Raw genomic sequence first — 57,671 nt, 5'->3', positions numbered from 1 at the left:
GCACAGCAACGCCAGGTCCAGCGGGTCGCGCACGTCGTAGCAGCCCTTGCCGGGTTCGGCGACGCACGAGTTGCGGTACTGCCAGAACGTGATGATCACGTAGGCGCCGAGCACCAGACTCATCGAGCCGGCGGCGAGACCGTCGAGGCCGTCGGTGAGGTTCACCGCGTTCGACCAGGCACTGACCAGCAGGTACACGAACAGAATGAAAACGATCGACCCCATCGACACCGTGGCGATGTCGCGGACGTAGGACAGGTGCGCGCTACCGGGGGTCAGGCCGCTGTCGTTGCGGAACTGCAGGGCGAGGATGCCGAACACGACCGCGGCGATGAGCTGGCCGACCAGCTTGGCGGTCTTGTTCAGGCCGAGGTTGCGCTGCTTGCGGATCTTGATGAAGTCGTCGAGGAATCCGACGCCGCCGAGCGCGGTGGTCAGTCCCAGCACCAGCAGACCCGAGGCGGTGGGGCCCTCCGCGTCGTATCCCAGGCCGATCAGGTGTGAACCCCAGTAACCGGCCCACAGACCGGCGAGGATCGCGACGCCACCCATCGTGGGGGTGCCCCGCTTGGCCTGGTGGCTCTGCGGCCCCTCGACTCGGATCTCCTGACCGAAGCCCTGCCGCGAGAACGCCTTGATCAGCACCGGCGTGAGCAGGATCGACACCGCCAGCGCGATGCCGGCTGCGAAAAGGATCTGTCTCACCGTGCAGCCTCCGTTTCCACAGCAGGATCAGCGTCCTCGGTTTCCGCACCGAGGACCGCGTCCGCGACCGACCAGAGGCCGACCGACTGCGACGCCTTCACCAGCACGACGTCGCCGGGTTCGAGCTCGTCTTCGAGAAGCGCGATCACCGCGGCCGCATCCGGAACGTGGCTGGCCTCCTCGCCCCAGGATCCTTCCATCACCGCGCCCTGGAACAGGCCACGCACCGGGCGCGTCGCACCGACGGCGATGATCCGGGTGACGTCGAGGCGCACCGCGAGCCGGCCGATGGCGTCGTGCTCTACGACCGATTCCTCGCCCAGTTCCGCCATCTCGCCGAGGACCGCGAACGTCCGCCGCGGCGTGCCGCCGGCGCGTGCCATGGACACCAGCGCCTTGAGCGCGGCCCGCATCGAGTCGGGATTGGCGTTGTAGGCGTCGTCGATGACGGTGACACCGTCGGGTCGGGTCTGCACCGCCATGCGGTGTGCCGAGACCGGCGCGGCGCCACCGAGTGCAGCCGCGATCTGTTCGAGCGTCGCGCCGCACTCGAGAGCCGCGGCGGCGGCGGTCAGCGCGTTGCCGACGTGGTGTTCACCGTGCACGGCCAGCGTGACGTCGATACTGCGCGTCCCGCCGTCGGCTCCGGGATCGGGGGCGACGAGCGTGAACGAGGCGCGCGCCGAGTCGTCGAGGTGCACGTTCTCCGCGCGGACCGCGGCCGACGGCGTGCTGCCGACGAACACGACGCGGGCGCCGGTGCGCGAGGCCATCTTCACGACCAGCGGATCGTCGGCGTTGAGGATCGCGACGCCGCCGTCGGCGGCCGAGGGCAGGGACTCGACGAGCTCGCCCTTGGTCTTGGCGATGACCTCCTGCGATCCGAATTCACCGAGGTGGGCGGTGCCGACGTTGAGCACGGCGCCGATGCGCGGGGGGGCCACCGCAGCCAGTGCGGCGATGTGGCCGGGGCCGCGTGCCGACATCTCGAGCACCAGGTAGCGGGTGTCGCGGGTGGCGCGCAGGGCGGTCCACGGATGGCCGAGTTCGTTGTTGAACGACCCGGGTGGCGCGACGACCGCGCCGAGTGGTGCCAGCACGGCGGCCAGCAGATCCTTGGTCGACGTCTTGCCGGCGGACCCGGTGACCCCGACGACGGTCAGGCCGGTTGCGGTCAGGTCGTCGACGACGGCCCGCGCGAGCCTGCTCAGGGCCGCGAGCACCGCTGCGCCCGATCCGTCGGTGTCGTGCTCGTAGGCGAGCGAGTTGGTCCGGGTCTGCGGAACCGGGGGCACCACGATGGCCGGGACGCCGACCGGCCGGGCCGCCAGCACCGCGACCGCACCCGCGGCGACGGCTGCCGCGGCATGCTCGTGCCCGTCGGACCGGGCGCCGGGCAGGGCGAGGAACAGCCCACCCGGGCCGATCTGCCGCGAGTCGAACTCGACGGTGCCGGTCACCTCCGTCGACGGGTCGTCCACGTCGTGCAGGGTTCCGCCGACGACCTCCGCGATGCGGGTCAGGGTCATCGGGATCATGCTGTGCCTCCATCTCGGGTGCCGCCCGGGCCGTTCCGGCCGGGGTCGTCGGCTGGGTGTGCCGACCGGGCGGCCCGAGTGCGCTCGAGGACGTCCGCCAGCACCTCCCGGTCGTCGAAGGGGTGCTTGACCCCGTTGATCTCCTGGCCGCGCTCGTGTCCCTTGCCGGCGACGAGCACGACATCGCCGGGCCGGGCCCAGCGGACCGCCGCCTCGATCGCCGCGGCCCGGTCGCCGATCTCGAGAACCTCGCCGCGGTCGGCTGCCGGCACTGAGCGGGTTCCGTCGAGCAGCGCTGCCCGGATGGTCGCGGGGTCCTCGGTGCGCGGGTTGTCGTCGGTGATCACGACGAGTTCGGCGCCGCGGGCTGCCGCGGCCCCCATCAGGGCGCGTTTGCCGCGGTCGCGGTCGCCCCCTGCACCGACGACCACAGCGAGGCGGCCGGTGCTGCGACCCCGCAGGGTGGCGACGACGGCCTCGAGCGCGGCCGGTTTGTGCGCGTAGTCGACGACGGCGAGGAAATCCTGCCCCCGGTCGACGAGTTCGACTCGGCCGGGGACCGACACCGAGGCGATGCCGTCGGCGGCGGCATCCGGGTCGATCCCGGCCACGGCGCACACCGCGGTGGCGAGCGCCGCATTGGCGATGTTGTAGTGGCCGGGCAGCCGCACCCGCACCCGGTGAGCGGTGCCGTCGGGTCCGGTGAGGGTGAACTCCTGGGAACCGTCGGCGGCCGCGGTCGCGTGGGTGGCGGTCCAGTCTGCGGCCGGGGCGGTCGCCGAAGTGGCGACGGTGGCGGCAGGCCCGTTCGCGCCCGCGCGAGCGATCTCGGCCATCCGAACACCCCACACGTCGTCGACGCACACCACCGCACGCGCCGCGCGGTGCGGTGACCCCGCGTCGAACAGCAGGGCCTTCGCGGCGAAGTAGTCGTCGAGGTCCTTGTGGAAGTCGAGATGATCCTGCGAGAGGTTCGTGAATGCGCCGACCTCGAACCGGACCCCGCCGACACGGCCGAGGGCCAGGGCGTGGCTGGACACCTCCATCACGACGGTGTCGATGCCGCGCTCGAGCATCGCGGCGAACAGCGCGTGCAGTTGCGGCGCCTCCGGCGTGGTGAGTGCGCTGGGGACGCGCCGGCCCGCGATGCGGGTCTCCACCGTTCCGACGAGCCCGGTGGACCGGCCGGCGGCGGACAGTCCCGCTTCGACGAGGTACGCGGTGGTGGTCTTGCCGGAGGTGCCGGTGATGCCGATGATCTGCATCCGACGCGACGGGTGGCCGTAGACGGCGGCGGACACCTCACCGAGCACCGACCGCGGATCGTCGTGCACGAGGACGGGGGTGGGGGCGGTGACCGTCGCGGCGATGAGGTCACGACCCGCCGCATCGGTGAGCACCGCGACCGCGCCGCGTTCGAGCGCGGTCGCGGCGAACTGGGCGCCGTGAGTGTGCGCGCCGGGCAGCGCCGCGAACAGGTCGCCGGGTTGGACGGCCTGAGCGCGCAGGTCGATGCCGGTGACCACGTCCGCCGGCACGGCGGTGCCCGCGTAGTCGTCCGGAACCACGATGGTGTGGGCGGCGCCGACGGCGTCGGCCAGCGCCCGGAGCCGAGTCGCCGGTGGATGTTCGGGTCTCAGCCCCTCCGCTGGAGGGGACGGATCCGGACTCGGGGGCACAGGCACCAGGTTCCTCTCGCTCTGCCGCAGCGGCCTGCCGGTCGCTGTTCGTCCGCGGTGACGGGACGCTTCCCGCCGTGACACGTTACCGACACCGGCACCGTCGTTCGAACAGGGTCACCGCTCAGTCGACCTGGAGGATCAGCTTGCTGCCGGGATCGGCCGACAACGGCACGTTCTCACGCTGCAACATCCATGCCGCGATGTTGCGGAACAGCGGCGCCGCGGACTGGCCGCCGCTGCCGTCGGCACTGCGCTTCGGTGCGTCGAGCATGATTCCGATCACGAACCGCGGGTCGTCGGCCGGGGCGATTCCGGCGAAGGTGATCCAGTACTCGGAGTTCGAATAGCACTTGCAGTTCTGGTCGATCTGCTGGGCTGTGCCGGTCTTGCCGCTGATCTGGTATCCCTCGATCGCGGCGGGTGTGCCGGTGCCGCGCTGGTTTCCGGTGTCGTCCTGCACAACGGAGCGGAACATGTCCCGGACGGTCGCGGCGGTCTGTGCCCCGACGACCCGGACCGGATCCGGACGTGGCGTTTCGGTGCGGGTGCCGTCGGGAGCGATCGTCGCGCGGACGATGCGCGGGGCGATGCGTTCGCCGTCGTTGGCGATGGTCTGGTAGATCCCGGCCATCTGCAGCAGCGTCATCGACAGGCCCTGGCCGATCGGCAGGTTCGCGAAGGTACCGCCGGACCACTGCGCACGGCTGGGCACCAGGCCGTCGGACTCTCCCGGTAACCCGACGTCGGTGCGGTGACCGAGCCCGAACAGGTCGAGCATCTGCGCGTAACGGTCCTCGCCGACCCGCTGGGCCAGCATCAGCGTGCCCACGTTCGAGGACTTTCCGAAGACACCGGTGGCCGTGTAGGGCACCACCCCGTGGTCCCAGGCATCCTTGACGTTGACGCCGGCCATCGTGATCGAGCCCGGCACCTGCAGAACCTCGTCGGGGGTGGTGAGGCCGCCCTCGATGGCGGCCGCCGCGGTGATGATCTTGTTCACCGATCCAGGCTCGAACGGTGAGCTCACCGCGAGATTGCCGAGCTGCGCGTCGCCCTGCTTGTCGATGCCGACGGCGGGATTGAACGTGCCGTCGTTGGCCATCGCGAGCACTTCGCCGGTCTGCGCGTCCAGGACCACCGCGGACGCGTTCTTCGCTTCCGACAGTTCCTTGGCCCGCTGCACCTGCTGCTGGACGAAGTACTGGATGTCGGAGTCGATGGTCAGTTCGACGGCCGAGCCGTCGACGGCGGGCTGGCGGTCGCGCCAGCTGCCGGGAATCACGGCACCGTCGGATCCGCGGTCGTAGGTCGACGAACCGTCGGTGCCTGCCAGGACCGAATCCATCGACGATTCGAGGCCGAGGAGTCCATGGCCGTCCCAGCCGGTCGCCCCGACGATGTTCGCGCCGAGCGACCCACCCGGATACAGCCGAATGTCCTGACGTTCGAGACCGACCTTGTCGTATTCGTCGACGATCGCCGCGGCCACCCCGGGATCGACGCCCCGGGCGAGATAGACGAAGGTCTCGTTGCTCTCGAGCTTCGCCAGGACGTCCTTCTCCGGTGCCGCGTCGCCCAGCGCCTCGTGCATCGCCTTCGCGATGCCCTTCAGATACTCACCGGTCTCCGGTTTCGACGGGTTCTTCGCATGGGCTTCGTCCAGTTCGGCGCGCACCCGTTGCGGCTGGAAGGTGAGGGCTTTGGCTTCCATCGTGTATGCCAGCGGAGCGCCGTTGCGATCGGCGATGGTCCCGCGGGTGGCCGGTTCGACCAGCCGGGTGGTGCGCTGATTCGCGGATTCCGCGGTGAGACTCGGGGCCTGCACGACTTGAACCCACAGCAGCATCACGGCGGCGAGACCGAGCGCACCGAACATGGCGGCGCGCCCAACCCTGTTCCGAAATCCGAATTCGGTGGTGTAGGTCGCGGCCGAAGCTCGACGAGAGCCCGCACGCCCGGCCGGAACCGGGCGGCGGGGTGCGGGTTTGCGGCTGCGCGTCGGCCTGCGAGGTTGGGCGCCTCGGCTCACCGGCGCCCGTCCTCGGACTGCGTCGTCGGGCTCACGGGCATCAATTGTTCCGTCTGAGGGGGCGCGACGGCCGCATTGGCGGCCTCCGGCGTGGCGGCTGGATCCGATGCGGGCGCAGGAGCGGATGCGACTACCGGTACCGGCGCGGGCACGGGTGCCGGGGTCTCCGCCCGGCCGCCACCCACGGGTACCGGGCGCGGGTTCTCGGTCCCCGCGCTGCCGGCCAGCGGAGCAGGCCCGGTGCGATCGGCCGCGTTCGGCGGGTTCAACGGCGCGGCGGGCGCACCCTGCGCCGCCGTCGGCGTGCCCACGACCTGGACCGCGCCGTCCTCACCGACAACCAGGCGCGCAACTTCCCCGGTCGGGATCATGCCGAGTTCGGCAGCCTTCACCGCGAGGACCGGCGCCGAGTTCCCGGCTTCGACATCGCGCTGGAGGACCGCGCGTTCCTGCCTGAGGGTCTCGTTGTGCGCTCGAGCGGCGCTGAGCTGGTAAGAGTCCTCCGCTGCCCGGGTCGTCAGCAACAGCGTGACCGCCATGCCGACGCCGAGCAGCGCGAGGATGGTCGCGACGAACGGGATCCGGGTCGCGACCGTCGGCTGCTGGGCCGCGGTCGCCGAACCCCGGGGCTCGCCTTTCACACCCAGGTGTGCTGCGCGCTGGTTCCGCCGCTGGTACGCGCGCTGCGCCGCCGTGGATCGCGCCGACCGGCGGAGCGGGGATGCCACCTGAACGGTCATCGGTTACCTCCTGGCGATTCGTTCTGCGGCACGCAGGCGTACGGGCGCCGAGCGTGGGTTGCTCTCCATTTCGCGTTCCGAGGCTCGCTCCGCGCCCCGCGTAAGGATCTTCAGTTCGGGCCCCATCCCGGGGAGTTCCACCGGCAGCCCTTCGGGACTACGGGACTTCGAGCGCGGAGTGAGCTCCTGTTTGACGACCCGGTCTTCGAGGGACTGGTACGACATGAACACCACGCGCCCGCCGACGGCGAGTGCGTCGAGAGCGTCCGGCACGGCGGCACGGAGCGAGTCGAGTTCGGCGTTGACCTCCACGCGCAGCGCCTGGAACGTGCGCTTGGCGGGATGTCCGCCGGTGCGGCGCGACGCGGCGGGGATCGTGCGATAGAGCAGTTCGACGAGCTGGCCGCTCGTCTCGAACGGCGTCTTTTCGCGAGTCCGCACGATCTCGGAAGCGATCTTCCCCGCGAACCGCTCTTCCCCGTACGTGCTGAGGATCCGGGCGAGATCGCCGTGCCCGTACGTGTTGAGCACGTCGGCGGCGGTGATCCCGACGGTCGGGTCCATACGCATATCGAGCGGTGCGTCCTTCGAATACGCGAATCCGCGGTCGGCCTCGTCGAGTTGCATCGAGGAGACCCCGAGGTCGAAGAGGATCGCGTGCACCGAGCCGATCCGGTCGAGTCCGCATTCTTCGAGCGCGTCGGCGATGCCGTCGTAGCGGGTGTGGACGAAGTCGGTCCGGTCCGCGAACGGCGCGAGTCGCGTCCTTGCGATCGCGAGGGCATCCGGGTCGCGGTCGAGTCCGATCAAGCGCAGCCCCGGGTAGGTCCGCAGGAAGTGTTCGGAATGTCCGCCGAGACCGAGTGTCGCGTCCACGAAGACGGCGCCCGCACCGCCGGGGCCTGCCGCTTCGATTGCGGGCCCGAGGAGTTCGTCGGCACGTTCGAGCAGCACCGGAACGTGTGCAAAACCTTCTGCGGGGACGTCACCGGCGGAACCGGGTTCCGCGTCGCCCTCGCCGTCCACCATGATTCCTCCGGTTCTGCTCGGTCGGTTCGCGAACGAATCGAGTCGTGGGGGTTCGATCGGTGAACGGTCGTCGGGGTGCTGATACGCGGGCGGCGAATGCATCGAGGTCTCTGTCCGATGCGGGGACCTGGCGCTGGGGAAGTGCGTCAGGGCTCCTTCGCCGAACCTGGCGCTGGGGAAGTGCGTCAGGGTCGACCTCGGGCAGAGGCCTCGCGGCACTCGCCGCGCGGCCGAAGCAGCAGTTACAGGATGTCTTGCAGCGCCTCGTCCCTCGCCTCCGAAAACTCTTCCTCGTGGTCGGCGAGGTAGGTCTCCCACGCCGTCGCGTCCCAGATCTCGAGGTGCTTGATCGCACCGATCACGACGCAGTCCTTGGTGAGCCCGGCGTATTTGCGGTGCGCCGCGGAGAGCGTGATCCGCCCCTGCGCGTCGGGCCGCTGCTCGTCGGTGCCGGACGCGAGGCTGCGCAGGAACGCGCGAGCCTGCGGATTGCTCCGCGACGCGGCAGCGGCCCGCTCTGCGAGTGCCGCGAACTCGTCGCGCGGAAAGACGGTCAGGCTGTGGTCCTGCCCTTTGGTGATCATCAGCCCTCCCGCCAGTTCGTCTCGATACTTCGCCGGCAGCGTGAGCCGACCCTTGTCATCCAACTTCGGCGTGTGGGTTCCGAGAAACACTCGTCACTCCCGCCCTCGTCGGCCGGACCATTCGTGTCCGACGGGGCAACCCGCGCCGCCCCGCCGCGACCCACAGTACCCCACTTTGCCCCACGTTCAACCAATTACGGCCCCGAATCGCCGGGCGTTTCACCCGAAATCGCTGTTCAAAGCGGTGGGGTGGAGTGGGGCACATTCGGGTGCGGTGCGCGGTCGAGGACCCGGTCGCGCGACGACGTCCCGAGCGGAGTCCGGTGGGCGCGGGAAAACCCAGGTCGGCGCGCCCGCACCGGCCCGCGTCGCCGGCGTCACCGACAGGGATGGGGGATGTGGGGGAAGCCCGGCGGGGGTGAATGTGGGGGCAAGTCGAACGGCGGACGACGAACGGCGCGACCCCAGCACAAAGGGGTCGCGCCGTTCGCGATCTTCCTGTCACGCGTGGTCGAACACGCGTCTATTCCTGTTCGAAACGCCGCCGGAAGCGTTCCTCCATCCGATGGGTGAACCCACCGGTGGATTTGCGGTTCCCTCTGGTCCGCGTTCCCTGCCCAGAACTCGATCCGCCCCCTCGGGGAGCGTCACCGAGCGACTTTCCGCGCCGACCCCCGACGAGGAGCAGAACGCCCGCGCCGAACATCACGAGAAAGCCGAGCAAGCTGATGATCGGGAACCCACCCGGCTTCACCGGTAAGGCGACACCCGCGATCAACAACGCCAGGCCCACTACGAACAGCGCACCGGCTTGCAGCCGTCGCCGGCTGCCCGCCATGCCCAACCGACTGCCTCGGACGGTCGAGGCAAACTTGGGATCCTCAGCATAGAGCGCGCTCTCGATTTGATCGAGCATGCGCTGCTCGTGCTCGGAGAGTGGCACGGTACCTCCCCCGGCACTAAAACGGTGGCCACCGAATCCTCCGGTAGGAAACGGCGGGGGGCCGACTTTGACGGCCGCCTGATGTCAATAATACGAGTACATCATGCGCTGGACCACCAACTCCGACAGGGAGTCCCGGAGGGCCCGCCGAACGTCCCCGCAGCCCGGCATCGAAGGTCCCGGGTTCATTCCGAAACGGCGACTCGATCGGACAGACAATCCTCAACCTCATGGAGGAACGAACCGACCTCGCCGTAGAACGTGTCGACCTCCTCGGCAGGCAGCGACCGCGTGATCCCCGCCTCGATCGCCGCGCGGGTCGCGGAGCGGTCCGCGAAGAAGTCCGCCCAGCGCGCGAATCCGGGATCCGCCTTCGTCATGAGCACCCACGCGTTGCGGGTCCGGGTCCGCCGGACCGACTGACCGGCCCGCACCTCGGCGACCGCGAGCACCGCACCCGCTCCCCGCAGCGCCGCGAGATAGGCGAGCTGAAACCGTTCCGCGGCGTCGGGTGTTCCGGCGGCCTCGGACAGCAGCTCGTCGGCCCGGCGGAGCATCGTCGCCGCCCGCGAAGACACCGGACGTGCAACGCAGCGCCGACGTCCGGGCACTGCTCCCCCGTCGGCAATCTGTGGCACGGCCATCATCCACCTCCCCGTGACTTCGGGCCGGCGATCCGGGGATGTTCGCTTCCCTCGAACATCACCGGATCACCGTTATCGAACATGCGTTCGACGTATTCAATATAGCTGCACCCACCGACACATCGTCAAGGGAAGGCGGATTCCTCCCCGCATGAGTACGGACGCGACACCGCACGACGCGGCGCCGATACTTCTCGAACTGTCCCCGGCGGAATTCCGCGCGCGGCTACCCGAAATGCTCCCCATCTACGTCGCGGCCATGAAATATCCCCGCGGAACCGAGTACCACCGCGCCCCGATGTGGTCCGAACACGCCGGCCGCGCCGGGTGGCGCGCCGTCGCCGCTGCCCTTCCGCAGGACCCGTCGACCCTCGTCGCCATCGCCTACGGCTACCGCGGTGCGCCACAGCAGTGGTGGAACCAGCAGGTCCGGTCCGGGATGAGACACGCCGGGTATTCCGCCGAGCGAATCGACGACGCCCTCGGCGACTACTTCGAACTGACCGAACTGCACGTCCATCCCGACGCTCAGGGACACCGCATCGGCGAAGCCCTCCTGCTGCGGTTGCTCGACGGCCGGCCGGAACGAACGGTCCTGCTGTCCACCCCCGAAGTACCCGACGAGGACAACCGCGCGTGGCGGCTGTACCGCCGCCTCGGATTCCGCGATGTGGTACGCCGGTTCGTCTTCACCGGCGACGCGCGTCCGTTCGCGGTACTCGGGCGCGAACTCCCCCTGACGGTCGCATCCGAACCGCGGCGATAGCCTGGGCACGTGATCGACGCAGTCGTGGTGGGTTCCGGGCACAACGCCCTCGTCTCCGCGTGCTATCTGGCACGCGCCGGTCGCTCGGTGGAGGTGCTCGAACGCGATACCGTCCTCGGCGGCGCCGTCTCCACCGTCGAACGGTTCCCGGGCCACGCCGTCGACCGCGGCTCGTCCGCGCACATCATGATCCGCCACACCGGGATCCTCGAGGAGCTCGAACTCGACGGTTTCGGCCTGCGCTATCTCGACTGCGACCCGTGGGCCTTCGCACCCGCCCCATCGGGAGGCGACCGTCCCGGAATCGTCTTCCACCGCGACCTCGAGCGCACCTGCCGATCGATCGAAGCCGCGTGCGGCGCGCGCGAGGCAGACGCCTATCGGCGCTTCGTCGACGTGTGGGGTCCGCGCAGCGCCGCCGTCATGCGGTCGTTCTCCGCGCCGCCCACCGGCCGGCATCTCGTCTCGTCCTTCTGGGGCCTGGACACCGGCAGCGGCGGCAGCGACCTGTCGCGCCGATTCCTGGCGTCCGGCGACGCGCTGCTCGACGAGTACTTCGACGACGAGCCGCTGAAGGCCGCACTGGCGTGGTTCGGCGCACAGTCCGGACCACCGATGTCCGAGCCGGGAACCGCGCCCATGGTCGGGTTCGCGGCCCTGATGCACACGCTGCCGCCGGGACGGGCCGTCGGCGGAAGCGGCGCCCTCACCCGCGCTCTCACCGCACGGTTGGCGTCGGACGGCGGCACCGTGACGCTCGGCGACGGTGTCACCGAACTGCGCCGCGGGAGCGGCGGGTGGACGGTCCGAACCGAATCCGGCCGCACCGTCACCGCACGCGCGGTGATCGCCGGATGCCACATCCTGACCACCCTCGACCTGCTCGAACACGGCGGCTATGACCGCACCCGGCTGATCGACTGGCGGCGCCGCATCCGCGTGGGACCGGGCATCGGGATGGTGCTGCGCCTGGCCACCGACGCGCTTCCCGCGTACGCCGGCACCACGTCCCCGGCGGACACAACGCGAGGGCTGCAGCTGCTCGTCGACGACAGGGCGCACCTGCGGCTCGCACACGGCGCGGCGCTCGCCGGGGAACTGCCGCCCCGCCCGGCGGTCCTGGGGATGAGCTTCACGGCATTGGATCCGTCGATCGCACCGGCCGGCGAGCACCAGGTGACGCTGTGGTCCCAGTGGCATCCACACCGGCTGTCCGGCGATCGCCGCTGGGCGGACCTCGCCGAATCCGAGGCGGACCGGATCGTCGCGGAGATGGAGTCGCGTGCGCCCGGATTCGCCTCGACCATCCGGCACCGGCACATCCAGACGCCGGAGAACATCGAGCAGGAACTGGGCATGATCGGCGGCAACGTCATGCACGTGGAGATGTCGCTGGACCAGATGTTCATGTGGCGGCCGCTGCCGGAACTGTCGCAACACCGGGTGCCGGACGCGGCCGGGTTGTACCTGACCGGTGCGTCGACGCATCCCGGCGGGGGCGTGTCGGGTGCGAGCGGACGCAGCGCCGCCCACGCCGTGCTGGCCGACACCGACGGTGGACCCCTGCGCCGCATCGTCCGGCGGCTGAGCCGTTGATCCCGCTCCGGACCCCGGCGGACACTGCCGCCCGGACCGTGCCGCCGCGCCGGACGGCGCCCCCGAGCCGGATACCTGCCGCCGCACTCGCCGTCACAGCACTCGCCGTCGCTGCCGTGGCCGCACAGATCGCCTATCCCCTCGCCCACGGATCCGCTCGCGACGTCGTCACCGTGCTGGTGGTGGCACTGCTGGCCGCCACCTGCCTGACACACGCCGCAGTCCACCGGGGCGTGCCGTGGGCAACGGGACTGTTCGTGATCTCGGCCGGACTGGGTTTCACCTCCGAGGTGGTCGGCACCGCCACCGGATTCCCGTACGGGTGCTACGCGTACGCCACCGACCGGCTCGGCCCCGCGCTGTTCGACGTACCGCTCGTGGTGCCGCTGGCATGGACCGCCGGCCTCTACCCCGTGTGGTGTGTGGCGTCGCGGCTGACCGAGCGGGACGCATCGCGGATCGCGGCGGCAACGGTGGGGATGGTCGGATGGGATCTGTACCTGGATCCGCAGATGGTCGCGGACGGGCAGTGGACGTGGTGCCACGGCTCCGCGCTGCCCGGGCTCACGCACATCCCACTCTCCAACTACGCAGGATGGGTCGCCGTGGCCGCCGTCATGGCCACCGCACTCACCGCACTCGACCGGGTGTCCCGACGATCCCGGGGCGACGACACAGTGCCGATCGCGTTGTTCCTGTGGACGTGGCTCGGGTCGGCACTCGCACACGCCGTCTTCCTCGACGCCCCGGAGCTGCGCTGGTCGGCCGTCTACGGACTCGCTGCGATGGGACTGCTCGGAGTCCCCCTGCTGGTGTCGCTGCGCCGCGATCTCCGCGCCCACCGGAACCAGCGGCGACGCGCCGGGACACCCCCGGACCTCTGACATCCCCGCAGGATGCTGGCACGATATTCGCTGTGCAGCCGTCCCTCACCCCTGCTCGACGCCGCCGACCGATCCGGCTGGCGGCCCTCGTTCTCCTGTTGCTTCCCCTGCTCGCGGGCTGCCTGCGTGCCCAGGTGACGATGGGTGTCTCGGCCGACGACCGGGTGTCCGGCCAGATCGTCGCCGCGACCATCCCCATCGACGAGAACGACAGGGGACCGCAGCTCGTCGTCCCGAACTCGCTGGCCGGACGGGTCCGCGTCCAGGAGTACAAGCAGGACGGTTACGTCGGCAGCCAGGTGTTCTTCAGCGACCTGTCGTTCGGCGACGTGCAGCAACTCGGCGCGATGACCGACCAGAGCGCCGGCTCGTTCCAGATCTCGTTGCAGCGGGCGGGAGACCTCGTCGCCCTCACCGGCAAGGTCGATCTCGAGTCGGTCCCCGCGCAAGGCACCGACGTGCAGTTCACGATCGCGTTCCCGGCCCGGATCGCCACCACCAACGGCACCCGCGAATCCGACTCGGTCGTCACCTGGAAGCTGCCCGCCGGAGACGTCACGAACCTGCGCGCCGAAGTCCGCTACGCCGATCCCAACACACGCGGCTTCGCCGGGTGGGCGGGCATCGTCGCCGGGGTCACGATCGGGGTCGCACTGATCATCGGCGGCCTGGCATGGCTCAACCGCAACCCGGCACCCGCCCGCGCGTCGTCGAACGGCCCGGCCCCGGACTCCGACGAGACCTGACGTGACCCGATCCGGCGCAGCAGTGATCACGCGCTGCGGTGCAGCAGTGATCACGCGCTGCGGCGCAGCAGTAGCCCTGCTCGGTGCGGTCACCGCCGTCGCCAACCGGCTCTCCCTGCCGCGGCTCGAGCCGGGCGCCGCGACCGCCGAGCCGGTCACCGTGCTGGTTCCCGCCCGCGACGAAGCGCACCGCGTGCCGGACCTCGTCGCGGATCTGTGCGCCCAGCAGGGGGTGCCCGGGATGCGGGTGATCGTTCTCGACGACGACTCGTCCGACGGCACCGCCGACGCCGCGCGGCAGGCCGCCGCCGGGGACGACCGCATCGTCGTGGTGCGCAGCACGCAGCCGCCGCCGGCGGGCTGGACCGGCAAGGCCGCCGCGTGCGCGCACGCCTACCGGATCGCGGGAGCGGGCGCCGGCGTGGTGGTATTCGTCGACGCCGATGTACGCCTCGCGCCTCAGGCATTGGCCGCTGCGGTGACCTCACTGCGGCGGATGCGCGCCGACCTGCTCTCGCCGTGGCCGTTCCAGGTGGCCGGATCCCGTGCCGAGAAGCTGCTGCAGCCGTTGCTGTGCTGGTCCTGGTTCTCGTCGCTGCCCGTCGCGGTGGCCAATCGCACGACGCGACCGTCGATGGCCGTCGCGTGCGGCCAGTTCCTCGTGTTCGACGCTCGCGCGTACGCCGCGATCGGCGGCCACGCGGTGGTCGCGGCAAGTCCCACCGAGGATCTCGATCTCGCCCGCACCCTGCGCACCGCGGGCCGGCGCACGGTGGTCGCGGCGGCCGGACCGTTCGCGTCGTGCCGCATGTATCTCGATCGTCGACAGCTCGCCGCCGGCTACACCCGCTGGCTGTGGTCGGCGTTCGGATCGCCCGTCGGCGCGGTCGCGGTCCTCGCCGGCTACACGCTCGCCTACGTGCTGCCCCCGGTGTCCGCGATCGCCGGGCGCGGCGCCGTCCGCCGCTGGGGTCTGGCCGGCACCGCCGCCGCGCTCGTCTCGCGCGCACTGGCCCGGTCCGCCGAGCGCGGGACGGCCGTGACCGGATCGGACGCGGTGTCGGCGCTCGGCCATCCCGCCGCGATCGCAGGATTCGGCGCGCTGACCGTCGCGTCCCTGCGTGCCCGGCGCCGGGGCCGGACCGACTGGAAGAACCGGCCGCTCCCCTGAACTGCCCGGATCCGAACTACCCGGGTCCGTTCCGGCTGTTGGTCAGACCGGCTGGACGAGCGGAGCCGGGAGCTCGATCCCGAGCCGCGCCAGCACCTCGCTGGTCGCGCGCGCAAAGTTCAGCGTGATGAAGTGCAAACCGGGCGCACCCTCCGCGATGAGCCGCTCGCACATCTCGGTCGCCACCTCGATTCCGACCTCGCGGACCGCGGCGCGGTTCTCCTCGGGACCGTCGCCCGCCGCCCGCACGAGCCGCTCCTCGAGTTCCGCGGGGAGCCGTGAGCCCGACAGTTCGAGACTGCGCCGCGCAGACCGCAGCGAGGTGATCGGCATGATCTCGGGAATGATCGGCTTCAGTGCCTGTTCCGCGTCGCACGCGGCGACCCGGTCGCGCAACCGCAGATAATGCTCGACGTCGAAGAACATCTGGGTGATCGAGTACTCGGCCCCGGCGCGCAGCTTCTGTACCAGGTACCGGGTGTCGTGATCGAGATCCGGGGACCGATGATGCCCCTCCGGGAAGGAGGCCACCCCTACGTGGAAGTCGCCGAGCTCACGCACGAGCCGGACCAGGTCTTCGGCGTGTTCGACACCGTGCGGGTGCGGAGTCCATTCGCCCAGCGGGTCGCCGGGCGGATCGCCACGCAGCGCCAGGATGTTGCTGATTCCGCGGTCCGCGTAGGCCCCCACCATCGCGCGCAACTCGTCGATGCTGTGCCCGACCGCGGTCAGGTGGGCGACCGGCAGCAACGTCGTCTCCTCGGCGAGCTGACCGGTCACCCGGACGGTGCGGTCCCGGGTGGAGCCACCGGCACCGTAGGTCATCGACACGAATGCCGGGCCGAGCCGTTCGAACTCGCGCACGGCACGCCAGAGCCGCGCTTCGGCGGCGGCGTCGCGCGGCGGGGAGAATTCGACCGAGAACGGGATCCGGCCGTGAGACGGCAGCCGCAACCGATCGACGATCGACGGTGTGCGGGATGTCCCGCCGCCCTGGCCCCCGCTGACGGAATCGCATGTCACCCGACCAGCATAGGCGGCCGGAGAGCAGTGAGTTCCTTCCGCCCCCGATAGGGTGGGCCCTGGCGCCGCGACCTCACCACCGACTCGGTGCACGCCCGATCGACGCCGGCGCCCGCCCATTCGACCAGGAGGAATCCCCTGTCCACCGGATCTGCTCACGTCCCGTCCTCGCTGCTGCCCGAACTCGTCGAGGGCGCCCTGCGGGAGTTCTTCGTCTCGCGCGCCGACATCGTCGGCGCGGTCGGCGGGGGTTACCCCGACGCGGTCGCCGCGCTCGAGTCGTTCGTGTTGCGCGGCGGCAAGCGGGTGCGGCCGGCGTTCGCGTGGACCGGCTGGATCGGCGCCGGCGGCGACCCGACCGGACCGGACGCGGGCGCGGTGTTGCGCGCGTGCTCGGCGCTGGAGCTGGTGCAGGCGGGTGCGCTGGTGCACGACGACATCATCGATACCTCCACCACGCGCCGTGGTTTCCCGACCGTGCACGTCGAGTACGCAGAACTGCATCGCACCTCGCGATGGCGTGGCGTGCCCGAACGGTTCGGCGAGTCCGTGGCGATCCTCCTCGGCGACCTGGCTCTGGTGTGGGCCGACGACATGCTGCGCGAGGCCGGGCTGGACGCGGCGACCGCGGCGCGCGTCACGCCGGTGTGGTCGGCGATGCGCACCGAGGTTCTGGGCGGCCAGTTCCTCGACATCGCCGGGGAGTCGGCCGGCGACGAATCGGTCGAGGCGGCGATGCGGGTGAACCGGTACAAGACGGCGGCGTACACGATCGAACGCCCCCTGCATCTGGGTGCGGTCCTCGCCGGGGCCGACGACGCGCTGGTGGACGCGTACCGCCGCTTCGGAACGGATGTGGGTATCGCGTTCCAGCTGCGCGACGACCTGCTCGGGGTGTTCGGCGACCCGGAGATCACCGGCAAGCCATCCGGGGACGACCTGCGCGCGGGGAAGCGGACCGTGTTGTTCGCGCTCGCGCTCGCCGCCGCCGACGCGACCGCCCCGGCGTCGGCACAGCTGCTGCGCGACGGGATCGGCACGGACCTGACCGACGATCAGGTCGAGCAGCTGCGCGGGGTCATGACCGAGCTCGGTGCCGTCGACCGGGTCGAACGGCGGATCACCGCGCTCACCGAGGAGGCGTTCGCCGCGCTCGACGCGTCCGATGCCACCGAGGAGGGCAAGGTGATGTTGCGCGACTGGGCGCTCGCCGCGACGCGCCGGACAGCCTGATGCACGCGACGCGCACCGTCGCCGGGGCCGAGCACGTCGTCGTGGTGGGCGCCGGGCTCGCGGGCCTGTCGGCGGCGCTGCACCTGCGCGGGGACGGCCGCGAGGTCACCGTCCTCGAACGCGACCGGTCCGTGGGCGGCCGCGTCGGCACCCATGCCGGGCCCGGCTACGAGATCGACAACGGCGCCACGGTGCTGACGATGCCGGAACTGATCGCCGATGCGCTGGCCGCGGTCGGCGCGGACTTCACGTCGGTGGATCCGCCGCTGCGCATCCACCCGATGACGCCCGCCTATCACGCCCGGTTCACCGACGGCAGCAGCCTCGAGGTGCATTCGGACCCGGATCGGATGGTCACGGAGGTCACCCGTGTGTGCGGCCCTGAGGAGGCGCGCCGCTATCTGCGGCTGCGGCGCTGGCTCGCGGACATCTTCGACGCCGAGTTCGCCCGCTTCATGGACGCGAACTTCGACTCGCCCCTCGACCTGGTCGGTTCCCCGGATTCGGTGCGGGACCTGCTGCGGCTCGTGCGGCTCGGTGGTTTCGGCCGGCTCGGCGCCCAGGTGAACCGGAAGGTCACCGATCCGCGGCTGCGACGCATCTTCACGTTCCAGGCCCTGTACGCCGGGGTCGCCCCGGCGCGCGCACTCGCGGTGTACGCGGCGATCGCGCACATGGACACCTCCCTCGGGGTCTTCTCCGTCGAGGGCGGCATGCGCTCGGTGGCGCGCGGCCTCGCCGACGCGCTCGTGGCAGCCGGCGGCACCGTCCGGCTCGGCACCGAGGTCGGCGGCCTCGAGTTCGACGGCCGCCGAGTGGTCGCGGTGAGCACCACCGACGGCGGCCGCTATCCGTGCGATGCGGTCGTACTGACCCCGGACCTGCCGGTTGTCGACGCCCTGCTGCCGCGGCCCCGTCGTCGTCGCGCGGTTGCGTCCCCGTCCGCGGTCGTGCTGCACGGCACGGTCCCCACGGCCGTCACCGTGGGCTGGCCGGCCCGGCACCACCACACCATCGACTTCGGTACGGCGTGGGAGAGCACGTTCGCCGAGATCACCGCGCGACGTGGCCGTGGCCGGCTGATGCGCGATCCGTCGCTGCTTATCACCCGGCCCGCGCTGAGCGACCCCGGTCTGCTGCTGACCCGCGACGGAACCGAGCACGAACCGCTGTCGGTGCTCGCGCCGTGCCCGAACCTGGACAGCGCGGCCTACGACTGGCCGCGCCTGGCCGCTCCGTACTCGGCCGAGCTGTGTGCCGTGCTCGAGCAGCGCGGATACGCGGGGATTGCCGCCGGGTTCCGCATCGACCGCGTGGACACACCGCAGACGTGGCTCGAGCAGGGCATGCTCGCGGGCAGCCCGTTCGGCGGCGCACATCTGTTCCGGCAGACCGGACCGTTCCGCCGGCGCAACCTCGATCCGCGGTATCCGAACGTGGTGTTGGCCGGGTCCGGCACCGTCCCCGGGGTCGGGGTGCCGACGGTGCTGCTCTCGGGTCGGCTCGCGGCCGAACGGCTCGGCGTCCGCCGCCGGTCCGACGCGGGTTCCCGCACGGCGGGCGGCACGGTTCCAGGACTCAACTAAACTGTCCTTTCGTTCGTAGATCACCTGCACTGCGTCACGGTGTGCAATCCGCACAGCGTCACGGCGTGCATCAGGGGGAGGAAACCGTAACCAATGTCGTCCCCTGCTGCCCCCGATGCCGCATCGGACGCCTCACCGACCGCCGACGGGAAGCTCCGGCAGCCCGGTCGCGTCGGCGCGTTCCTGCGCAGTCCCGCCGGGAACGCGGCGGTGCTCGGCGCGGTCGGCGCCGCGCTGCTGGCGTTCGGCAGTTTCGGCGCCGGGAGCGTCCGCCGCCAGGATCCGCTGCTCGAGGAACTGTTCCTGTCGTGGCTGCGGTTCGGTCACGGGCTGTTGCTGTCGACGATCCTCGTCTGGGCGGGCGTTCTGCTGATGATCGCGGCGTGGGTGCGGCTCGGTCGCAGCGCCCGCGCCGGCGAGGTGAGCCTGCGCGACACCTGGACGGTGCTGCCCGTGTGGGTGGCACCCCTGCTGATCGCGACCCCGATGTTCAGCCGCGACGCGTACTCGTATCTCGCCCAGGGCGCGATGCTCCGCGACGGTTTCGACCCGTATGTCGACGGCCCGGTGGTCAACCCGGGCGTTCTGCTCGACAACGTCAGCAACGTGTGGACGACGACGACGACGCCCTACGGACCGGTGCATCTGCTGCTCGGTGCCGGTATCACGTCACTGACCGGGGACAACGTCGTGTTAGGAACGTGGTTGTGGCGGCTGACGATGCTGCCGGGGCTGGTCCTGATGGCGTGGGCGGTCCCGAAACTCGCGCGCAAGATGAGCGGCGATCCGACCATCGCCATGTGGCTGGCCGTGCTGAACCCGCTCGTGCTGATCCACCTCATCGGCGGGGTCCACAACGAACTGCTCATGGTCGGCCTGATGATGGCCGGCATCGTGCTCGTGCTCGAACGCCGGCACGTCGGCGGTATCGCACTCGTGTCGCTCGGTGCGGCGATCAAGGCGACTGCAGGTCTGGCCCTGCCGTTCCTGATCTGGGTGTGGATGGCACATGAGCGCGATCGGGCCCGGGAGGAAGGGCGCGACCCGGCCGCACCGGTTCTGTTGTTCGTCAAGACGGCGGGTGTCGGCGTGGTGGTGTTCGCCGCCGTGTTCGGTGCCGCCTCCGCACTCGCCGGTGTCGGCATCGGATGGCTCACGGCGCTGTCCGGTTCGTCGAAGATCATCAACTGGCTGTCGCTGCCGACGATGATGGCGCATGTCCTGACGTGGTTCACGCCGTGGCGGCTCGGGCCGGTGCTCGAGGTGACCCGCATGATCTGCATGGCGGCGCTCCTGGTGATCCTGGTGTGGGCGTGGTGGCGGTTCCGTCGTACCGAACGCGACGCGATCCTCGGCATCGTGGTCGCGCTGACCGCGGTGACCGTGCTCTCCCCCGCCGCGTTGCCGTGGTACTACTCGTGGCCGCTCGCCGTCGCCGCGGCGTTTGCGATGTCGACGCGGACGTTGACGCTGCTCGTGGGCCTGTCCACCTGGCTGATGGTGATCTTCAATCCGGACGGGTCGATCGGTCTGTACAACATCGCGCACGTGGCCGTCGCGATCTTCGTTTCGGTGGTTGCGGCGCTGTCCCTGACGACGGTCGATCCGCTGCACCTGCGTTCCCGGCACCGCGCACCGGACCCCACCGCGGCCACGAGCCCGCCACCCGCGGCGACCGTGGAGCCCCGCGGAAGTGACTGACGACCTGGCCGAGGCGTTCCGCTACTGCGCGCGGCTCACCGCCACCCACGGACGCACCTACCACCTGGCCTCGCGTCTGCTGCCCCCGGACCGTCGCGCCGGTGTACATGCCCTCTACGGGTTCGCCCGGACCGTCGACGACATCGTCGACGTCACCGCCGTCGACGACCCGGAAACGGCCTCCCGGCAGGTCGACACGGTGCGGACGCGTCTGCACGCCGCGCTCGGCGGCGATCCCGGCCCGGCCGACGAGGTCGGTCTCGTGGTGCGGGCAGCGGCCGACACCATCGGCCGCTATCGGATTCCCCTCGCCTATTTCGACGCGTTCGTCCGATCGATGCGCATGGACATCCCGGGGACCGCGGAGTTCCGCGACCGGTACCGCGACATGGCGGAATTGCAGGAATACATGTACGGGTCGGCAGCGGTGATCGGCCTGCAGCTGCTGCCCGTGTTCGGCGTCGACGATCCCGACCGGGCGGCCCCGTACGCGGCCGCGCTGGGCACCGCGTTCCAGCTGACGAACTTCGTGCGAGACGTCGGCGAGGATCTTGCGCGCGGACGGATCTACCTCCCGGCCGACGGCTGGTCCGCGTTCGGTGTGGACGACGAACTGCTCGCCGAATGCCGGCGCACCGGCACACCCGATCGGCGGGTACGACGGGCGCTGGCGCATTTTGTGGCGCTCGCGCGCGCCGACTATCGGCGCGCCGAGCCGGGACTGGCGCTGCTCCCCGACCGTGTCCGACCCGGAATCCGGGCGGCGTTCGTGCTGTACGGCCGCATTCTCGACGAGGTCGAGGACCACGGATACCGGGTGTTCGACCGGCGGGTCGTCGTGCCGCGCCGGCGGCGGGTGGCGGTGCTGCTCACACAGCTCGCCTCCCGCCGCTGACGGTCACCGGACGCTGTCGCCCGGAGAGTGTCGCCGAGAAGCGCTGTGTCGCTCAGAAGCCCAGGGCCTGGGCTCGGCGCACGACCTCGCGCGCCGAATGCGTGTGCAGCGCCGCGGCCGGGCTGCCACCTTCGAGCGAGTCGTCCTCACGGAACAACCAGGTCAGGATCTCGTCGTCACGGAAACCCCCGTCGTGCAGCACCGAGATCAGGCCCGGCACGCTCTCGAGGATCTGCCCGTCGTCACCGAAGAAGGCCTCCGGCACGGCCAGCACACCGTCGCGCTTGATCGCCAGGAGCTGGCGGTCCCGCAGCATCTGGTGGACGCGGGTGATGACGACACCGATTTGTTTCGACACATCGACGAGTTGCAGCACCGGCACCGAAGGGTCCAGCACGTCGTCGCAGAACGGGATTGCACTCACCCGGGTAACGTTATCGGGTTCGATCCGCCGTGCGCGAAGGGCCGTCCCGTCCGGGGCGCTGGCTACGATCGACTGGGGTGAACGACCCCACCCACACAGGAACCGACCGACGTCGCGCAGCGGCGTTGCAGAACACGGGGGTACACCGCGTGACCGCTGGAGGCGACCGGATGGTCGGCATCGTGCTCGATGGGCGCTACCGGATCGAAGCGCCCATCGCCCGGGGCGGAATGTCGACGGTGTACCGGGGAACCGACATGCGGCTCGACCGGCCGGTCGCGGTGAAGGTGATGGATCCGCAGCTCGCTGCCGATCCCCAGTTCCGCACCCGATTCGAGTTCGAGGCGCGGGCGGTCGCGAAGCTGAACCATCCCGGGCTTGTCGCCGTGTACGACCAGGGGCACGACGGGGAGCACGCGTTCCTCGTGATGGAGCTCGTGGAGGGGGGCACCCTGCGCGAATTGCTGCGCGAACGTGGTCCGATGCCCCCGCACGCCGCCGCCGCGGTCGCGGCGCCGGTCCTCGGGGCCCTCGCCGTCGCGCACCGCGCGGGTCTCGTGCACCGCGACGTCAAACCGGAGAACATCCTCATCTCCGACGGCGGTGAGGTGAAGATCGCCGATTTCGGGCTGGTGCGTGCCGTCGCCGCCGCGACCACGACGTCCCGCAGCGTAATCCTCGGCACCGCCGCGTATCTGTCGCCGGAGCAGGTGACGGTCGGGAACGCCGACGCACGCAGCGACGTGTACTCGGCGGGCGTCGTGCTGTTCGAGATGCTCACCGGACGCACGCCGTTCACCGGCGACACCTCACTGTCGGTCGCCTACCAGCGGGTCGAGAAGGACGTTCCCGATCCGGGGTCCTGCATCGACGGGGTGCCCCCGGAATTCGACGAGCTGGTCCGGCACGCCACCGAACGCGAACCCGGTCAACGCTTCGACGACGCCGGAGCGATGGCCTCGGCGCTGACCGGGGTGTGCGACACGCTGGAGCTGCCCCGCTACCGGGTGCCCGCGCCGCGCCGTGGCTCCGCCGCGGTCGTCGCCGGAGCCGCGGCCGCCGCTCCGGCGCAACCCGCCGAGGTGGGGGCGGCGCCGTCGTCCTCGGCGGCGGTCACGACCTTCGTTCCCTCGGATGCACCGCCCACCACGGTGATTCCCCCCGCCCCGCCCACCGCCGGACCGGCCGCACCGGTGACGACACGACACACGCGGGTCGTCACCCAGCAACAGCCGCGGGAGTTCGCACCGGCACCGGCGGCAAGGCCCGACTACGCGCTCGAACGGCGCGCGCAGCGGCGCAGGACGCTCGGCTGGATCATCGCGATCCTGGTCGTCGCGCTGTTCCTCGGCTACGGCGGATGGTGGCTCGGGGCGGGGCGGCTGGCCACGGTGCCCACGATCACGGGACTGGATCGGGCGGCCGCCGTGTCCGCACTGGAGGCCGCAGGGGTACCGAACGAAATTCGCGGGGAGTACTCCGACGACGCCCCCGTCGACGCCGTGCTCGGAACCGACCCGGCCGCCGGGGAACGAGTCGGCGACGGTGAGACGGTCGCGCTGCTGGTCTCGCTGGGCCGGCCGACGGTGCCCAAACTGCCCGGCGGGGGCGACCGGGCGACCGTCGAGGACGAGCTCCGCCGGCGCACGTTCGAACCGGTCGACGGCGGCACAGCCTTCAGCAGCACGGTTCCCGAGGGCGGGGTCGCCGCGCTGGATCCGGGTCCGGGCACGGAACTGGCGGTCGGTTCGGCGGTGAAGGTGATCATCAGCAAGGGCGCCGCCCCGATCGAGATGCCCGACGTCGCGGGCAAGAAGCCCGATGCCGCCCGGTCCCAGCTCGAGGACGCCGGTTTGGCCGTGGTCGACACCAGGGAGGTGTTCGACCCGAACGTCGACGCCGGCCGGGTCTCGGGCACGGATCCCGCAACCGGCACCGAGGTCGGTGCGGGCAGCAGCGTCACGCTGCTCGTGTCGAACGCCGTCAAGGTTCCGTCGCTGTTGGGACGTTCGGTGCCGGCGGCCCGCAAGGAACTGGAGCGGCTCGGCCTCGCGGTCGAGGTACGTCAGGTCGCGGACACGGACCGGTCGGTGGTGATCGGTCAGAGCCCCGGCGCCGGTGATCGGGTGGAGCCCGGCGGCACCGTCACGTTGACCGCCCTTCCCTGATCGCGAACCTCCCTGAGACGAGACCGGCCCCGGCGCGCGCCGGGGCCGGGTCGTCGACGGCTCGGGTCAGCCGCGCAGCATCTCGGCCACCAGGAACGCCAGCTCGATGGACTGCTGGGTGTTCAGACGCGGGTCGCAGGCGGTCTCGTAGCGGCCGTGCAGGTCCACGTCGGAGATGTCCTGGGCGCCGCCGAGGCACTCGGTGACGTTCTCACCGGTGAGTTCGACGTGGATGCCACCGGGATGGGTACCGAGCGCGTTGTGCACCTCGAAGAATCCCTGCACCTCGTCGACGATGCGATCGAAGTGGCGGGTCTTGTAGCCGGTGGACGACTCGTGGGTGTTGCCGTGCATCGGGTCGCACTGCCAGATCACCTGGTGCCCGGTTGCCTCGACCTTCTCGATGATCCCGGGCAACAAGTCGCGCACCTTGGAGTGGCCCATCCGCGAGATGAGGGTCAGCCGTCCCGGCTTGTTGGTCGGGTCGAGCCGTTCGACGTACTCGGCGGCCTGATCCGGCGTGGTGCTCGGCCCGATCTTGAGGCCGATCGGGTTGGCGAGCAGTTCGGCGAATGCAATGTGCGCACCGTCGAGCTGGCGGGTGCGGTCACCGATCCACAGGAAGTGCGCAGACAGGTCGTACAGGCGCGGGTGCCCATCGGTATCGTCCAGGCGCAGCATGGCGCGCTCGTAGTCGAGCACGAGCGCCTCGTGGCTGGCGTAGATCGTCGCGGCTCGCAGGTTCGGGTCGACGACGCCGCACGCATCCATGAATCGCAGTCCGCGGTCGATCTCCGAGGCGAGTGCCTCGTAACGGGCGCCGGCCGGAGACTTCGACACGAACTCGCGGTTCCAGTCGTGGACGCGGTGCAGGTCGGCTTCGCCGCCGGACGTGATCGCGCGCACGAGGTTCATCGCCGCGCTGGCGTTGGCGTACGCGCGGACCAGCCGTGACGGGTCGTGGTTGCGGACCGCGGCGTCGGCGACGATCGAGTTGACCATGTCGCCGCGATAGGACGGCAGCCCGAGCGCGTCGGTGTCCGACGACCGCGGCTTGGCGTACTGCCCGGCGATCCGGGCGACCTTCACCACCGGCAGCGATGCACCGTAGGTGAGCACCACGGCCATCTGCAGCAGCGTGCGGATGTTGCCCTTGATGTGGGGTTCGGTGTTGTCGGCGAACGTCTCGGCGCAGTCGCCGCCCTGCAGCAGGAAAGCCTCACCGCGCGCCACGGCGGCGAGCTGGTCCTGCAGCTCGATCACCTCACGCGGCACGGTGATGGGCGGCACGCTCTCGAGCACGGTGCGCATCGCCGCCGCCTGATCCTGCGGCCAGTTCGGCTGCTGCAGCGCGGGCTTGGCGAGCGCGGCATCGAGCTGCTCGCGCATCTCGTCCGGCAGCGGGGGCAGTTCGGGCAAGCGGTCGATCGGCACGTCGACAGTCCAGTTCACACCCACCAGGATATTGCCCTGGACCGCCCGAGGTCACGCACCCCCGAAACCGGCGGGTTCACCGGGTGCGTCGGGCTGCTTCGATCGCCTCGAACTTCGCGAGGTTGTGGCGGGCGTCGGCGAGCGCGTCGTGATTGTCGTCGGGCACCGGCGGCAGGAGCGGACGTCCGTGCTGCTCCCAGTGCTGGCGCAGTTCCCGGGTGAATCGCGGCAGAGCGTCGGGCAGCTCGGGCATGGTGCCCCACAACTGTGCAAGGACGACGTGGTCGTAGGCGCCGATCCAGGCCCACAGTTCGGGTTGGATGCCGGGCCGGGGAATCAGGAACGCGAGCAGGTCGTCGCGGATCCTGGACCGCGGCTTCCACGCGGGGTGCGCGTCGGGGGGAAGTTTCGGCAGCACGTTGCGCCGCACCCAGGGTCCGGCCCGTTCGGGATCGAACTCGTTGGACACCGCGTAGAACTCACGGCCGTCTTCACAGGCAACACCGATCGACACGAGCTCGATGGTCCGACCATCCTCGATGAACTCGCAGTCGTAGAAGTAACGCACGTGCGGACATTATGCCCGATGGGTTCGGGCGGCAATGATCCGCATCGGGTCCGGCGCCCGGCGCCGGTTTCAGCCCGCCTGGGTGTCGGGGAGGCGGTCGGCGTCGGGAGTGGTCGGCGCCTTCGACGCGGAACCGGCGTCCCCCTCCCCTGCATTCTTCGGTGCCCCTGCGTTCTTCGGTGTCGCTGCCGTCTTCGTCGGCGCGGCGTTCTTCACAGTTGCGGCGTAGATGTCGACATACTCCTGGCCGGACAGTTGCATCAGCGCGTACATCACCTCGTCGGTGACGGTACGTTCGACGAAGCGGTTGCCGCCCATGCCTTCGAAGCGGGAGAAGTCGATCGGCTCTCCGATCCGCACGGTGATCTTCGCCGGCCGCCACATCTTCGAGCCGATCGGATTCATCTTGTCGGTGCCGACCATCGCGACGGGGATGACCTTCACACCGGTTTCCAGGGCCAGGCGCGCCATGCCGGTCTTGCCCTTGTAGAGCCGTCCGTCGGGTGAGCGGGTGCCCTCGGGGTAGATACCGAGCAGCTTGCCCTGGTCGAGCACGCGCACACCGGCGTTGAGCGCGTCCTGCGCGGCGTCGGCGCCGGTGCGGTCGATGGGTACCTGGCCGACGGAGGAGAAGAACCAGCGCTGAAATCCGCCCTTGAGGCCGGTCCCGGTGAAGTACTCGCTCTTCGCAAGGAACGTGATGCGGCGGCGCACCATCAGCGGCAGGAAGAACGAATCGAGCACGGCCTGATGGTTACTCGCGAGGATCGCCGGTCCGTTCGACGGAATATTCTCTCCGCCTTCGATTTTCGGGCGCCCCATGAGATACAGCAGCGGCCCCAGCAGAACGTACTTGAACAGCCAGTACCACATGGCATCCCTTCCTTGTCCCGCCCGCACCACCACGACGCGCTCGTCGATCGACTCTACGTGCACGGGGTGTCGACGTGCACACCGTGACCGTCACACACGCGAGGTCACACCGATGGACGTGACCAGCATCTCAGTCGGACGGCCCGATCCTGCCGGCGTGGGCCGGGCCGCGGGCGAGATCCGCTGCCCCGATCAACCCGGCCGCATCCCCCAGGTGCGCGGCACGGATCCGCGCGAGCGGGCGGTGCCCGGCACCGGTGAGGGTGGTGGCGTAGTGATCGCGGGCGTCGTCGAGGAACAGGGATGCCGAACCGGACACGCCCCCGGCGACGACGACGAGCTCGGGGTCGTAGATGTCCGCGACGGCCGCCAGTCCGATACCGAGCCAGCGGGAGAACTCGGCCATCGCGGCGACAGCGAGCGCATCGCCGTCCTGGGCAGCGCCGGCGATCCGGCGCCCGGTCAGCGCACCGGGATCGGCGGCGGCCTCGCGGGCGAGCAGGGAACGACCGCGGATCGTCGGCAGCAGGTCGACGGCGGTGTCCACGAGTGCCGTGCCGCTGCAGTACCGCTCCCAGCATCCGCGTTTGCCGCACGCGCAGGTCCGGCCGTCCGGAACCACCTGCAGGTGCCCGAGCTCCGGGGCGACGCCGTGCGCGCCGCGGTAGATGCGGCCGTCGAGGAGCAGCGCCGCACCGATGCCGGTGCCGATCGCAACGAGGACCACGACGTGCCCACCGGCGGCGGCACCGAATCGGAACTCGGCCCACGCCGCGGCGTTCGCGTCGTGCTCGAGGACGACGGGCATCGCGAAACGGTCGGCGAGCCGCTGCGCGACCGGTGCGTCCACCCAGGCCAGATGGGGGGCGAACAGCACGGTCCGGCGGTCGACGGCGAGGAATCCGGCCACGGCGAGCCCGACCGCCGCAACGTCGTTGCGGTCGGACAGGTAGCGGACCACGTCCGCGAGCGCATCCTCGAGCACGTCCGCCGACGCCGGGGTCGCCGCGCGCACCGAGTCGACGATCGTTCCCGAGCCGTCCACGACCGCGGCGCGGATGCTGGTGCCGCCGACATCGATACCGATCGTCAGCCGGTCCGGTGCTGCCATCGATTCCCCTACGGATCAGGGCCGGATCGTGACCGGGATGGACACGAAGCCGCCGCCCCGGTCGGCCGGTTCGGACGGCGGAGTCGACTCCGGTCCGCCGGGGTCGGCCGGTGCCGGGAGGTAGCGGGCGAGCAGTTCGCGGATCAGCGCGATGATCGCGGCGACCTGGGTGGCGAGCCGGGTGAGCAGCTCGTGTGATTCGCCGCGCACCAGCGCCGCGATCGCGCAGACCGGGCACCAGTCGCACCCACCGGACGGCGCGGGCGCCCCCGCTCCGGGAGCATCGGCGCCGGGAGCATCGGCGCCGGCCGCACCGGTGTCCGTCGGCTGGGGATCTTGTGCAGCCCCGGCTTGCTGAGCAGCCGCGTACTGCTGGACGACACGGTCGACGCGGTCGAGGACGGCCTCGGCGAGCAGTCGCAGCTCGCCGACGAGGGCGTCGTGTTCGGAGCTCACTGCGGCCACACCGCCGGATCCGGGACGAACCGCACGAGAAGGTCCCCGCCGTCGAACTCGGCGCCGGAGACCGTGCACCGCCGCAGGCCCGAGGCGAGCCGGACGCGGCGGCGGATCCCGTCGGCTCCGACGATGAGGTCGTCGTCGACCCGTCCCAAGGTCAAAGTTGCCGGATCTGCCAGCGGAAGATGCATCCGCATCGTGTACACCGAATCCACCCCCGTCCCCGATTCGTGCTGCACTCGCACCGGGCTCGTGTCGCCGGCCGGCGCCCCCCGAAGATTCCGGTCGTCCCGGTACAGTGCCTGCGCGAGCTCCCCGAGAGACGCCAACCCTACCGGTTCCGCGGCCTGCTGCTCACATTCGAGGACCGGCACGTCGCCGACGGCGGAGACGATCTCGTCGAGGACCGCCCGCTGCGCGCTGCGCTGCGCGTCGAGCCAGTCCGCGGCGGCTCCGGTGCCGGCACCGAAGTCGGGGACGAGACCGTTGACGATCACGCTGTCGAGGCGCAGTCCGGACAGTGCCGTCCACGACCGGAGCCGACGCAGCTCGGCCGCGCCGACCCGGTCTGCGGTTCCGACGAGGGTCACCGACGTGCACGTCCGATCGGCAAGCAGATCCCGGATCTCCCCGATCCGGTCCAGCACGCGGTCGAACAGCGCGACGACCAATCCCAGCCGCAGGTCCGGGCCGGTGGCGGCCTCGATTCTGCTGTGCTGCGGCCAGATCCGTTCGACGTAGTCGGCGGCCATCCGGGGAGCGGCCAGTGTGCCGAACGCGGCGGCGGCCGACGGACAGTCGACGACGATCGTGCGGCGGTGGTCGTCCGCGGTCAGCCGAGCGATCTCGTGGAGAGCGAGAACCTCCTGGACGCCGGGCACTCCGGTGATCTCCTCCGGCGCGGGCAACGCGAACCCCTCGGGGTGTTCGTGTCCGCTGCCGGCGGCGGCGAGCAGCGCCGCCAATGCCCCGAAACGCTGTTCGAGCAGGGCGAGCGAGTCGATCTCGAGGACCTCGAGACCGTCGGCGACGGGCCTGACCACACCGGGCGCCCGTTCGAGGCCGAACACGTCCGCGAGCGACGGCGCCTGGTCCAACGACACCAGCAGCACCGGGTGCTGTGGGCTCGCGGCCCCGACCGCGGTGGCGGCGGCGACCGTGCTCGTACCGGCGCCGCCCTTGCCGACGAAGAGTCGCAGGCGGGTCGCGGCCTGGTCCTCGTGCCCGCTCAGCCCTCGACCTGCTTCTTGAGTTCCTTGAGCGCGGTGTCGGTGATCACCTTCTCGGCCTTGCGCTTGAACAGGCCGATCATCGGGATCGTCAGGTCGACGGTCAGTTCGTAGGCGACGGTGGTGCCCCCGTCCGGCGAGTCGAACAGCGCGTACGTCCCGGACTGCGCCTTCTGGATCTCACCGGACTCGAGTTCCCAGCTCACCGAGCGTCCGTCCGATGACCACACGTAGCACAGCACGTACGTGTCCTTCACGATGCCCGCATCGAGCACGAACCGGACACGCTCGGCACGACCGTCCGGGAACGTGTCGAGCACCTCGACCGATTTCGCGGCCGCGACCCAGGTCGGGTACTCGTCGAAATCCGCGATCACGGCCATCACCCGATCGGCCGGAGCAGCGATGGTGATCGACCGCTTGGTCTTCTCGGCCATGCGATGACGCTTCCTTTCCGTCTGTTCCGCCCGGCCTACTCCCCGGGACGGTTGTCTGTCCCCACACCGTAACGGTCGCGGCCGCCCCCGGCCGACCGGTCAGCCCTGCGGGGGCTCCCCCGCGGCCCGGCCGGCCTCCAGCTGCCTCTTGACCTCGAAGACCATCTTCTTTCCCGCGACCCGCCGCTCCCGGTTCAGCTCCGCGAGGTCGAGCAGCCCGACCCGGTCGGGCGCGATACCGGTCGGTTCACAGTGCAGGAAGTAGTGGACTATGGCGCCGTCGAGCATCTCCTCGAGCCACACTTCCATCGTCCCGTTCAGCGGACCGGTGACCGTCCAGCGAATCCCCTTCTCGCCGCGGTCCTCCCGGACCGTGAGTGCCAGGTCGGGCCACCAGACACGCCACCGGTCTCGGCGTGCGACGGCCGCGGCGATGCGCTCCGGCGCCGCGGCGATGAAGGTCTGGTCCGCCACCTGAATGCTGCTCACGGGGGACAGCTTCACATATTGCCGTGCCCGGCCCACTGCGGGGTGCCCGGCTGCTCGCCCGCGGCGTCGCCGGACCCGGGCCCGTTCCCGCTCACCGAGCGGGAACGGTCAGCTCAGGATCCGGCGCAGCTTCGCACCGAGGGTGTCCCAGCGCCATTCGGCCCCCACCCACGCGCGGCCCGCGGCGCCCATTGCGGCGGCGCGGTCACGGTCGGCGAGCACGTCGGCGATCGCGTCCGCGATCCGGGAGACGTTCGTGCCGTCGACGACCCGGCCGGTTTCCCCGTCCCGCACCGTCTCCGGGGCGCCACCGGATCGTCCCGCCACGACCGGGACACCGGTCGCGGACGCCTCGAGGTAGACGATGCCGAGCCCTTCGACGTCCAGCCCGGCGCCGCGGGTCCGACAGGGCATGGCGAAGACATCGGCGATCGTGTGATGTGCAGCGAGCTCCGCGGCGGGGACTCCCCCGGTGATCACGACGTGTTCCTCGACGCCGACCCGAGAGACCAGTTCGCGCAGCCGTCCCTCGTAGGGGCCGCCGCCGACGATCACGAGCACCGCACCGTCGATGCGGCGCCGAATCTGCGGAAGCGCCCGGATCAGCATGTCCTGGCCCTTGCGGGGCACCAGCCGCGACAGGCACAGCACCGTGGGCCTGTCGCCCAGTCCGTACCGGGCGCGTAGTTCGGCGCGCGCTGCGGGATCGGGCCGGAACACCTCGGTGTCCACGCCCGACGGCAGGTGTTCGAGTCCGGCCTCCGGCCCGAACGCCGACGCGAACCGGCCGCGGGTGTAGCGGCTGACGAAGGTGATGGTGTCGGTGCCGTCCCCGATGCGGCGCAGCGCGCCACGCGCGCCCGGCAGCATCGACCAGCCGACCTCGTGTCCGTGGGTGCTGGCCACGATCTTCCGCGCCCCGGCGCGCCGCAGTACCGGCGCCAGCAGGGCCAGCGGCGCTGCCGCCCCGAACCAGACGCTCTCGCACCCGTGCTCGGCGAGCAGCCGTGTTGCGCGGCGCGCGACCATCGGGGTGGGCAGCATCAGGGTCGTGGGGTGACGGACCACCTCGAACGGCTGCCGGGCGTCGAACTTGATGTGGCTGTCCCCACGCCACCGGGGTGCGTAGACCACGAGGTCCTCGGGGGGCAATTGGGCCGCGAACGACTGCAGGTACGACTGGATGCCACCGGGCCGGGGCGGAAAATCGTTCGTCACCAGCAATGTTCGAGGCATGGCATTCACCGTATCGGTGCGGGTCCGGCCGCCGGACGGGCGGGTCCCTGTGCCTGCACAGCGGGTCACCGTGCCTGCACAGCGGGTCACCGCGCGGGCACTGCCGGTCACCGCGCATGCGACGCCAGGCGGCTGTCGACCCAGCTTCCCCATGCGGCGACGAACGCGCCGGTATCGGCGCCGAGTACCTCCATCAGCGCCGCGTCGAGTTCTGCCCCGTCGACCGGTCCGCGGGCGAGTCGCCGATACAGCTCGGTCAGCCGCACGGGCCCGTAGTCGTCCGCGATGTACGCAGCGAGCGACCATGCCGTCTCATAGGCGAGCAGGGAGCGTTCGCCGGCGAACTCGGTGTCCCCCGGCAACGCCGCCGGGGCGCCGTTCCGGGTCACGGTGTCGGTGAGCGTCGGCGCCGTCCGGCCGAATTCCCCGTCCGCACCGCGGTATCCGACGTAGTCGGCGTATCCCTCGAGCATCCACAGCGGCGAGCCGTCGACGGTGTGCGCCCGGGCGGCGATATGGGTGAGCTCGTGCCGCAGTACGGTCCGCAGGCCCTCGGCGGTGAGCCTGTCACCGGCGGCGGGACTGAACACGATCCGCTGTCCGGTGACGCTGCCCGCGCGCGGATCGACCACATCGGACACCGCGACCGCGGCGATCGCGGCGCCGTTGTGTCGGTCACCGACCTGCTGAGTGAATTCGTCGTGGGATGCGGTGACGAGCACGAGGCCCCTCCGGGACCAGTCCGCTCCCCAGACCTGATCGACCGCGTCGACGGCCGACTCCATCTCCCCGGCGATCGCGTCGACGAGCGCCTGCTGCTCGGGGTGGCCGATCACCAGCGACCTCCCGCCGGAGCGCTGGGCCACGGATTCGACGACGAGCGGCCCGAAGTCCCACGGACCGCGCCAGGTGACCCGGCCGGGGCCGGGTTCGTCGTCGACGAGGTACCAGCCGTCGTCGCGGCGCACCACGACGACGGTGACCGGCTTGCGGGTCGACTGGGTATCGATTCCGTCGATCGCGTAGCGCAGGTATACCGTGCGCGTCTGCGCCTCTGCCCGGCCGAGCCGGGCCGCGACGTCGGCGGATACCGGGGCGATCTCCGGACTCAGCTCGTACCCCCAGTCCGCGAGCGGCACCTGGGACAGGGCGGCGGCTCTGCGCAGTTCCGCGTCGAGGAGGCCGGGGCGGGCGTGTTCGTCGACGAGCGTGCGCAACGTGTCCGCATCGTCGGTCCGGACCGCGACCGCCCAGGTGTCCAGCAGTGCCTGGATCTCATCGTGCGCTGTGTCGGCGTGCTCGGTGTCGGCCTGCCCGGAGTCCGGGGTCGCCTCGTCCGGCGTGAACAACACCAGCAGTGCGACGAGGGCCACCACGACGGCGAGCCCGACGACCGCGAGCCGCTCCCAGCTCCGGGGCGCGGACGCTCGCGTCGAAGGTGAGGATTCGGGCACGGCGGACAGTGTAGGCGGCGGCCCCGCCGGACAGCGGTGTCAGTAGCGGCGGGCGCTGTGGAACGGGAAGCTGTCCACCGACTGGACCTTCACGGGAACGCCGAACGTCGACGCGTGCACGATGTTGCCGTCACCGGCGTACAGGCCCACGTGGGACGCGTCGTCGTAGAAGATCACCACGTCGCCGGGCTGCAATTGGTCGCGCGCGACCGGGGTGCCGCCCTGGGCCTGGGCCTGGCTGGACCGCGGCAGGTTCTTCCCGACCTGCCGGTACGCCCACACCACCAGGCCCGAGCAGTCGAACTGATCGGGTCCGGTCGCGCCCCATACATAGGGGTCGCCGATACGGGTCATCGCGGCCCGCAGGGCAGCGGATCCGGTGCCCGGGGCGAGCTTGGACAGGATCGTTGCGGCGTCGAGGCCGGGCGGGAACGGGGTGCCGGCGAGCACGGCCTTCTCGTCGTCGCTCAGGGCCGCGAACGCGTCGTACACGTCCCCGATCTGTTTCTGGAGGTCGGCCTGCTGCCGCTCGAGGTCGTCGCGCAGCGTCCGGGCCTGCTCGGCGGCGGTCCGGGCGGCGTCGGCGGAACGTTCGGATGCGGCCGCAGCCTCGACCGCGGCGTTGTTCGCGACGCGGTAGCCCTCGACGTCGTCGGCGGTCTGCTGGGCGATGACGCCGAGCGCCGACATCTGGTCGAGCAGCTGCTGGGGGGAGTCGCTGACGAGGACCGAGTACAGGCGGTTGGTGCGGGCGCCGCGGTAGTTCGCGGCCGCGAGCTTGTCGATCGTGGGCCGGAAGCGGTCCACCTCGGCCTGCGCCTGTGCCAGGACACCGAGGTCGGCGGCGAGGCGTGTGTCGGCCTCGCGTTCGGCGGCGTGCTTGGCGTCGAGGTCGATGACGGCGTTGTGGAGTGCTTCGTTGGTCTGTTCGGACCTCCGGGACAGGTCCGCGAGATGTTCGAGGGCGGCCGTCGGGTTGTCGACGGCCGGGTCGGCGGCGGCGGGAGCGGCTGTCAGACCCACCACGAGGAGCATCCCGGCTGCGAGCCCGGTGCGCAGCGTCCGCTTCGTCCTGTCGAAAACCACGAGAGCGACGTCCTTTCCCCAAAGATCTCGATCAGGTTACGGAACGGCATAGGTTTGTGTCTACCCGGCAGTAGCCGACTTCACCGGGTACCGGAAACGCCGCGAGGGTGGTACCGGCCAGCAGCCGGACCACCCTCGCGGGTCGATTCCCTGCGATCAGAAGCGGCGCGCGCCGTCGACCGGCATCGAGTTCAGCGGGGCGATCTTCACCGGCTGACCCGAGGTGGAGGCGTGGACGATGTTGCCGCCACCGACATAGATGCCGGTGTGGCTGCCGCCGTAGAACGAGACGACGTCACCGGGCAGCAGCTCGGCGATCGACACGGCGCGACCCGCACCGGCCTGCTCGTAGCTGGTGCGCGGCACGTTCAGACCGGCCTGCTTGTAGGCCCACTGGACCAGCCCGGAGCAGTCGAACGAGCCCGGGCCCGTGGCGCCGTAGACGTAGGGTGCACCCAGCTTGGTCTGCGCGGCATCGGCGGCGCGCTGGCCGACCGAGGTGTAGGGCGCGGTGAACTGTGCCGGGGCGGCCTGCGGCGCCTGCGGGATGAGGTTGGTGACCTCCGGCGGCAGGGCGACGCCGGCCGGCAGCTCGACGTTGCCGATGCCGGGGATGTTGATCGGTGCGGCCAGGGCAGGGCCGGCCGAGAGGGTCAGGGCGCCGAGCGAAAGGGCTCCGGCGACGACAGCGCGACGAACGTTGCGCGTGGACTTGTGAAACGCCACGGGGTGTTGCTCCTTCTTCCGTCATCCGCCGACCGAGTTAGCTGACGGGTTCGGGCCGGGAAGATCAGCCCTACCCCTCGGCCGCTGTGCGACCGGAGGGGATTCACCCCAGGTAACGAGTGGGTCCCCGGCACGGGCACCCGATCTCGGGTGCGCCGATTAGGCGGTGGCCTAGCGGCTCCGGTCCGGTGGGCCGGCAAACTCTCCGCTTGGTCTCGAGAAGATTACGAAATGGCATCGGCGACTGTCGACCACGCCGCGTCCCCGATGTCCGATTCGGGCGTTGCAGGGGGTCCGGGACGGACGGCAGCACACGCTTGATCACGAAGCGATAACGACCGCCCGTCGTAGGCCTCCCGCGACCGCGCCCCCACCCGGCGATCCCGCGCCCGCCGGCGGTGCCGCCACAACCACATCTCCGCAGGTCGAGCACCCATACCGGACGCAGTCACCCGAGGATCGCCGATGGCGTCTCGCCGCCCCTCACGGCCACTCCGCGAGGCGGCGCGCCCCTCCCGTGCGACGACCCGCCACCGGCCCTCGACGGCCCTCCCGAAAAACGATTGTGATCCTCGTCTCTTCGGGCTTCCGAATCGCGCCGAACGGCGGGTCCGCGACAGCCGGGGCCGCCCTCCGAGAGCGTGTCGGTGCCGCTTCCTAACCTGACCTCCATGACGTCCCCGCTCCGGTCCGGCCCCCCGCTCCCGGCCGGCGTCCAACTCGCCTTCGACGAACTGGACACCCCGCTGCGGGACACCACGTTCGTCGTCGTCGACCTCGAGACCACCGGCGGCAGCGCCGAGAACGACGCCGTCACCGAGATCGGGGCCGTCAAGGTCCGCGGCGGCGAGGTCATCGGCGAGTTCGCCACCCTCGTCGATCCCGGGCGCGATATCCCGCCGGCGATCGTCGAACTGACCGGGATCACCACGGCCATGGTGCGGGCCGCGCCGCGCATGGAGCAGGTCCTGCCGTCCTTCCTCGAGTTCGCCGCGGGTTCGGTGCTGGTGGCCCACAACGCGGGATTCGACGTCGGCTTCCTGCGCGCGGCCGCCGCGCGCAGCGACACGACCTGGCCGCGGTTCCCGGTGGTGTGCACCGTGAAACTCGCGCGACGGGTGCTCGGGCGCGACGAAGCGCCGTCGGTACGGCTGTCCGCCCTCGCCGATCTGTTCCACGTCTCCACCCGGCCGACACACCGCGCCCTCGACGACGCCCGCGCCACCGTCGACGTTCTCCATGCCCTGATCGAAAGGATCGGGAACCAGGGGGTGCACAGCCTCACCGAGCTGCGCGACTACATTCCGGCGATCAGCTCGGAACAACGGGCCAAACGCTCACTGGCCGCACACCTGCCGCACCGGCCGGGCGTCTACCTCTTCCGGGGCCCCTCCGACGAAGTGCTCTACGTCGGCACGGCGGTGAACCTGCACCGCCGCGTCCGCACCTACTTCACCGGTTCCGAGACCCGCCCGCGGCTGCGTGAGATGGTCGCGCTGACCACCCGCATCGATCACGTCGAGTGCGCGCACGGGCTCGAGGCCGGCGTCCGGGAACTGCGCCTGCTCGCCGCACACACTCCCCCGTACAACCGGAGGTCGAAGCATCCGACGCGCGGCTGGTGGATCAACCTGTCCGACGACGCCTTCCCCCGGCTCGTGGTGAGCCGCACGCCCGGCGTCGACGCACTGGGGCCGTTCACCGCGCGCGTCGCCGCCACCGAGGTCGCCGCGACGCTCGCCGAGGTGTGCGGGCTGCGCACGTGCACCCGCCGGATCCCGCGCACGGGCCGGCACGGCGACCGATGCCCGCCCGAGGCCGTCGGAGGCTGCAGCGCCGCCCCGTACGGCCTCCAGAGCGCCGACCAGTACGCCGCGCAGGTCGCCCTGACGCGCGACCTGCTGCGCGGCGGCGACGACACCGCCCTGATACGGCTGCGCGACCGCATCACCGACCTGGCCGTCACCGAACTGTTCGAGAACGCCGCGCGGCTGCGGGATCGCGCCGCCGACACCGTGCGGGCGCTGCGGCGCACCCAGCGGCTGGCCGCACTCGCCGCCGTAGACGAGTTGATCGCGGCGAAACCACGCCCGGAGGGCGGCTGGGAGTTCGCCGTCATCCGCGCCGGAAGGCTCGCGTCGGCCGGGATCGCCGCGCGGCATGTGCCTCCGATGCCGGTGGTGGAGGCGATCGCGGCGGCCGCCGAAACTGTCCGCCCGACCGCCGCCCCGCTGCGTGGCGCTGCGGTGGAGGAGATCGGCCTGGTCGCCCGCTGGCTCGACGGGGACGGGATCCGCATCGTCCGGACCACGCACGGCTGGGCCGAACCGGCCCGCTCGGCGGGCGCGTGGATGCACTGGGCGGACAAGGCACGGGACGCAGCGGACGGGGCCGGCGCGGACCCTGCCACGGGGCCGGCGTCGCCGGCGACCGGCACCTTCTAGGCTGAGCACACCCGCGAGCAAGAGTGAGGAGCGCTCATGATCAACGCCATCGTCCTGATCGACGCCGAGGCCGACCGCATCCAGGAGGCCGCGCAGGCGGTCGCCGACCTGGCCGGAGTCGACAAGGTGTACTCGTGCGCCGGCGACGTCGATCTGATCGCCGTCGTCCGGGTCCGCGACCACGAGCAGATCGCCGAGGTCGTCACCGGCGGGATCAACAAGGTCGACGGCGTCTCGCGCACCGTCACGCACATCGCGTTCCGGTCCTACTCGAGTTCCGACGTGGACGCCGGATTCTCGATCGGCGAGTAGCCGCCGGATCAGCCGGCGGTGCCGAGCCGGGTGGTGGTCTCCGCCCACGTCTGCAGGACGCGCTCGGCGCCCCCGCTGTCGACCGCAGCGGCCGCCTCCGCGAGACCCGCCGCGAGCGCGTCCTCGAGCGGGCCGTCCACCCCTCGGTATGCGGCGATCGCCGCGGCCGCGTTGAGCAGAACCGCATCCCGGACCGGACCCGTCTTCCCGGCGAGCATCGCGCGGGCGATCGCCGCGTTCTCGACGGCATCACCGCCGCGCAGCGCGTCGAGCGGCACCCGGGCGATGCCCAGCACCGTCGGATCGAGCGTCTGTGTGCGCACCCGGCCCTCGTGCACGATGTGCACGGTCGAGGTCGTGGACAGGGTCAGCTCGTCGAGTCCGTCGTCGCCGCGGACCACGAGTGCGGAGTTCCCGCGCCGCGCGAGCACACCGGCGATCGTGTCGAGCAGGCCCGGGAACGCACACCCGATCAGTCCGGCCCGGGGCCGCGCCGGATTCGTCAGCGGACCGAGCACGTTGAACACGGTCGGAATGCCGATCTCCTTGCGGGTCGGGCCCGCGAATCGGAGCGCGGGGTGGAACACCGGCGCGAAGCAGAACCCGATCCCCGCTTCGGCGAGCGACTGCGCGACCTGCTCGGGGCCCAGCGTGATGTGCACCCCGAGCGCCTCGAGGACGTCGGCACCCCCGCTCTTCGACGACGCCGCCCGGTTGCCGTGCTTGACCACGCGGATACCGGTCGCCGCGACGACCAGCGACGCCATCGTGGAAATATTCACCGTGTTCGCCCGGTCGCCACCGGTACCGACGATGTCGACGGCATCGTCGTCGACCGGCACGAGCCTGGCGTGCGCGAGCATCGAGTCGGACAGACCGAGAACTTCCTCGGCTGTCTCACCCTTCATCTTCAGTGCGACGCCGAACGCGGCGATCTGGGCGGAGGTCGCGTTGTCGGACATGATCTCGTCCATTGCCCACTGCGCCTCGGCCCGGGACAGGTCGCGGCCGGCGGTCAACGCGCCGAGTATCGCGGGCCAGCTCTGCGCACCCTCGTCAGCCGGTTGTCCCGCGTTCATCGCACCCACCTTCGCACCTCGCTCCGTTGCCGGGCACCGTCCGCGCCCGTTCCGCAGGAAGCTTAGTCAGCTGCGGAATCGGGTTGCAGGGCGTCCCATCCGGTGGAGGTTCCGCCGAGGCGCTGCGCCAGCCCCGCCATCCGCGACTTCTCCTGCGCGCAGTGCACCGCGTCGAGGATCTGCACCCGCTGCAGCACGAGGCCGATCCGGCCGTCGGCCGGGACCTGCACCGGAGCGGCCTTCATGTACCCGTCCTGGCCTGCGAGCTCGGCAGCCCGGTCAACGGCATCGCCAGGGAGTTCCAGGTGGTGCCGCAGCACGGCCTCGTCGGTGTCGATCCAGTGCGGCGCGGTGGCAGCTCCCCGCTCGAGAGCCCCGGAACAGGACTCGGCGTCGTCGAAGGACGACACCACCACGACGAGATCGGTCCGCCCCGGATCCAAGGGCGGTCGGCGTCCACCCGTCAATGCTTGCCGGAGACGTTCCCAGATCCCTGTGACACCGCTCATGCACATCACGATCGCACGGTCCGTCGGCGGGGGCACATCCCGGTCATTGCACCGCCAGGACCAGGCAATTACTTACCGAGACGCGCCGAATTCCGCCCCGATTGCCCAAGACTTACTACGACGGGTCATACTAGCCAGCGTGACGAGCGCAGTAGGGACTTCAGGAACTGCAATCACCCAGCGCGTGCACTCGCTGAACCGGCCCAACCTGGTCAGCGTCGGCACCATTGTGTGGTTGTCCAGTGAGCTCATGTTTTTCGCAGGGCTCTTCGCCATGTATTTCGTGGCACGGGCTCAGGCCCACGGTGATTGGCCGCCGGCCCCCACAGAGTTGAACCTGTGGCTGGCGGTGCCGGTGACGCTGGTGCTGATCGCGTCTTCCTTCACGTGCCAGCTCGGCGTGTTCGCGGCCGAGCGCGGCGACGTGTTCGGCCTCCGCCGGTGGTACGTCGTCACCCTCGCCATGGGCACCTTCTTCGTGCTGGGCCAGGGCTACGAGTACATCCACCTGGTGGAAGAGGGCACCACCATCTCCGGCAGTGTGTATGGCTCGGTGTTCTACATGACCACCGGTTTCCACGGTCTGCACGTCATCGGCGGTCTGGTCGCCTTCGTGTTCCTCCTGGTCCGCACCCGGGTCAGCAAGTTCACTCCGGCTCAGGCCACCGCGGCGATCGTCGTGTCCTACTACTGGCACTTCGTCGACATCGTGTGGATCGCACTGTTTGCCACGATTTATTTCATCCGTTAGCCAGCTGTACGCCCAGGCAGCCCCCTGACGTCCAGTCCGTCCCGACATACAAAAAGGGATACAGATGAGTTCATCCCCACCTCTCACACCCGAAGGTGACATGCCCGGTCAGTCCGAGGCAGCATCCGCTGCCAGGTCCCGCCGTCAGCGGAAGTTCCGTCGTCGCCTCACCGGCGCGCTGGTGCTCGCGCTCGGCCTGCTCAGCGCGGGTTTCCTCGCGTCTGCGTTGACCCCTGCCCCGCAGGTGGCGACCGCGAATGAGGACCAGGTTGCATTGATCCGCAAGGGTCAGCAGCTCTACGAGACCTCTTGCGTCACCTGCCACGGTGTCAACCTGCAGGGCGTCCAGGACCGCGGTCCGTCGCTCATCGGCGTCGGTGAAGCCGCCGTCTACTTCCAGGTGTCCTCCGGCCGTATGCCGGCATCGCGCAACGAGGCCCAGGCCCTGCGCAAGGAGCCGAAGTTCGACGCTGCGCAGACCGACGCGCTCGGTGCGTACATCCAGGCCAACGGCGGCGGCCCCACCCTGATCCGCGACGAGAACGGCGAGATCGCCCAGTCCTCGCTGCGCGGCGACGACGTGGCCCGCGGCAGTGAGCTGTTCCGCCAGAACTGCGCCTCGTGCCACAACTTCACCGGCCGCGGGGGCGCGCTGTCGTCCGGCAAGTTCGCGCCGAATCTCGATCCGGCCAGTGAACAGCAGATCTACACCGCGATGCTCACCGGCCCGCAGAACATGCCGAAGTTCTCGGATCGTCAGCTCACGCTCGACGAGAAGAAGGACATCATCGCGTACGTCAAGGCGTCCAGCGAGACGACCGACCCGGGCGGCTACGGACTGGGTGGATTCGGCCCCGGTGCCGAGGGTCCGGCCATGTGGGTCGTCGGCATCGTCGCGGTCGTCGGCGCTGCACTGTGGATCGGAGCAAGGTCATGAGTGGCGACGAAACGCCCAACAAGCACTCGGTCGAGAATCTCGATCAGATGAGCCGCGACGATCTCGTCGCACTCGGAACCAACCTCGACGGTGTCGACGTCGCGTTCCGCAAGGAGCGGTGGCCTGTCGAAGGCACCCGCGCGGAGAAGCGCGCCGAACGCAACGTCGCGTTCTGGTTCGCGCTCGCCGGAGTGGCGGCCCTCGCGTTCATCGGCATCTACCTCTTCTGGCCGTGGGAGTACCAGAGCCCGGGCGAGGAGAACTACACCCTCTTCAACCTGTACACACCGCTGCTCGGCCTGACCCTCGGTCTGGCGATCCTCGGTGTGGGCGTGGGCGCGGTGCAGTTCACCAAGAAGTTCATCCCCGAGGAGGTGTCGATCCAGGATCGGCACGACGGCGGATCGTCCGAGGTCGATCGCAAGACGATCGTGGCCGAGCTCTCCGACTCCCTGCACACCTCGACGCTGCCCCGCCGCAAGCTGATCAAGCGCACGGCGATCTTCGGCGGCGGCGCGCTGGGTGTGGGCCTGATCATGCCGCTCGGTGGCCTGATCAAGAACCCGTGGGCCGAGGGCGACAAGTCCCCGCTCTGGGTGTCGGGTTGGACGCCGCGCTACCCGGGCGAGACCATCTACCTGCGTCGCGACACCGGTCGCCCCAACGACATCGTGCTGGTGCGTCCCGAGGATCTCGACGCCGGCGGCATGGAGACCGTCTTCCCGTTCCGTGAATCGGATCGCGGCGACGAGCACGCGTTGCTCGCCGGTCTGCGCGGCATCCGCAACGCCGTGATGCTGATCCGTCTGCGCACCGAGGACGCCGAGCGCGCTGTCAAGCGCAAGGGCCAGGAGAGCTTCAACTACGGCGACTACTTCGCCTTCTCGAAGATCTGCACCCACCTCGGCTGCCCGACGTCGCTGTACGAGCAGCAGACCAACCGCATTCTGTGCCCGTGCCACCAGTCGCAGTTCGATGCCCTGGAGTACGGCAAGCCGCTGTTCGGACCTGCTGCTCGCGCTCTGCCGCAGCTGCCCATTACAGTGAACGAAGAGGGTTTCCTCGTCGCCAACGGTGACTTCATCGAAGCCCTCGGCCCGGCATTTTGGGAGCGTCGCCCGTGAGTACCGCCACACCATCCCGCGCCGCCGAAGCTGCGGAGAACATCGACTCGCGCTACCACGTAGCGGCAGGTCTTCGGCGCCAGATCAACAAGGTGTTCCCCACCCACTGGTCCTTCCTGCTGGGTGAGATCGCGCTGTACAGCTTCATCATCCTGCTCATCTCCGGCGTGTTCCTGACGCTGTTCTTCGACCCGTCGCTGGCACACGTCGTCTACGACGGCGCGTACACGCCGCTGCGTGGCGTCACCATGTCGCGCGCCTACGAAACGGCCCTGAACATCTCCTTCGAGGTGCGCGGCGGCCTGTTCGTCCGGCAGATCCATCACTGGGCAGCGCTGATGTTCGCGGCGTCGATCATCGTCCACATGTTGCGCATCTTCTTCACCGGCGCATTCCGTCGCCCGCGTGAGGCGAACTGGGTGATCGGCTCGCTGCTGCTCATCCTGGCGATGTTCGAAGGCTTCTTCGGCTACTCGCTGCCCGACGACCTGCTCTCCGGTACCGGCCTGCGTGCCGCGTTCTCCGGCATCACCCTGAGCATTCCGATCATCGGAACGTGGATGCACTGGGCGATCTTCGGCGGCGACTTCCCGGGCGAGCTGATCATCCCGCGTTTCTACGTCCTGCACGTGCTGCTCATCCCGGGCATCATCCTGGCCCTGATCGCCGCGCACCTCGCGCTGGTCTGGTACCAGAAGCACACGCAGTTCCCCGGACCGGCCCGTACCGAGCAGAACGTCGTCGGCGTTCGCATCCTGCCGGTCTTCGCGGTCAAGTCCGGTGCGTTCTTCGCGATGACGTTCGCGGTGCTGGCACTGATGAGCGGTCTGCTGCAGATCAACCCGATCTGGAACATCGGCCCGTACAACCCGTCTCAGGTGTCGGCAGGTTCGCAGCCCGACTTCTACATGATGTGGACCGACGGTCTGGCCCGTACGTGGCCGGCGTGGGAGATCTACCTGTTCGGCCGCTACACGATTCCGGCGGTGTTCTGGGTCGCGGTGATCATGGGCCTGGTCTTCGTCGTGATGACGACCTACCCGTGGATCGAGAAGCGCCTCACCAAGGACGACGCGCACCACAACCTGCTGCAGCGTCCGCGCGACGTTCCGGTTCGTACCGGTATCGGAGCGATGGCGATCACGTTCTACGTGGTGCTGACCCTCATGTGCGTCAACGACCTCATCGCGTACAAGTTCGACATCTCGATCAACGCGACGACCTGGATGGGCCGCATCGGCATGGTGATCCTGCCGCCGCTCGCCTACTACATCGCGTACCGGTTCTGCCTGGGCCTGCAGCGCAGCGACCGCCAGGTGCTCGAACACGGCATCGAGACGGGCATCGTCCGTCGCCTGCCGCACGGCGAGTACATCGAGATCCACCAGCCGCTCGGCCCGGTGGACGAGCACGGCCACCCGATTCCGCTGGAATACCAGGGTGCCGCGGTGCCGAAGCGCATGAACCGGCTCGGCAGTGCCGGCAAGCCCGGTGCCGGCAGCTTCCTCTCGCCGGATCCGGCGGACGAGGCAGCCGCGCTCGAAGCGGCCCACCACGAGGCCGAGATCGAGCAGCGGACGGTCCTGCGGGACTACCAGAACCGCGTGCACAGCCTCGAGGCAGGCAGCGGTGACGGCGAGGGCGACGGTCACACGCACTGACGCGGACCGCTCCGAAGAACAACGGGTAGGGCCCCGAACCATTCCGGTTCGGGGCCCTACCCGTTTCCGTCACTCGCTTCGCTCCCCCGCCCGCCCGGCCCGCTGATCCGCTCCGGCAGCGGCCCACGGACAGTCACGGCTGCGGGCGACAGCTCATCCGGCTGGGCCGCAGGAGACCGGATTCACGCGGGTTGCGGTGCGGCTCAGTGATCGTCGTAGTGGTCGCCGTGGGCGGCGTGACGATGCCCGTCGTGTAGATAGTCCACGTGGTCGCCGTGCGGAACCGCGACATGCCCGCATCCCTCGCCGTGAACGTGCTCGTGGCCTTCGTGTTGCAGATGCCCTGTGGTTTCGCACTCGTCGAAGTGCCCGTCGTGTGCACGATGGAGGTGTCCGTCGTGCACGTAGTCGACGTGGTCGCCGTGTGGGACCGCCACGTGCCCACAACCTTCACCGTGGACGTGGCCGTGATCGGCGTGTTCCGGGTGGCTACTCATCGCGGGGCTCCTCCCAGGGCTGCATCGGACGTGTTCGTCCAGTGTCGCACCGGTGGACAGGGCGCCGAGGACGTTCCCGGAACACGCTCGAGGTCCGCGAGGGTCCCGAACTCGTCCTGCCTGCACGGGTGAACGTGCCCGGACCCCCGAGCTCACGGACGCCGGAACGGCGACGGGCGCCGCACCCTGAGGTGCGGCGCCCGTCGCGCGGAGTCGTACTACGTCAGTGCTTCTCGGGTCCGATGTGGTACTCGAACACCAGGCCCGCCGCCGAGGCGAGGATCAGGACGACCGCCACCACGATCATCCACGGGTGGAAGAACGCCAGGGCAACCGCCGCGAAGGCCGCGGCACCCGCGAGCAGGATCGGCCAGTAGCTACCGGCGCTGAAGAAGCCCAGGTCGCCGGCACCGTCACTGATCTCGGCGTCCTCGTAGTCCTCCGGGCGGGTGTCGAGGCGACGCGCCACGAATCGGAAGTAGGTGCCCACGATCAGCGTCAGGCCTGCCGAGAGCACGATCGCGGTGAGACCCGCCCACTCGATACCCGTGCGGGACAGACCGGTGAACGTTCCGTACACGATGGCGACGAGCAGGAAGAACACCGTCACGACCTCGAAGAGCTTGGCTTCGATCTTCATATCAGCACTTGTCCTTGTCGATGGTGGGTTCGGTCACTCGCCCGCGACGCCGCTGGCCGAACGGTCGGTGCGAACGGTCTTGAACGGGGTCGTGGAGGTCGCGACAGGCGACTCACCGATGGCTTCGAGCGCCTCCGCGTTGCTCAGACCCTGGCCACCCTCGGTGGTGGGCTTACGAAGCTCGATGTACTGCGCGAACTTCTCCGGCGACACCGCGCGGACCTCGAAGTTCATCATCGCGTGGTAGGTACCGCACATCTCGGCGCAGCGGCCGACGAACGCACCTTCACGCTCGATCTCGGAGATCTGGAAGACCGGATCGGAGTTGTTCGCCCGCGGGTTCGGGTCCGCGTCCCGCTTGAACAGGAACTCGGGAACCCAGAACGAGTGGATGACATCGGACGAGGCGAGCTCGAACTCGATGCGCTTACCGGTCGGGAGGACCAGAACGGGAACTTCGTTGCTGGTACCGATCGTCTCGATCTTGTCGTAGTGCAGGTACGAGAGGTCTTCGACAGGCGCCCCGTGGATCGGCGGGACCGACGCGTGCTCCTCACCCTCGGCGACAGTGCGCTCAGGCTGAGCAACAGCCTCCTGGGCTTCGTAATCGGTGCCGTCGTACTTGGCGGTGCCGTCACCGAGATCGATCGTGCGGTAACCGAACTTCCAGTTCCACTGGTAGCCGGTGACGTCGACCACGACGTTCGGGTTGTCTTCCTTCTCCAGGACGTAGTTCTGGACCACGACGGTGAAGTAGAACAGCACACACACGGCCACGAAGGGAGCGGCCGTGTAGACCAGTTCGAGGGGCACGTTGTACGCGGTCTGCCGCGGGAACTCCGGAGAGTTCTTCTTCTTCCGGTGGAAGATGACCACCCAGAAGGTCAGGCCCCACACCAAAATGCCCATGACGAGGGCGGCGATAGCCGACCACGTCCACAGTTCACGCATACGCTCGGCCTGGGGAGTCACGCCCTCCGGCCAGCCGAAACGAAGGACTTCTTCGCTGGAGCACCCGGTCAACATCATGGCTGCAATGCCAAGAGATGCTGCGAGCCCGAACCGCCGAAGGATCCGACCTTGCGCCACGTTCACGCCTTCCTGATCGCCGCAATTCCATCAGGGCAACCCCGGAGGGCAGGCCCAATTACTACGCAGCGTAGACCAAACCGGCGCGCTATCCACCCTCGGGGCGCACAGAACGTGTCGATCCTGAGACATTGCCTCGCCGCAGCACGGCATGGCGCCCGGTGACAGGCGACGTCACGGCGACTTTCGGGGCATGCCGCACACTGCTGCGGCAATCCTGCTGCGGCATACTCCACATGACGAACGTCGGCGCTCGCGGTGAAGTTCCCGAGCGGCCCGGCACTCCCTATCTGGAATGAGGTATCGGACGCGTGTGCGGCTTGCTCGGGTTACTGACCACTGACGGCACCAGCGACGACGCTGTTGCGTCGGTCGATTCCGCCATGCACTGCCTACGCCATCGCGGACCGGACGAACACGGCACCTGGCACGACGACGAGCTGATCTTCGGATTCAACCGCCTGTCGATCATCGACATCGCGCATTCGCACCAGCCGCTGCGCTGGGGACCGCAGGACCAGCCCGACCGGTACGCCCTGACCTTCAACGGCGAGATCTACAACTACCTGGAATTGCGCAAGGAACTCGCCGAGGAGCACGGGGCCGTCTTCGCGACCGAAGGCGACAGCGAAACGATCGTCGCCGCGTTCCATCACTGGGGTGCGGACGCGGTGCGTCGCCTGCGCGGCATGTTCGCGTTCGCCGTCTGGGACACCCACACGCGCGAACTGTTCCTGGCCCGCGACCCGTTCGGCATCAAGCCGCTGTTCCTGGCGACCGGCTCGGGCGGAACCGCGTTCGGCAGCGAGAAGAAGAGCCTGCTCGAACTCACCGACCTGATCGGCATCGACACCGACCTCGATCCGCGGGCGATCGAGCACTACACCGTGCTGCAGTACGTTCCCGAACCGGAGACGCTGCACCGGCAGATCCGTCGCCTCGAGTCCGGCTGCTACGCGCGGGTCCGGCCCGGCGGCGACCCCGAGATCACCCGCTACTTCGAGCCTCGTTTCCCGGTACGGCCGTTCGCGGCCGGCCGCGAACAGGACCGCTACCGCGAGATCGCCGAGGCCCTCGAGGATTCCGTCGCCAAGCACATGCGTGCCGATGTGACCGTCGGATCGTTCCTGTCCGGCGGCATCGACTCGACGGCGATTGCCGCTCTCGCCAAGCGGCACAACCCGGACCTCATCACGTTCACCGCCGGTTTCGCGCGTGAGGGCTATTCCGAGGTCGATGTGGCCGCCGAGTCGGCGGCCGCGATCGGGGCACGTCACATCGTGCGCGTGGTCTCCCCCGCCGAGTTCGCCGCGGCAATCCCGGAGATCATCTGGTACCTCGACGATCCGGTCGCCGATCCGGCGCTGGTGCCGTTGTGGTTCATCGCCAAGGAAGCACGCAAGCACGTGAAGGTGGTGCTCTCCGGTGAGGGCGCCGACGAGTTGTTCGGCGGCTACACGATCTACCGCGAGCCGATCTCGCTCAAGCCCTTCGAACTCCTGCCCACCGGGCTGCGGCGGGCCGCGGGCAAGCTGTCCGAGCGGATCCCCGAAGGCACGCGCGGGAAATCGCTGCTGCATCGCGGCTCGATGCCTCTCGAGGAGCGGTACTACGGCAATGCGCGCAGCTTCAACGACGCGCAGCTGCGGTCGGTGCTGCGCGACTTCCGCCCCGAGTGGACCCATCAGGACGTCACGGCGCCGATCTACGCGCAGTCCGCCGGGTGGGATCCCGTCGCCCGCATGCAGCACCTGGACCTGTTCACGTGGCTGCGCGGGGACATCCTCGTCAAGGCCGACAAGATGACGATGGCGAACTCGCTCGAGCTGCGTGTCCCGTTCCTCGATTCCGAGGTGTTCCGGGTGGCGTCGCAGATTCCGCTCGAACAGAAGATCACGAAACAGACGAGCAAGTACGCGCTGCGGCAGGCCCTCGAGGGCATTGTTCCCCCGCACGTGCTGCACCGCGCGAAGCTGGGCTTCCCGGTGCCGCTGCGGCACTGGCTGGCCGGCACCGAGCTGTTCGAGTGGGCGCACGAGCAGATCGCCGAGTCGGGCACCGACCACATCTTCGACAAGGCCGCGGTCGCACGGATGCTGAACGAGCACCGCGCCGGCGTGTCCGATCACAGCCGTCGCCTCTGGACCGTCCTGTGCTTCATGGTCTGGCACGGCATCTTCGTCGAGAAGCGGATCGCGCCCGAGATCCAGGAGCCGGTCTACCCCGTCAGCCTGTAGCGACGCCGCGCGCCCGGTGTGTCTTGTGGCGGTTGGAGGCGCCACAAGACACACCGGCGGCGAAGCCGCACTACAGCAGCGCCGCGATCTCCTCTGCCGCGACCTCGCCGTATGCGTCGGTCAGGCGCTTGAGAGCATCGGCACGGTCGAAGATCCATTCCTGGGTGCCGGTCGTCTCGAGCACGTACACGGCGACGAGGCAGCCCAGCTGGGCGGCACGCTCGAGGCTGAGCCCGCCGCGGTGCCCGAGCAGGAAGCCGGCGCGGAAGGCGTCGCCGACACCGGTGGGGTCGACCTTCGCCCGCTCGGGCACAACGCCCACGCGTACCCAGTTGCCGTCCGCGTCGACGATCTCCACACCGTCGCCGCCGAGCGTCGTCACCCGCAGCCCGACCTGCGCGCGGATCTCGTCCTCGGTCAGGCCGGTCTTCTGCTGCAGCAGGCCCCATTCGTACTCGTTGGTGAACAGGTACGCCGCGCCGTCGATCAACCGGGCGGCCTCGTCACCGCTGAGACGGGCGAGCTGCTGCGAGGGGTCGGCTGCGAAGGGCACGCCCAGTTCCCTGCACTCGTCGGTGTGACGGGCCATCGCCGCGGGGTCGTTGGCGCCGACGAGCACCAGATCGACCCCGTGTGCTTTCACGACCTCGGCAAGCGAGATGTTGCGGGCTTCGGACATCGCGCCCGGATAGAACGAGGCGATCTGCGCCATGTCTTCGTCGGTGGTGCACACGAAGCGGGCCGTGTGGGCGGTCGTCGACACGGCCACCGATCCACAGTTCACGCCGTTGCCCTCGAGCCAGGTCCGGTACTCGGCGAAATCGGCACCGACCGCACCGACGAGCACCGGATCGCCTCCGAGCACACCCATGGCGTATGCGATGTTGCCGCCGACACCACCCCTGCGGACGACGAGGTCGTCGACGAGGAAGCTGAGCGAGATGTGGTTGAGCTGGTCCGCGAGGAGTTGCTCGGCGAACCGGCCGGGAAATCGCATCAGGTGGTCGGTCGCGATGGAGCCGGTCACGGCAATGGTCACGGTGCTGTGCCTTTCGACGGGGGCGGAGTACGGTCCTCGCCGGGGCACGATGGCGCGACGAGGTCGGGAAAGCTGAGCTCACACGCTACCCGCACACGACGACAGGGCCCCGACACCTCTGGTGCCGGGGCCCTGTCGATCGGACTCAGTTGAACGAATCGCCACAGGCGCAGGAGCCGGTGGCATTCGGGTTGTCGATGGTGAAGCCCTGCTTCTCGATGGTGTCGACGAAGTCGATCGACGCGCCTTCGACATAGGGGGCACTCATGCGGTCGACAGCGAGCGTGACGCCCGCGAAATCCACGGTGAGATCACCGTCGAGCGACCGGTCGTCGAAGAACAGCTGGTACCGAAGTCCGGCGCAGCCGCCGGGCTGCACTGCGATCCGCAGCGCGAGGTCGTCGCGGCCCTCCTGATCGAGCAGAGCCTTCGCCTTCGCGGAGGCGGCCTCGGTCATGATGACGCCGTGAGTGGCGGTCTCGTCCTGCACAGTCATGGGCGCTCCCTGGTCGTTCGTCTCAAGCAGTCGTTGCAGAAGGTCGTGTCGATCGATCGGTCGAGACGACCCCGATGTGTCAACGGTACCGCGCGCACATCTATTCCTCACCCACCGCAGGGCATGAGCGCTGTCTCGACACCGACCGAGACCTGGGGTGATTTCCCCACCTGTCCCGATATCCCATAGCCTGGAGGGGTGAAGCTGCTACGCCGCGGGAGTTCCGACGAATCCGACAGCCCGGACGCATCGTCGTCCGGCAGCGCCGATGTCGCTGCGTCCGAGGTCACGCCTGCGCAGTCCGGCACCCCGGTGCCCGGCAGCAAGGAGACCTCGGGCAAGGGACGGCCGACGCCCAAGCGCCGCGAAGCCGAGGCCCGTCGCCGCGGCCCGGTGGCGCCCGCGCCGATGACGGCGAAAGAGGCCCGCGAACGCAAGAAAGCCGCGCGCAAGTCCATGTCGAAGGATGAGCGCAAGACCCAGGCCGCCGAGCGTCGTGCCGCCGCCTCCGAGCGACGCAGCCGCATGCTCGCCGGCGAGGAGAAATTCCTGCTCCCCCGCGACCGCGGTCCGGTCCGCGCGTATGTCCGCGATCTCGTCGACAGCCGCCGGAACCTGGTGGGCATGTTCATGCCGCTGGCTCTGGTGCTCATCGCCACCATGTTCCTGGGCCCGGTCATCCAGCAGTACGTCACGCTCGCGATGTTCGTGATGATGCTGTTGATGGTCATCGAGGGCATCTACCTCGGCCGGATGATCAACAAGAAGGTGCGGGCGCGCTACCCCGATTCGACCGAGGGTGGTTTCGGTCTCGGCTGGTACGCCTTCGTGCGCGCCTCGCAGATCCGCAAGCTGCGGGCGCCGCTGCCGCGTGTCAAGCCCGGCGACGCGGTCTGACATTCGGCTTCAGTGGTGTGGTGCGCCGCGCGCCGGCATCACGAACCGGTCTTCTCCGGCCACAGGCTCCTCCGATCTCCGGGGGTCCTGTGGCCGGAAGTGGTTGAGGCGCATCCAGGTCCTGCCCGTCCCTCGGGTGGCGATTCCGTAGCGTCGGCCGACCGGTTCGGTTCCGATCGCCACAACGAGCATGAAGACGACGATCACGGCGAATTCGAGCATGGTCCGATCGTGCGCCCACCCCACCCCCGGCGACAGTGGCCGAAACGCCATCTCCCGCCGAATTTCTGCCAATCGTGCGGTTGGTAGCGTCTACTCCGATTCCCCCCGTGAAAGGTGCACTGTGAGCAGCGAACCCGCGCCGACCCTCCTCGGCTCCGACGAGACCGGCGCGGTCGACGCGACCTTCCCTCCGGTCGTCGCCCCCGATCGCGAGATCCGTCGACGCGCCGACGCCCGCCAGCTCGCACTCACCAAGCCCGCCGGCTCGCTCGGCCGGCTCGAAGACCTCGGCTGCTGGATCGCGTCGTGCCAGGGTGAAGTCCCGCCGCACCCGTTCCGGCGGCCCCGGGTCGTCGTCTTCGCCGGCGATCACGGCATCACCCGCCACGGTGTCTCGGCATACCCGCCGGAGGTGACCGCGCAGATGGTCGCGAACTTCGTCGCCGGTGGCGCCGCCGTGAACATCCTCGCGACCGTCGCCGGTGCCGCGGTGCGCGTCGTCGACATCGCCGTCGACACCGACACGGACCCGTCCGTCTCGACGTACAAGATCCGCCGGTCCAGTGGTTCCATCGACCGGGAGGACGCGCTCACCGACGACGAGACGGTCCGCGCGATCGCCGCCGGCCGCGCGATCGCCGACCGGGAGATCGACGAGGGCGCCGATCTGCTCGTCGCCGGCGACATGGGCATCGGCAACACCACCCCCGCGACCGTGCTCATCGCGACACTCACCAACACCGAACCCGTCGCCGCGGTCGGCCGCGGCACCGGCATCGACGACGCCGGCTGGATGCGGAAGGTCACCGCGATTCGCGACGCGATGCGCCGCGCACGTCCGCACACCCGCAACCCCATTGCGCTGCTGCGCACGGCCGGCGGTGCGGACTTCGCGGCGATGGCCGGCTATCTCGCGCAGGCGTCGGTTCGGCGCACGCCCGCGCTGCTCGACGGTGTCGTCGTCACGGCCGCCGCGATGGTCGCCGAGGAACTGGCCCCCGGCGCCCGCGACTGGTGGGTCGCCGGTCACCGGTCCGCCGAACCGTCGCACACGATCGCGCTGCGTCACCTGAATCTCGATCCGATCGTCGACCTCGGCATGCGCCTCGGTGAGGGGACCGGCGCGGTCACGGCATTGCCGGTGCTGCAGGGCGCGGTGTCCGTGCTCGCGCACATGGCCACGTTCGACGAGGCCGGCATCAGCGGACGCGACACCGCTCCCGAAGGCACGGACACCGCTCCCGATCCGCGCGACGTGTGATGGGCGGGCTGCCGCTCGCACTGTCGTGGCTGACGGTGCTGCCGGTACGTGGCCCCGCCGACATCGACCGGTCCGCGGCGGCCCGCGCGATTCGCGCCGCGCCTGTCACCGGTGTGATGCTCGGCATCGCGGCGGCGGGGATGCTGTGGCTGCTGGTCACCGCCGGCTGTGCGCCCCCGCTCGCGGGATTGCTCTGCGTCGGATTCCTCGCGGTGGCCACCCGCGGCATGCACGTCGACGGTCTGAGCGACACCGCCGACGGTCTGGGTTGCTACGGCCCGCCCGAGCGGGCCCGCGAGGTCATGCATTCCGGTGGGGCGGGCCCGTTCGGCGTCGCGACGATGGTGGTGGTGCTCGGGGCGCAGGCCTGGTCGTTCGGGGCACTCGCGGAGGCCGATGCGTGGCCCGCGGTGGTGCTCGCGGTCGCGGCAGGGCGGGTCGCGGTGGTCCTGGCGTGTCGGCACGGGATCGTCGCCGCACCCGGGAGCGGGTTCGGTGCGCTCGTCGCCGGAACCCAGTCCTGGCGGAGCGTTCTCGGCTGGCCGCTGCTCGCCGCGGTCGCCGCGATGTGGTGTGTGCCGGGGACACCGTGGCTCGGCCCGGTCGTGGTTCTCGGCGCACTGGCGCTGTCGGTGCTGTTCGTCCGGCACTGCGTCGCCCGCTTCGACGGGGTGAACGGCGATGTGCTCGGCGCGGCGCTCGAAGGCACGGTCGCCGCCGTCGCGATCGCGCTCGGCGCCGCGATCTGACATTCCCGAAGGAAAGACGACCCTGAAGCGAAACGACGGGCGCGACCGTCGTTGACGGTCGCGCCCGTGGCGTCGTCGTTCGGTTACGGAGCTGCGCGCAGCGTCGTCATCCAGCCGTGGGTGTCGGCGAACGTGCCGCGCTGGATGCCGGTGAGCGTGTCGCGGAGCGCCATCGTCACCGGGCCGGGCTCGCCGCCGGCGACGGTGAATTCCCCGCTCGCGTCCTTGACGCTGCCGACCGGGGTGATGACCGCCGCGGTGCCGCACGCGAACACCTCGGTGATCTCGCCGGACGCGGCCTTCTCACGCCACTCGTCGGTGCTGATGCGACGCTCCTCGACGGACAGACCGGAGTCCTTCGCGAGGGTCAGCAGCGACTCCCGGGTGATGCCGGGCAGCAGCGACCCGGACAGTTCGGGGGTCACCAGCCGGGCATCGGCACCCGACCCGTACACGAAGTACAGGTTCATGCCGCCCATCTCCTCGACGTACTTGCGCTCGATCGCGTCGAGCCACACCACCTGGTCGCAGCCCTGCTCGGCGGCGTGGGCCTGCGCGACGAGAGACGCGGCGTAGTTGCCCGCGAACTTCGCGGCACCGGTGCCGCCCGGAGCGGCCCGCACGTACTCACGCGAGAGCCACACGCTCACGGGCTTGACGCCGCGCGGGAAGTACGCGCCCGCCGGGGACGCGATGAGCAGGAACTTGTACTCCTTCGCGGGACGCACACCGAGCGCCGGCTCGGTGGCGAACATGAACGGCCGCAGGTACAGCGACTCCTCACCACCGGCCGCGGGCACCCATTCGTGGTCGACCTCGAGCAGTTCGACGATGGCGCGCTGGAACAGCTCCTCCGGCAGAGCCGGCATCGCGAGCCGCTCCGCGGAGCGGTTGAGCCGTGCCGCGTTCGCATTCGCCCGGAACGAGGAGATGGAGCCGTCGGCCTGCCGGTACGCCTTCAGTCCCTCGAAGATGGCCTGCCCGTAGTGCAGCACCATCGCCGCGGGATCCAGCTGGATCGGCCCGTACGGTTCGATCGTCGCGTTGTGCCAGCCGGTGCCCTCGGTGTAGGTGATCGTCACCATGTGGTCGGTGAAGAAGTTCCCGAATCCCGGATTCGACAGGATCTCCTGCCGACGCTCAGGGGTCGTCGGCGAAGGATGCGGGATGTGGGCGAATTCGAGGACACCGGTCATGAACGTCGATCCTATCGAACGCCCGTGCACCCCTACTTGGTGTGGTCCTCGACGAACGGCGGGGTCACCAGCTCCGCACGCAGCGACCGGCCCCGGACGTCCACGGCCACCTCGTCGCCGGCAGTCAGGCCCGCGGCGCTGTCGATCAACGCGAGCGCGATCCCCACCTTGAGGGTCGGCGAGAAGGTTCCGGAGGTCGTCTCGCCCACCGGCTCACCGTCGCGCAGAACCGTCTGGTCCTGGCGCAGGACCCCGCGATCGAGGGCACGCAGACCCCACAAACGGCGTGCAGGCCCGGCCTGCTTCTCCGCGAGCAACGCGTCCCGGCCCCAGAACTCCGGCTTGTTCCAGCCGACGGCCCAACCGCATCGAGCCTGCAGCGGCGAGATCGTCGTCGACAGTTCGTGCCCGTGCAGCGGGTAGCCCATCTCGGTGCGCAGCGTGTCTCGGGCGCCGAGCCCGGCGACCTGCCCACCGGTGGCCTGCACCGCGGCCACGAGCGCACGGAACAGCGCCTCGGCGTCGGCCCAGCGCGGCAGCAGCTCGAAACCGCGTTCACCGCTGTATCCGCTGCGGCACACCCGCACCGGCACGCCGTTCCATTCGGCGTCGACGAATGCCATGTACTCGATGTCGGTGGGCAGTCCCAAACCGGTGAGGATGTCGGCGGACTTCGGTCCCTGCACCGCGAACACGGCGTGGTCGCGATGCTGATCCGTCACGGTGACGCCGGCGGGCGCGACCTCGGCGAGGGCCGCGACGACCGCCGCGGTGTTCGCGGCGTTCGGCACGAGGAACAGCTCGTCGTCCGACACGTAGTAGACGATGAGGTCGTCGGTGACTCCTCCGGATTCTGTGCAGCACAGCGTGTACTGGGCCTTGCCCGGCCCGATCTTGGACAGGTCGTTGGTCAGCGCCGCATCGACGAACTGTGCGGCGCCCGGACCGGCAACCAGCGCCTTGCCGAGATGACTCACGTCGAACAGGCCGACGTTCTCGCGGACCGCGGTGTGCTCGGCGACCGTCCCCGCATAGGAGACGGGCATCTCCCACCCGCCGAACGGAGCGAACGTCGCACCCAGTTCGACGTGGACGGCGTGGATCGGGCCCTGCTGAAGTTGCTGGTCGCTCATGTCGCATGACGGTATCCCACGTCGCGGGACGGGACCGCCTCCACGGCTTCGGACCCGACGATCACTAGCATCGACGCAATCACACCTAGTGCATAGGAGATGCCCGTGAGTGCCCCCGCTCCCACCCTCCCGGAACTCGTTCTCGCCGGGTCCGTCTCGAAACGAGCCGATGTCCTCGTGATCGGACTGACGTCAGGAGACGACGGACCCGAGGCGCTGCTCGGCGGCGGACTCGTCGACGAGACCGTACTCGGCGACCTGCTCGACGCCGCGACCGCAGTCGGCGCGACCGGCAAGTCCGAGGAACTGACCCGGGTGCCCGCCCCGGCCACGCTGACGGTGACGAGCGTGCTGGCGGTCGGGCTCGGTGCCGCCGACAAGATCGACGCGGAGCAGGTGCGCCGATCCGCGGGTGCCGCGGCACGGGCACTGACCGGTGTCGAGGTCGTCGCGACCACGCTGTCCGCGGTGGATCTGGGTGCGGCCGTCGAGGGCTTCGCGCTCGGCGCGTACACGTTCACCGAGTTCCGATCCGCGAAGTCCGCGCCGGGCGCCGATGCGCGCCCGCCGGCCCGCATCGAGTTCCTGGTGGCCTCACCCCGGGCCCGCGACGCCAAGGCCGCGCTGACCCGCGCGACCGCCATCGCCGAGGCCGTCGCCACCGCCCGCGAGTTCGTCAACACCCCGCCGAGTCACCTGTACCCGGCCGAGTTCGCCGACCGTGCAAAGGCACTCGGCACCGCGGCGGGACTGAAGGTCGAGGTGCTCGACGAGAAGGCCCTCGCCAAGCAGGGCTTCGGCGGCATCGTCGGCGTCGGGCAGGGTTCGTCGCGTCCGCCGCGGCTGGTGCGGCTGAGCTACTCGTCGAAGAAGCGCAAGGCGCCGAAGGTCGCGCTGGTCGGCAAGGGCGTCACGTTCGACACGGGCGGCATCTCCATCAAGCCGGCGGCGGGCATGGAGAACATGACCTCCGACATGGGCGGTGCGGCCGCGGTGATCGCCACCGTCGTGCTCGCCGCGAAGCTCGGGGTGGCCGCGGACGTTACCGCGACCGTCCCGATGGCCGAGAACATGCCGTCGTCGACCGCGCAGCGCCCCGGCGACGTGCTGACGCAGTACGGCGGCACCACGGTCGAGGTCATCAACACCGATGCGGAGGGTCGCCTGATCCTGGCCGACGCGATCGTGCGTGCCTGCGAGGACGAACCCGACTACCTGATCGACACCGCGACACTGACCGGCGCGCAGATGGTCGCGCTCGGCACCCGTACCCCGGGTGTGATGGGCACCGACGAGTTCCGTGACCGGGTCGCGGAACTGTCACGGTCCGTCGGCGAGAACGGCTGGGCGATGCCGCTGCCTGCGGAACTGCGCGCCGACCTGAACTCGCGGGTCGCGGACCTGGCGAACGTCACCCCGCACCGGTGGGGCGGGATGTCGGCGGCCGCGATCTTCCTGAAGGAGTTCGTCGCCGAAGGCGTGCAGTGGGCTCACCTGGACGTGGCCGGTCCGGCGTTCAACACCGGCAGCCCGTTCGGCTACATCGGGAAGGGCGGGACCGGCGTGCCCGTGCGCACGATGTTCGCGGTCATCGAGGACATCGCCGCCAACGGCTGATCGAACGTGTGCCTTTCGGGTGCCCCGAGGCCCCGAAAGGCACACGCGGTGCAACGTGACGTGCCCCTCGCCGAACGCCACGAAGTGATCAGTGCAAGGATGGTCGAGGCCATGCCTCGCGCGGGTGTGGACCGTATGCACTACCGAAGTACCCGCACGAGTCCTCGGGCTCGAGCACAATAGTCAACGACCACACAATGGTCGGACGACCACGAGTCGGTACAACTCAACACACACGAAACAACCGTCGAGGAGTCAACAGACATGGCCTTCTCCGTCCAGATGCCAGCGCTTGGTGAGAGCGTCACCGAGGGAACTGTCACGCGATGGCTCAAGCAGGAAGGAGACACGGTCGAAGTCGACGAGCCCCTGCTCGAAGTCTCCACGGACAAGGTCGACACCGAAATCCCGTCCCCCGCTGCAGGTGTCCTGGTGAGGATTGTCGCCCAGGAAGACGACACCGTCGAGATCGGCGGCGAGCTCGCCGTCATCGGTGACGCCGGCGAGGCATCCGCTCCCGCCGCCGCACCCGCTCCGGCCGCCGCCGAACCCGCAGCACCCGCACCGGCTCCCGCCGCCGAAGCTCCCGCCG

At 70.0% G+C, this 57,671-nt stretch carries 55 protein-coding genes and 1 riboswitch (1 of these 56 running past the window's edge); of the genes, 22 read left to right on the top strand and 33 right to left on the bottom strand.

Going from position 1 to position 57,671, the window contains the following annotated elements:
• The 9 genes from mraY to RZ1_RS17680 form a co-directional block, all read right to left on the bottom strand.
• On the bottom strand, positions 1–705 hold the 5' portion of the coding sequence (mraY, locus tag RZ1_RS17720) for a phospho-N-acetylmuramoyl-pentapeptide-transferase (RefSeq protein WP_072813810.1). It extends 375 nt beyond the left edge of the window; the window shows 705 of its 1,080 coding nt (coding positions 1–705); it begins with the start codon at positions 703–705; its stop codon lies beyond the left edge, outside the window.
• Positions 702–2,243: a UDP-N-acetylmuramoyl-tripeptide--D-alanyl-D-alanine ligase gene (locus RZ1_RS17715; protein WP_072813809.1), complete on the bottom strand. Its 1,542-nt coding sequence runs from the start codon at positions 2,241–2,243 to the stop codon at positions 702–704. The genes mraY and RZ1_RS17715 overlap by 4 nt, the downstream gene beginning before the upstream one ends.
• The gene (locus RZ1_RS17710) at positions 2,240–3,922 is read right to left on the bottom strand and encodes a UDP-N-acetylmuramoyl-L-alanyl-D-glutamate--2,6-diaminopimelate ligase (protein WP_083583752.1); all 1,683 of its coding nucleotides are present in this window, start codon (positions 3,920–3,922) and stop codon (positions 2,240–2,242) included. Before RZ1_RS17710 ends, RZ1_RS17715 begins: the two co-directional genes overlap by 4 nt.
• Positions 3,923–4,046: 124 nt before the next feature.
• On the bottom strand, positions 4,047–5,954 hold the full coding sequence (locus RZ1_RS17705; RefSeq protein WP_072813808.1) for a peptidoglycan D,D-transpeptidase FtsI family protein: 1,908 nt from the start codon (positions 5,952–5,954) through the stop codon (positions 4,047–4,049).
• Entirely contained in the window at positions 5,951–6,694 is a 744-nt protein-coding gene (gene ftsL, locus RZ1_RS17700) for a cell division protein FtsL (protein WP_072813807.1), read from the bottom strand. The genes RZ1_RS17705 and ftsL overlap by 4 nt, the downstream gene beginning before the upstream one ends.
• 3 nt (positions 6,695–6,697) lie before the next feature.
• Positions 6,698–7,723 (bottom strand): 16S rRNA (cytosine(1402)-N(4))-methyltransferase RsmH, encoded by a 1,026-nt coding sequence (gene rsmH / locus RZ1_RS17695; protein WP_072813867.1) that lies wholly within the window; start codon positions 7,721–7,723, stop codon positions 6,698–6,700.
• Between the two features lie 242 nt (positions 7,724–7,965).
• Positions 7,966–8,397 carry a division/cell wall cluster transcriptional repressor MraZ gene (gene mraZ / locus RZ1_RS17690; RefSeq protein WP_072813806.1) on the bottom strand — a complete coding sequence of 144 codons (432 nt, stop codon included), beginning with the start codon at positions 8,395–8,397 and terminating at the stop codon, positions 7,966–7,968.
• Positions 8,398–8,830: 433 nt separating this feature from the next.
• Positions 8,831–9,250 carry an SCO2097 family morphological protein gene (locus tag RZ1_RS17685; protein ID WP_072813805.1) on the bottom strand — a complete coding sequence of 140 codons (420 nt, stop codon included), beginning with the start codon at positions 9,248–9,250 and terminating at the stop codon, positions 8,831–8,833.
• A 185-nt stretch (positions 9,251–9,435) separates the two neighbouring features.
• Positions 9,436–9,888, bottom strand: coding sequence for an SAV_6107 family HEPN domain-containing protein (locus tag RZ1_RS17680; RefSeq protein WP_372481637.1), 453 nt, complete (start codon positions 9,886–9,888; stop codon positions 9,436–9,438).
• Between the two features lie 157 nt (positions 9,889–10,045).
• Here RZ1_RS17680 and RZ1_RS17675 point away from each other — a divergent pair, with 157 nt between their 5' ends.
• The 5 genes from RZ1_RS17675 to RZ1_RS17655 all read left to right on the top strand — a co-directional run bounded on the left by RZ1_RS17675 (position 10,046) and on the right by RZ1_RS17655 (position 15,057).
• Positions 10,046–10,660: a GNAT family N-acetyltransferase gene (locus tag RZ1_RS17675; protein ID WP_072813803.1), complete on the top strand. Its 615-nt coding sequence runs from the start codon at positions 10,046–10,048 to the stop codon at positions 10,658–10,660.
• Between the two features lie 9 nt (positions 10,661–10,669).
• A complete protein-coding gene (locus RZ1_RS17670) occupies positions 10,670–12,256 on the top strand; it encodes a phytoene desaturase family protein (protein WP_072813802.1) in 1,587 nt (528 codons plus the stop codon).
• A 71-nt stretch (positions 12,257–12,327) separates the two neighbouring features.
• Positions 12,328–13,140: a carotenoid biosynthesis protein gene (locus tag RZ1_RS17665; protein ID WP_072813866.1), complete on the top strand. Its 813-nt coding sequence runs from the start codon at positions 12,328–12,330 to the stop codon at positions 13,138–13,140.
• 32 nt (positions 13,141–13,172) lie between these two features.
• Positions 13,173–13,886, top strand: a complete 714-nt coding sequence (locus tag RZ1_RS17660; RefSeq protein WP_072813801.1) for an LppM family (lipo)protein — start codon at positions 13,173–13,175, stop codon at positions 13,884–13,886.
• A gap of 1 nt (position 13,887) precedes the next feature.
• Complete coding sequence (locus RZ1_RS17655) at positions 13,888–15,057, top strand: glycosyltransferase family 2 protein (protein WP_244899351.1); 1,170 nt, start codon at positions 13,888–13,890, stop codon at positions 15,055–15,057.
• Positions 15,058–15,099: 42 nt separating this feature from the next.
• On the opposite strand, the gene metF is transcribed toward RZ1_RS17655, so the two are convergent.
• The gene (gene metF, locus RZ1_RS17650; RefSeq protein WP_072813800.1) at positions 15,100–16,080 is read right to left on the bottom strand and encodes a methylenetetrahydrofolate reductase [NAD(P)H]; all 981 of its coding nucleotides are present in this window, start codon (positions 16,078–16,080) and stop codon (positions 15,100–15,102) included.
• 138 nt (positions 16,081–16,218) lie between these two features.
• Here metF and RZ1_RS17645 point away from each other — a divergent pair, with 138 nt between their 5' ends.
• The 4 genes from RZ1_RS17645 to RZ1_RS17630 all read left to right on the top strand — a co-directional run bounded on the left by RZ1_RS17645 (position 16,219) and on the right by RZ1_RS17630 (position 21,495).
• Positions 16,219–17,313 carry a polyprenyl synthetase family protein gene (locus tag RZ1_RS17645; RefSeq protein WP_072813864.1) on the top strand — a complete coding sequence of 365 codons (1,095 nt, stop codon included), beginning with the start codon at positions 16,219–16,221 and terminating at the stop codon, positions 17,311–17,313.
• On the top strand, positions 17,313–18,899 hold the full coding sequence (gene crtI / locus RZ1_RS17640; protein ID WP_072813799.1) for a phytoene desaturase family protein: 1,587 nt from the start codon (positions 17,313–17,315) through the stop codon (positions 18,897–18,899). The genes RZ1_RS17645 and crtI overlap by 1 nt, the downstream gene beginning before the upstream one ends.
• 93 nt (positions 18,900–18,992) lie before the next feature.
• A complete protein-coding gene (locus RZ1_RS17635) occupies positions 18,993–20,600 on the top strand; it encodes an alpha-(1->6)-mannopyranosyltransferase A (RefSeq protein ID WP_072813798.1) in 1,608 nt (535 codons plus the stop codon).
• A complete protein-coding gene (locus RZ1_RS17630; protein ID WP_072813797.1) occupies positions 20,593–21,495 on the top strand; it encodes a phytoene/squalene synthase family protein in 903 nt (300 codons plus the stop codon). Before RZ1_RS17635 ends, RZ1_RS17630 begins: the two co-directional genes overlap by 8 nt.
• A 52-nt stretch (positions 21,496–21,547) precedes the next feature.
• Here the strand turns inward: RZ1_RS17630 and RZ1_RS17625 are convergent, their stop codons facing one another.
• Complete coding sequence (locus tag RZ1_RS17625) at positions 21,548–21,919, bottom strand: Rv2175c family DNA-binding protein (RefSeq protein WP_238072382.1); 372 nt, start codon at positions 21,917–21,919, stop codon at positions 21,548–21,550.
• Between the two features lie 149 nt (positions 21,920–22,068).
• On the opposite strand from RZ1_RS17625, the gene pknB reads away from it, so the two are divergent.
• Entirely contained in the window at positions 22,069–24,087 is a 2,019-nt protein-coding gene (gene pknB / locus RZ1_RS17620) for a Stk1 family PASTA domain-containing Ser/Thr kinase (RefSeq protein ID WP_139281882.1), read from the top strand.
• Positions 24,088–24,153: 66 nt separating this feature from the next.
• On the opposite strand, the gene RZ1_RS17615 is transcribed toward pknB, so the two are convergent.
• The 12 genes from RZ1_RS17615 to RZ1_RS17560 form a co-directional block, all read right to left on the bottom strand.
• Positions 24,154–25,539, bottom strand: a complete 1,386-nt coding sequence (locus tag RZ1_RS17615; protein WP_072813861.1) for a class II 3-deoxy-7-phosphoheptulonate synthase — start codon at positions 25,537–25,539, stop codon at positions 24,154–24,156.
• A gap of 58 nt (positions 25,540–25,597) precedes the next feature.
• The gene (locus tag RZ1_RS17610; RefSeq protein ID WP_072813796.1) at positions 25,598–26,089 is read right to left on the bottom strand and encodes a polyadenylate-specific 3'-exoribonuclease AS; all 492 of its coding nucleotides are present in this window, start codon (positions 26,087–26,089) and stop codon (positions 25,598–25,600) included.
• Between the two features lie 69 nt (positions 26,090–26,158).
• Positions 26,159–26,962, bottom strand: coding sequence for a lysophospholipid acyltransferase family protein (locus RZ1_RS17605; protein WP_072813795.1), 804 nt, complete (start codon positions 26,960–26,962; stop codon positions 26,159–26,161).
• Between the two features lie 130 nt (positions 26,963–27,092).
• Positions 27,093–28,073 (bottom strand): ROK family protein, encoded by a 981-nt coding sequence (locus RZ1_RS17600; protein WP_072813794.1) that lies wholly within the window; start codon positions 28,071–28,073, stop codon positions 27,093–27,095.
• A 15-nt stretch (positions 28,074–28,088) separates the two neighbouring features.
• Entirely contained in the window at positions 28,089–28,529 is a 441-nt protein-coding gene (locus tag RZ1_RS17595; RefSeq protein ID WP_072813860.1) for a hypothetical protein, read from the bottom strand.
• Positions 28,526–29,731, bottom strand: coding sequence for an ArsA family ATPase (locus RZ1_RS17590; protein ID WP_072813793.1), 1,206 nt, complete (start codon positions 29,729–29,731; stop codon positions 28,526–28,528). The genes RZ1_RS17595 and RZ1_RS17590 overlap by 4 nt, the downstream gene beginning before the upstream one ends.
• A 29-nt stretch (positions 29,732–29,760) precedes the next feature.
• Complete coding sequence (locus tag RZ1_RS17585) at positions 29,761–30,198, bottom strand: SRPBCC family protein (RefSeq protein ID WP_072813792.1); 438 nt, start codon at positions 30,196–30,198, stop codon at positions 29,761–29,763.
• Between the two features lie 99 nt (positions 30,199–30,297).
• The gene (locus tag RZ1_RS17580) at positions 30,298–30,687 is read right to left on the bottom strand and encodes a polyketide cyclase / dehydrase and lipid transport (RefSeq protein ID WP_218020466.1); all 390 of its coding nucleotides are present in this window, start codon (positions 30,685–30,687) and stop codon (positions 30,298–30,300) included.
• Between the two features lie 108 nt (positions 30,688–30,795).
• Positions 30,796–31,923, bottom strand: a complete 1,128-nt coding sequence (locus RZ1_RS17575; protein WP_072813790.1) for a glycosyltransferase family 4 protein — start codon at positions 31,921–31,923, stop codon at positions 30,796–30,798.
• Positions 31,924–32,030: 107 nt separating this feature from the next.
• Positions 32,031–33,377, bottom strand: a complete 1,347-nt coding sequence (locus RZ1_RS17570) for a hypothetical protein (protein WP_072813789.1) — start codon at positions 33,375–33,377, stop codon at positions 32,031–32,033.
• A 39-nt stretch (positions 33,378–33,416) separates the two neighbouring features.
• Complete coding sequence (locus RZ1_RS17565) at positions 33,417–34,463, bottom strand: C40 family peptidase (protein WP_218020465.1); 1,047 nt, start codon at positions 34,461–34,463, stop codon at positions 33,417–33,419.
• A 156-nt stretch (positions 34,464–34,619) separates the two neighbouring features.
• On the bottom strand, positions 34,620–35,189 hold the full coding sequence (locus RZ1_RS17560; protein WP_072813788.1) for a C40 family peptidase: 570 nt from the start codon (positions 35,187–35,189) through the stop codon (positions 34,620–34,622).
• Positions 35,190–35,199: 10 nt separating this feature from the next.
• A riboswitch (cyclic di-AMP (ydaO/yuaA leader) is annotated at positions 35,200–35,365 on the bottom strand.
• A 495-nt stretch (positions 35,366–35,860) separates the two neighbouring features.
• Here RZ1_RS17560 and RZ1_RS17555 point away from each other — a divergent pair.
• Both RZ1_RS17555 and RZ1_RS17550 read left to right on the top strand, forming a co-directional pair.
• Positions 35,861–37,633, top strand: a complete 1,773-nt coding sequence (locus tag RZ1_RS17555) for a DEDD exonuclease domain-containing protein (RefSeq protein ID WP_072813787.1) — start codon at positions 35,861–35,863, stop codon at positions 37,631–37,633.
• A 36-nt stretch (positions 37,634–37,669) separates the two neighbouring features.
• Positions 37,670–37,945, top strand: coding sequence for an Lrp/AsnC family transcriptional regulator (locus tag RZ1_RS17550; protein WP_072813786.1), 276 nt, complete (start codon positions 37,670–37,672; stop codon positions 37,943–37,945).
• A gap of 8 nt (positions 37,946–37,953) precedes the next feature.
• Here RZ1_RS17550 and trpD read toward each other — a convergent pair whose 3' ends face one another.
• Together trpD and RZ1_RS17540 are read right to left on the bottom strand one after the other, a co-directional pair.
• The gene (gene trpD / locus RZ1_RS17545) at positions 37,954–39,024 is read right to left on the bottom strand and encodes an anthranilate phosphoribosyltransferase (protein WP_072813858.1); all 1,071 of its coding nucleotides are present in this window, start codon (positions 39,022–39,024) and stop codon (positions 37,954–37,956) included.
• Between the two features lie 62 nt (positions 39,025–39,086).
• A complete protein-coding gene (locus RZ1_RS17540) occupies positions 39,087–39,533 on the bottom strand; it encodes a hypothetical protein (protein ID WP_072813857.1) in 447 nt (148 codons plus the stop codon).
• 139 nt (positions 39,534–39,672) lie between these two features.
• Between RZ1_RS17540 and ctaE the strand changes: the two genes are divergently transcribed.
• From ctaE to qcrB, 4 genes are all read left to right on the top strand, one after another.
• On the top strand, positions 39,673–40,284 hold the full coding sequence (gene ctaE / locus RZ1_RS17535) for an aa3-type cytochrome oxidase subunit III (RefSeq protein WP_072813785.1): 612 nt from the start codon (positions 39,673–39,675) through the stop codon (positions 40,282–40,284).
• A 64-nt stretch (positions 40,285–40,348) separates the two neighbouring features.
• Positions 40,349–41,221, top strand: a complete 873-nt coding sequence (qcrC, locus tag RZ1_RS17530; RefSeq protein ID WP_371306387.1) for a cytochrome bc1 complex diheme cytochrome c subunit — start codon at positions 40,349–40,351, stop codon at positions 41,219–41,221.
• Complete coding sequence (gene qcrA, locus RZ1_RS17525; RefSeq protein WP_072813783.1) at positions 41,218–42,345, top strand: cytochrome bc1 complex Rieske iron-sulfur subunit; 1,128 nt, start codon at positions 41,218–41,220, stop codon at positions 42,343–42,345. The genes qcrC and qcrA overlap by 4 nt, the downstream gene beginning before the upstream one ends.
• A complete protein-coding gene (gene qcrB / locus RZ1_RS17520; protein ID WP_072813782.1) occupies positions 42,342–44,006 on the top strand; it encodes a cytochrome bc1 complex cytochrome b subunit in 1,665 nt (554 codons plus the stop codon). The genes qcrA and qcrB overlap by 4 nt, the downstream gene beginning before the upstream one ends.
• A gap of 203 nt (positions 44,007–44,209) precedes the next feature.
• Here qcrB and RZ1_RS17515 read toward each other — a convergent pair whose 3' ends face one another.
• The 3 genes from RZ1_RS17515 to ctaC form a co-directional block, all read right to left on the bottom strand.
• Positions 44,210–44,503: a hypothetical protein gene (locus tag RZ1_RS17515; RefSeq protein WP_072813781.1), complete on the bottom strand. Its 294-nt coding sequence runs from the start codon at positions 44,501–44,503 to the stop codon at positions 44,210–44,212.
• Positions 44,504–44,726: 223 nt separating this feature from the next.
• Positions 44,727–45,143, bottom strand: coding sequence for a cytochrome c oxidase subunit 4 (locus RZ1_RS17510; protein WP_072813780.1), 417 nt, complete (start codon positions 45,141–45,143; stop codon positions 44,727–44,729).
• A 33-nt stretch (positions 45,144–45,176) separates the two neighbouring features.
• A complete protein-coding gene (ctaC, locus tag RZ1_RS17505) occupies positions 45,177–46,238 on the bottom strand; it encodes an aa3-type cytochrome oxidase subunit II (RefSeq protein WP_072813779.1) in 1,062 nt (353 codons plus the stop codon).
• A 305-nt stretch (positions 46,239–46,543) separates the two neighbouring features.
• On the opposite strand from ctaC, the gene asnB reads away from it, so the two are divergent.
• Entirely contained in the window at positions 46,544–48,469 is a 1,926-nt protein-coding gene (gene asnB / locus RZ1_RS17500; RefSeq protein ID WP_072813778.1) for an asparagine synthase (glutamine-hydrolyzing), read from the top strand.
• A 70-nt stretch (positions 48,470–48,539) separates the two neighbouring features.
• On the opposite strand, the gene RZ1_RS17495 is transcribed toward asnB, so the two are convergent.
• Together RZ1_RS17495 and RZ1_RS17490 are read right to left on the bottom strand one after the other, a co-directional pair.
• Positions 48,540–49,508 (bottom strand): carbohydrate kinase family protein, encoded by a 969-nt coding sequence (locus tag RZ1_RS17495; RefSeq protein ID WP_072813777.1) that lies wholly within the window; start codon positions 49,506–49,508, stop codon positions 48,540–48,542.
• Positions 49,509–49,653: 145 nt separating this feature from the next.
• Positions 49,654–50,004 (bottom strand): HesB/IscA family protein, encoded by a 351-nt coding sequence (locus RZ1_RS17490; protein WP_068165112.1) that lies wholly within the window; start codon positions 50,002–50,004, stop codon positions 49,654–49,656.
• 198 nt (positions 50,005–50,202) lie between these two features.
• Here RZ1_RS17490 and RZ1_RS17485 point away from each other — a divergent pair, with 198 nt between their 5' ends.
• Positions 50,203–50,901 carry a DUF3043 domain-containing protein gene (locus tag RZ1_RS17485; RefSeq protein WP_072813776.1) on the top strand — a complete coding sequence of 233 codons (699 nt, stop codon included), beginning with the start codon at positions 50,203–50,205 and terminating at the stop codon, positions 50,899–50,901.
• Between the two features lie 9 nt (positions 50,902–50,910).
• Here the strand turns inward: RZ1_RS17485 and RZ1_RS17480 are convergent, their stop codons facing one another.
• A complete protein-coding gene (locus RZ1_RS17480; RefSeq protein WP_072813775.1) occupies positions 50,911–51,123 on the bottom strand; it encodes a hypothetical protein in 213 nt (70 codons plus the stop codon).
• A 214-nt stretch (positions 51,124–51,337) separates the two neighbouring features.
• Between RZ1_RS17480 and cobT the strand changes: the two genes are divergently transcribed.
• Both cobT and RZ1_RS17470 read left to right on the top strand, forming a co-directional pair.
• Positions 51,338–52,384: a nicotinate-nucleotide--dimethylbenzimidazole phosphoribosyltransferase gene (gene cobT, locus RZ1_RS17475; protein ID WP_238072142.1), complete on the top strand. Its 1,047-nt coding sequence runs from the start codon at positions 51,338–51,340 to the stop codon at positions 52,382–52,384.
• Positions 52,384–53,133, top strand: coding sequence for an adenosylcobinamide-GDP ribazoletransferase (locus RZ1_RS17470; protein ID WP_072813773.1), 750 nt, complete (start codon positions 52,384–52,386; stop codon positions 53,131–53,133). The genes cobT and RZ1_RS17470 overlap by 1 nt, the downstream gene beginning before the upstream one ends.
• A gap of 83 nt (positions 53,134–53,216) precedes the next feature.
• Here the strand turns inward: RZ1_RS17470 and RZ1_RS17465 are convergent, their stop codons facing one another.
• Together RZ1_RS17465 and gcvT are read right to left on the bottom strand one after the other, a co-directional pair.
• Positions 53,217–54,329, bottom strand: a complete 1,113-nt coding sequence (locus RZ1_RS17465) for a branched-chain amino acid aminotransferase (protein ID WP_072813772.1) — start codon at positions 54,327–54,329, stop codon at positions 53,217–53,219.
• Between the two features lie 32 nt (positions 54,330–54,361).
• A complete protein-coding gene (gene gcvT, locus RZ1_RS17460; protein ID WP_072813771.1) occupies positions 54,362–55,462 on the bottom strand; it encodes a glycine cleavage system aminomethyltransferase GcvT in 1,101 nt (366 codons plus the stop codon).
• Between the two features lie 99 nt (positions 55,463–55,561).
• Between gcvT and RZ1_RS17455 the strand changes: the two genes are divergently transcribed.
• Positions 55,562–57,079 carry a leucyl aminopeptidase gene (locus tag RZ1_RS17455; RefSeq protein WP_072813770.1) on the top strand — a complete coding sequence of 506 codons (1,518 nt, stop codon included), beginning with the start codon at positions 55,562–55,564 and terminating at the stop codon, positions 57,077–57,079.
• Positions 57,080–57,343: 264 nt separating this feature from the next.
• The coding region (locus tag RZ1_RS17450) for a biotin/lipoyl-containing protein (protein WP_305793878.1) at positions 57,344–57,671 on the top strand (328 nt) is incomplete at its 3' end.

The sequence above is a fragment of the Rhodococcus zopfii NBRC 100606 = JCM 9919 genome (assembly GCF_001895025.1).
Lineage (GTDB): Bacteria > Actinomycetota > Actinomycetes > Mycobacteriales > Mycobacteriaceae > Rhodococcus > Rhodococcus zopfii.
The sequence above is the reverse complement of the archived record's forward strand: the minus strand, read 5'-3'. Positions and strand labels throughout refer to the sequence as shown.

Coding starts and splice junctions, on each gene's coding strand:
- RZ1_RS17715 (WP_072813809.1), bottom strand. CDS start 2,243: ATGATCCCGATGACCCTGACCCGCATCGCGGAGGTCGTCGGCGGAACC.
- ftsL (WP_072813807.1), bottom strand. CDS start 6,694: ATGACCGTTCAGGTGGCATCCCCGCTCCGCCGGTCGGCGCGATCCACG.
- rsmH (WP_072813867.1), bottom strand. CDS start 7,723: ATGGTGGACGGCGAGGGCGACGCGGAACCCGGTTCCGCCGGTGACGTC.
- RZ1_RS17675 (WP_072813803.1), top strand. CDS start 10,046: ATGAGTACGGACGCGACACCGCACGACGCGGCGCCGATACTTCTCGAA.
- crtI (WP_072813799.1), top strand. CDS start 17,313: ATGCACGCGACGCGCACCGTCGCCGGGGCCGAGCACGTCGTCGTGGTG.
- RZ1_RS17635 (WP_072813798.1), top strand. CDS start 18,993: ATGTCGTCCCCTGCTGCCCCCGATGCCGCATCGGACGCCTCACCGACC.
- RZ1_RS17605 (WP_072813795.1), bottom strand. CDS start 26,962: ATGTGGTACTGGCTGTTCAAGTACGTTCTGCTGGGGCCGCTGCTGTAT.
- RZ1_RS17600 (WP_072813794.1), bottom strand. CDS start 28,073: ATGGCAGCACCGGACCGGCTGACGATCGGTATCGATGTCGGCGGCACC.
- RZ1_RS17585 (WP_072813792.1), bottom strand. CDS start 30,198: ATGGCCGAGAAGACCAAGCGGTCGATCACCATCGCTGCTCCGGCCGAT.
- RZ1_RS17575 (WP_072813790.1), bottom strand. CDS start 31,923: ATGCCTCGAACATTGCTGGTGACGAACGATTTTCCGCCCCGGCCCGGT.
- RZ1_RS17555 (WP_072813787.1), top strand. CDS start 35,861: ATGACGTCCCCGCTCCGGTCCGGCCCCCCGCTCCCGGCCGGCGTCCAA.
- RZ1_RS17550 (WP_072813786.1), top strand. CDS start 37,670: ATGATCAACGCCATCGTCCTGATCGACGCCGAGGCCGACCGCATCCAG.
- trpD (WP_072813858.1), bottom strand. CDS start 39,024: ATGAACGCGGGACAACCGGCTGACGAGGGTGCGCAGAGCTGGCCCGCG.
- RZ1_RS17540 (WP_072813857.1), bottom strand. CDS start 39,533: ATGAGCGGTGTCACAGGGATCTGGGAACGTCTCCGGCAAGCATTGACG.
- qcrC (WP_371306387.1), top strand. CDS start 40,349: ATGAGTTCATCCCCACCTCTCACACCCGAAGGTGACATGCCCGGTCAG.
- qcrA (WP_072813783.1), top strand. CDS start 41,218: ATGAGTGGCGACGAAACGCCCAACAAGCACTCGGTCGAGAATCTCGAT.
- RZ1_RS17515 (WP_072813781.1), bottom strand. CDS start 44,503: ATGAGTAGCCACCCGGAACACGCCGATCACGGCCACGTCCACGGTGAA.
- RZ1_RS17510 (WP_072813780.1), bottom strand. CDS start 45,143: ATGAAGATCGAAGCCAAGCTCTTCGAGGTCGTGACGGTGTTCTTCCTG.
- RZ1_RS17490 (WP_068165112.1), bottom strand. CDS start 50,004: ATGACTGTGCAGGACGAGACCGCCACTCACGGCGTCATCATGACCGAG.
- RZ1_RS17480 (WP_072813775.1), bottom strand. CDS start 51,123: ATGCTCGAATTCGCCGTGATCGTCGTCTTCATGCTCGTTGTGGCGATC.
- RZ1_RS17470 (WP_072813773.1), top strand. CDS start 52,384: ATGGGCGGGCTGCCGCTCGCACTGTCGTGGCTGACGGTGCTGCCGGTA.
- RZ1_RS17465 (WP_072813772.1), bottom strand. CDS start 54,329: ATGACCGGTGTCCTCGAATTCGCCCACATCCCGCATCCTTCGCCGACG.
- gcvT (WP_072813771.1), bottom strand. CDS start 55,462: ATGAGCGACCAGCAACTTCAGCAGGGCCCGATCCACGCCGTCCACGTC.
- RZ1_RS17455 (WP_072813770.1), top strand. CDS start 55,562: ATGCCCGTGAGTGCCCCCGCTCCCACCCTCCCGGAACTCGTTCTCGCC.